This is a genomic window from Arthrobacter sp. TJ-240 (genome assembly GCF_058269195.1).
The window spans coordinates 283104-339981 of record NZ_JBZCNG010000002.1; the positions used below are offsets into that span (position 1 = coordinate 283104).

General features: G+C 70.0%; 51 protein-coding genes (2 of these 51 only partly in view). 18 read left to right on the forward strand and 33 right to left on the reverse strand.

Features of this window, described 5'->3' with window-relative positions; translation table 11 throughout:
- The 4 genes from ctaD to AC4D2C_RS06015 form a co-directional block, all read right to left on the reverse strand.
- On the reverse strand, positions 1-971 hold the 5' portion of the coding sequence (gene ctaD, locus AC4D2C_RS06000) for an aa3-type cytochrome oxidase subunit I (RefSeq protein ID WP_490913386.1). Its footprint begins 757 nt before the window's first position; the window shows 971 of its 1728 coding nt (coding positions 1-971); it begins with the start codon at positions 969-971; the stop codon falls past the left edge of the window.
- Entirely contained in the window at positions 971-1843 is an 873-nt protein-coding gene (gene ctaC, locus AC4D2C_RS06005) for an aa3-type cytochrome oxidase subunit II (RefSeq protein WP_490913388.1), read from the reverse strand. Before ctaC ends, ctaD begins: the two co-directional genes overlap by 1 nt.
- 193 nt (positions 1844-2036) lie before the next feature.
- Positions 2037-2417, reverse strand: coding sequence for a HesB/IscA family protein (locus tag AC4D2C_RS06010; protein WP_490913390.1), 381 nt, complete (start codon positions 2415-2417; stop codon positions 2037-2039).
- 154 nt (positions 2418-2571) lie between these two features.
- A complete protein-coding gene (locus tag AC4D2C_RS06015; protein WP_490914019.1) occupies positions 2572-3993 on the reverse strand; it encodes a dipeptidase in 1422 nt (473 codons plus the stop codon).
- Between the two features lie 117 nt (positions 3994-4110).
- On the opposite strand from AC4D2C_RS06015, the gene AC4D2C_RS06020 reads away from it, so the two are divergent.
- The gene (locus AC4D2C_RS06020) at positions 4111-4701 is read left to right on the forward strand and encodes a DUF3043 domain-containing protein (protein ID WP_490908141.1); all 591 of its coding nucleotides are present in this window, start codon (positions 4111-4113) and stop codon (positions 4699-4701) included.
- A gap of 101 nt (positions 4702-4802) precedes the next feature.
- On the opposite strand, the gene AC4D2C_RS06025 is transcribed toward AC4D2C_RS06020, so the two are convergent.
- Positions 4803-5873: a quinone-dependent dihydroorotate dehydrogenase gene (locus AC4D2C_RS06025; protein ID WP_490913391.1), complete on the reverse strand. Its 1071-nt coding sequence runs from the start codon at positions 5871-5873 to the stop codon at positions 4803-4805.
- Between the two features lie 68 nt (positions 5874-5941).
- Between AC4D2C_RS06025 and AC4D2C_RS06030 the strand changes: the two genes are divergently transcribed.
- Entirely contained in the window at positions 5942-7060 is a 1119-nt protein-coding gene (locus AC4D2C_RS06030) for an alpha/beta hydrolase (protein WP_490913392.1), read from the forward strand.
- An 18-nt stretch (positions 7061-7078) separates the two neighbouring features.
- Here AC4D2C_RS06030 and AC4D2C_RS06035 read toward each other — a convergent pair whose 3' ends face one another.
- The 3 genes from AC4D2C_RS06035 to leuA all read right to left on the reverse strand — a co-directional run bounded on the left by AC4D2C_RS06035 (position 7079) and on the right by leuA (position 10435).
- A complete protein-coding gene (locus tag AC4D2C_RS06035; RefSeq protein ID WP_490913394.1) occupies positions 7079-7879 on the reverse strand; it encodes an isoprenyl transferase in 801 nt (266 codons plus the stop codon).
- Positions 7876-8622 (reverse strand): DNA repair protein RecO, encoded by a 747-nt coding sequence (recO, locus tag AC4D2C_RS06040; protein WP_334209985.1) that lies wholly within the window; start codon positions 8620-8622, stop codon positions 7876-7878. The genes AC4D2C_RS06035 and recO overlap by 4 nt, the downstream gene beginning before the upstream one ends.
- A gap of 70 nt (positions 8623-8692) precedes the next feature.
- Positions 8693-10435 carry a 2-isopropylmalate synthase gene (leuA, locus tag AC4D2C_RS06045; protein WP_490908136.1) on the reverse strand — a complete coding sequence of 581 codons (1743 nt, stop codon included), beginning with the start codon at positions 10433-10435 and terminating at the stop codon, positions 8693-8695.
- 236 nt (positions 10436-10671) lie between these two features.
- Here leuA and AC4D2C_RS06050 point away from each other — a divergent pair, with 236 nt between their 5' ends.
- Positions 10672-12624 carry a M13 family metallopeptidase gene (locus AC4D2C_RS06050; RefSeq protein ID WP_490913396.1) on the forward strand — a complete coding sequence of 651 codons (1953 nt, stop codon included), beginning with the start codon at positions 10672-10674 and terminating at the stop codon, positions 12622-12624.
- Between the two features lie 94 nt (positions 12625-12718).
- On the opposite strand, the gene AC4D2C_RS06055 is transcribed toward AC4D2C_RS06050, so the two are convergent.
- The 5 genes from AC4D2C_RS06055 to AC4D2C_RS06075 form a co-directional block, all read right to left on the reverse strand.
- Entirely contained in the window at positions 12719-14278 is a 1560-nt protein-coding gene (locus tag AC4D2C_RS06055; protein ID WP_490913398.1) for an LCP family protein, read from the reverse strand.
- A gap of 196 nt (positions 14279-14474) precedes the next feature.
- The gene (gene era, locus AC4D2C_RS06060) at positions 14475-15404 is read right to left on the reverse strand and encodes a GTPase Era (RefSeq protein WP_490913399.1); all 930 of its coding nucleotides are present in this window, start codon (positions 15402-15404) and stop codon (positions 14475-14477) included.
- A complete protein-coding gene (locus AC4D2C_RS06065) occupies positions 15391-16701 on the reverse strand; it encodes a hemolysin family protein (RefSeq protein ID WP_490908133.1) in 1311 nt (436 codons plus the stop codon). Before AC4D2C_RS06065 ends, era begins: the two co-directional genes overlap by 14 nt.
- Entirely contained in the window at positions 16698-17171 is a 474-nt protein-coding gene (gene ybeY, locus AC4D2C_RS06070) for an rRNA maturation RNase YbeY (protein WP_490913401.1), read from the reverse strand. The genes AC4D2C_RS06065 and ybeY overlap by 4 nt, the downstream gene beginning before the upstream one ends.
- Positions 17168-18202, reverse strand: coding sequence for a PhoH family protein (locus AC4D2C_RS06075; protein WP_490913402.1), 1035 nt, complete (start codon positions 18200-18202; stop codon positions 17168-17170). The genes ybeY and AC4D2C_RS06075 overlap by 4 nt, the downstream gene beginning before the upstream one ends.
- Positions 18203-18675: 473 nt before the next feature.
- Here AC4D2C_RS06075 and AC4D2C_RS06080 point away from each other — a divergent pair, with 473 nt between their 5' ends.
- Complete coding sequence (locus AC4D2C_RS06080; protein WP_490913404.1) at positions 18676-19653, forward strand: GerMN domain-containing protein; 978 nt, start codon at positions 18676-18678, stop codon at positions 19651-19653.
- Positions 19654-19661: 8 nt separating this feature from the next.
- Here AC4D2C_RS06080 and AC4D2C_RS06085 read toward each other — a convergent pair whose 3' ends face one another.
- The 3 genes from AC4D2C_RS06085 to hrcA form a co-directional block, all read right to left on the reverse strand.
- On the reverse strand, positions 19662-20429 hold the full coding sequence (locus tag AC4D2C_RS06085; RefSeq protein ID WP_490913406.1) for a 16S rRNA (uracil(1498)-N(3))-methyltransferase: 768 nt from the start codon (positions 20427-20429) through the stop codon (positions 19662-19664).
- A 2-nt stretch (positions 20430-20431) separates the two neighbouring features.
- Positions 20432-21562: a molecular chaperone DnaJ gene (gene dnaJ / locus AC4D2C_RS06090; protein WP_490908128.1), complete on the reverse strand. Its 1131-nt coding sequence runs from the start codon at positions 21560-21562 to the stop codon at positions 20432-20434.
- A gap of 87 nt (positions 21563-21649) precedes the next feature.
- Positions 21650-22663: a heat-inducible transcriptional repressor HrcA gene (gene hrcA, locus AC4D2C_RS06095; protein WP_334209997.1), complete on the reverse strand. Its 1014-nt coding sequence runs from the start codon at positions 22661-22663 to the stop codon at positions 21650-21652.
- A gap of 177 nt (positions 22664-22840) precedes the next feature.
- On the opposite strand from hrcA, the gene AC4D2C_RS06100 reads away from it, so the two are divergent.
- Both AC4D2C_RS06100 and AC4D2C_RS06105 read left to right on the forward strand, forming a co-directional pair.
- Complete coding sequence (locus tag AC4D2C_RS06100) at positions 22841-23692, forward strand: DUF3097 family protein (protein WP_490913408.1); 852 nt, start codon at positions 22841-22843, stop codon at positions 23690-23692.
- A gap of 79 nt (positions 23693-23771) precedes the next feature.
- Positions 23772-24188, forward strand: coding sequence for a DUF4870 domain-containing protein (locus tag AC4D2C_RS06105; protein WP_490908126.1), 417 nt, complete (start codon positions 23772-23774; stop codon positions 24186-24188).
- A 7-nt stretch (positions 24189-24195) separates the two neighbouring features.
- On the opposite strand, the gene hemW is transcribed toward AC4D2C_RS06105, so the two are convergent.
- Together hemW and lepA are read right to left on the reverse strand one after the other, a co-directional pair.
- Positions 24196-25425 (reverse strand): radical SAM family heme chaperone HemW, encoded by a 1230-nt coding sequence (gene hemW / locus AC4D2C_RS06110; protein ID WP_490913410.1) that lies wholly within the window; start codon positions 25423-25425, stop codon positions 24196-24198.
- 30 nt (positions 25426-25455) lie between these two features.
- On the reverse strand, positions 25456-27309 hold the full coding sequence (gene lepA, locus AC4D2C_RS06115; protein WP_490913412.1) for a translation elongation factor 4: 1854 nt from the start codon (positions 27307-27309) through the stop codon (positions 25456-25458).
- A 302-nt stretch (positions 27310-27611) separates the two neighbouring features.
- Between lepA and AC4D2C_RS06120 the strand changes: the two genes are divergently transcribed.
- The gene (locus AC4D2C_RS06120) at positions 27612-28145 is read left to right on the forward strand and encodes a type II toxin-antitoxin system PemK/MazF family toxin (RefSeq protein ID WP_490913414.1); all 534 of its coding nucleotides are present in this window, start codon (positions 27612-27614) and stop codon (positions 28143-28145) included.
- 167 nt (positions 28146-28312) lie between these two features.
- A complete protein-coding gene (gene rpsT / locus AC4D2C_RS06125) occupies positions 28313-28573 on the forward strand; it encodes a 30S ribosomal protein S20 (RefSeq protein ID WP_307083029.1) in 261 nt (86 codons plus the stop codon).
- A 98-nt stretch (positions 28574-28671) separates the two neighbouring features.
- On the opposite strand, the gene holA is transcribed toward rpsT, so the two are convergent.
- From holA to AC4D2C_RS06165, 8 genes are all read right to left on the reverse strand, one after another.
- The gene (holA, locus tag AC4D2C_RS06130) at positions 28672-29685 is read right to left on the reverse strand and encodes a DNA polymerase III subunit delta (RefSeq protein WP_490913415.1); all 1014 of its coding nucleotides are present in this window, start codon (positions 29683-29685) and stop codon (positions 28672-28674) included.
- Positions 29686-29773: 88 nt separating this feature from the next.
- A complete protein-coding gene (locus AC4D2C_RS06135) occupies positions 29774-32335 on the reverse strand; it encodes a ComEC/Rec2 family competence protein (protein ID WP_490913417.1) in 2562 nt (853 codons plus the stop codon).
- Positions 32336-32342: 7 nt separating this feature from the next.
- Complete coding sequence (locus tag AC4D2C_RS06140; protein WP_490913419.1) at positions 32343-33503, reverse strand: ComEA family DNA-binding protein; 1161 nt, start codon at positions 33501-33503, stop codon at positions 32343-32345.
- 123 nt (positions 33504-33626) lie between these two features.
- Positions 33627-34481 (reverse strand): DegV family protein, encoded by an 855-nt coding sequence (locus AC4D2C_RS06145; protein ID WP_490913421.1) that lies wholly within the window; start codon positions 34479-34481, stop codon positions 33627-33629.
- Between the two features lie 40 nt (positions 34482-34521).
- Complete coding sequence (gene leuS / locus AC4D2C_RS06150; RefSeq protein WP_490913422.1) at positions 34522-37020, reverse strand: leucine--tRNA ligase; 2499 nt, start codon at positions 37018-37020, stop codon at positions 34522-34524.
- Positions 37021-37370: 350 nt separating this feature from the next.
- On the reverse strand, positions 37371-38888 hold the full coding sequence (glpK, locus tag AC4D2C_RS06155) for a glycerol kinase GlpK (RefSeq protein ID WP_490913423.1): 1518 nt from the start codon (positions 38886-38888) through the stop codon (positions 37371-37373).
- 74 nt (positions 38889-38962) lie between these two features.
- The gene (locus AC4D2C_RS06160; protein WP_490913424.1) at positions 38963-39709 is read right to left on the reverse strand and encodes an MIP/aquaporin family protein; all 747 of its coding nucleotides are present in this window, start codon (positions 39707-39709) and stop codon (positions 38963-38965) included.
- A gap of 139 nt (positions 39710-39848) precedes the next feature.
- Complete coding sequence (locus tag AC4D2C_RS06165; protein ID WP_490914021.1) at positions 39849-41591, reverse strand: glycerol-3-phosphate dehydrogenase/oxidase; 1743 nt, start codon at positions 41589-41591, stop codon at positions 39849-39851.
- 123 nt (positions 41592-41714) lie between these two features.
- On the opposite strand from AC4D2C_RS06165, the gene AC4D2C_RS06170 reads away from it, so the two are divergent.
- From AC4D2C_RS06170 to ftsW, 3 genes are all read left to right on the forward strand, one after another.
- Positions 41715-42716: a sugar-binding transcriptional regulator gene (locus AC4D2C_RS06170; RefSeq protein ID WP_490913425.1), complete on the forward strand. Its 1002-nt coding sequence runs from the start codon at positions 41715-41717 to the stop codon at positions 42714-42716.
- 189 nt (positions 42717-42905) lie between these two features.
- Complete coding sequence (locus AC4D2C_RS06175; RefSeq protein WP_490913426.1) at positions 42906-44651, forward strand: ABC-F family ATP-binding cassette domain-containing protein; 1746 nt, start codon at positions 42906-42908, stop codon at positions 44649-44651.
- A gap of 162 nt (positions 44652-44813) precedes the next feature.
- Positions 44814-46097 carry a putative lipid II flippase FtsW gene (ftsW, locus tag AC4D2C_RS06180; protein ID WP_490913427.1) on the forward strand — a complete coding sequence of 428 codons (1284 nt, stop codon included), beginning with the start codon at positions 44814-44816 and terminating at the stop codon, positions 46095-46097.
- A gap of 63 nt (positions 46098-46160) precedes the next feature.
- On the opposite strand, the gene AC4D2C_RS06185 is transcribed toward ftsW, so the two are convergent.
- On the reverse strand, positions 46161-47126 hold the full coding sequence (locus tag AC4D2C_RS06185) for an SGNH/GDSL hydrolase family protein (RefSeq protein ID WP_490913429.1): 966 nt from the start codon (positions 47124-47126) through the stop codon (positions 46161-46163).
- Between the two features lie 308 nt (positions 47127-47434).
- On the opposite strand from AC4D2C_RS06185, the gene AC4D2C_RS06190 reads away from it, so the two are divergent.
- From AC4D2C_RS06190 to AC4D2C_RS06205, 4 genes are read left to right on the forward strand one after another with little or no spacing between them, the layout of a single operon-like run.
- Positions 47435-48268 (forward strand): aldo/keto reductase, encoded by an 834-nt coding sequence (locus AC4D2C_RS06190; protein ID WP_490913431.1) that lies wholly within the window; start codon positions 47435-47437, stop codon positions 48266-48268.
- Entirely contained in the window at positions 48268-49137 is an 870-nt protein-coding gene (locus AC4D2C_RS06195; protein ID WP_490913433.1) for an alpha/beta fold hydrolase, read from the forward strand. The genes AC4D2C_RS06190 and AC4D2C_RS06195 overlap by 1 nt, the downstream gene beginning before the upstream one ends.
- Positions 49134-50225 (forward strand): glycosyltransferase family 4 protein, encoded by a 1092-nt coding sequence (locus AC4D2C_RS06200; RefSeq protein WP_490913435.1) that lies wholly within the window; start codon positions 49134-49136, stop codon positions 50223-50225. The genes AC4D2C_RS06195 and AC4D2C_RS06200 overlap by 4 nt, the downstream gene beginning before the upstream one ends.
- A 1-nt stretch (position 50226) precedes the next feature.
- Complete coding sequence (locus tag AC4D2C_RS06205) at positions 50227-50520, forward strand: hypothetical protein (RefSeq protein ID WP_490913437.1); 294 nt, start codon at positions 50227-50229, stop codon at positions 50518-50520.
- Between the two features lie 60 nt (positions 50521-50580).
- On the opposite strand, the gene AC4D2C_RS06210 is transcribed toward AC4D2C_RS06205, so the two are convergent.
- Together AC4D2C_RS06210 and AC4D2C_RS06215 are read right to left on the reverse strand one after the other, a co-directional pair.
- Positions 50581-51372, reverse strand: a complete 792-nt coding sequence (locus tag AC4D2C_RS06210) for an SRPBCC family protein (protein ID WP_490913439.1) — start codon at positions 51370-51372, stop codon at positions 50581-50583.
- Entirely contained in the window at positions 51369-51947 is a 579-nt protein-coding gene (locus AC4D2C_RS06215; protein ID WP_490913441.1) for an ArsR/SmtB family transcription factor, read from the reverse strand. The genes AC4D2C_RS06210 and AC4D2C_RS06215 overlap by 4 nt, the downstream gene beginning before the upstream one ends.
- Positions 51948-52166: 219 nt before the next feature.
- Between AC4D2C_RS06215 and AC4D2C_RS06220 the strand changes: the two genes are divergently transcribed.
- Positions 52167-52568, forward strand: coding sequence for a VOC family protein (locus AC4D2C_RS06220; RefSeq protein WP_490913443.1), 402 nt, complete (start codon positions 52167-52169; stop codon positions 52566-52568).
- Between the two features lie 72 nt (positions 52569-52640).
- On the opposite strand, the gene AC4D2C_RS06225 is transcribed toward AC4D2C_RS06220, so the two are convergent.
- Positions 52641-53573, reverse strand: coding sequence for an NADP-dependent oxidoreductase (locus AC4D2C_RS06225; RefSeq protein ID WP_490913445.1), 933 nt, complete (start codon positions 53571-53573; stop codon positions 52641-52643).
- Between the two features lie 92 nt (positions 53574-53665).
- Between AC4D2C_RS06225 and AC4D2C_RS06230 the strand changes: the two genes are divergently transcribed.
- Together AC4D2C_RS06230 and AC4D2C_RS06235 are read left to right on the forward strand one after the other, a co-directional pair.
- A complete protein-coding gene (locus AC4D2C_RS06230; protein WP_490913446.1) occupies positions 53666-54160 on the forward strand; it encodes a MarR family winged helix-turn-helix transcriptional regulator in 495 nt (164 codons plus the stop codon).
- Positions 54161-54273: 113 nt separating this feature from the next.
- Positions 54274-54963 (forward strand): ANTAR domain-containing protein, encoded by a 690-nt coding sequence (locus tag AC4D2C_RS06235; protein ID WP_490913447.1) that lies wholly within the window; start codon positions 54274-54276, stop codon positions 54961-54963.
- A gap of 28 nt (positions 54964-54991) precedes the next feature.
- Here AC4D2C_RS06235 and fmdA read toward each other — a convergent pair whose 3' ends face one another.
- The 3 genes in view from fmdA to AC4D2C_RS06250 are tightly spaced (at most 35 nt apart) and all read right to left on the reverse strand, a layout consistent with a single transcriptional unit that may run on beyond the window.
- On the reverse strand, positions 54992-56248 hold the full coding sequence (fmdA, locus tag AC4D2C_RS06240; protein ID WP_490913449.1) for a formamidase: 1257 nt from the start codon (positions 56246-56248) through the stop codon (positions 54992-54994).
- Between the two features lie 35 nt (positions 56249-56283).
- Positions 56284-56574 (reverse strand): FmdB family zinc ribbon protein, encoded by a 291-nt coding sequence (locus tag AC4D2C_RS06245; protein WP_490913451.1) that lies wholly within the window; start codon positions 56572-56574, stop codon positions 56284-56286.
- A gap of 31 nt (positions 56575-56605) precedes the next feature.
- Positions 56606-56878, reverse strand: the end of a protein-coding gene (locus AC4D2C_RS06250) for an AmiS/UreI family transporter (protein WP_490913453.1). The gene runs 366 nt beyond the window's last position; 273 of the gene's 639 nt are visible here — the last part of the coding sequence; its start codon lies off the right edge, out of view; the stop codon is at positions 56606-56608.

Here is a 56878-nt window from a genome sequence, read left to right on the forward strand (position 1 = left end):
AGGAGCACCGCGCCCGTGACGTACATGTGGTGCGCCCACACCGTCACGGACAGAGCGGCGATGGCGATCGTCGCGTAGACCAGGCCCTTGTAGCCGAAGATCGGCTTGCGGCTGAACACCGGGAAGATCTCCGAGACGATGCCGAAGAACGGCAGCGCGATGATGTAGACCTCGGGGTGGCCGAAGAACCAGAACAGGTGCTGCCACAGGATGGCCCCACCGGCTTCGGGGTCGAAGATGTGGGCCCCGAAGCGACGGTCGGCGCCGAGCGCGAAGAGCGCGGCGGCCAGCGGCGGGAAGGCCATCAGCACGAGGATCGAGGTGATGAGCGCATTCCAGGTGAAGATGGGCATGCGCCACATGGTCATGCCGGGGGCGCGCATGCAGATGATCGTGGTGATGAAGTTGACCGCGCCGAGGATGGTGCCGAACCCGGACAGTGCGAGCCCGAACACCCAGAGGTCCCCACCCACGCCCGGGGAGAACGTGGTGCTCGACAGCGGGGCGTACGCGAACCAGCCGAACGACGCGGCGCCCTGCGGGGTGATGAACCCGGACACGGCGATGGTACTGCCGAATAGGAAGAACCAGAACGCAAGGGCGTTCAGCCGCGGGAAGGCGACGTCGGGAGCACCGATCTGCAGCGGCATGACGAAGTTCGTGAAGCCGGCGAACAGCGGCGTCGCGAACATGAGCAGCATCACGGTGCCGTGCATCGTGAAGAGCTGGTTGTACTGCTCCTTCGTCTGCAGGATCTGCATGCCGGGCTCGAAGAGCTCGGCACGGATGATCAGGGCCATCACACCGGCGAAGCAGAAGAAGACGAACGAGGAGATCAGGTACATGAACCCGATCGTCTTGTGGTCGGTCGAGGTGATCCAGTTGACGACGATCCGTCCCTTGGACCGTGGGACCACGCGGGGAGCGGCTACGGTGCCGGCTTCCTCAAGGGTGTATTCGAAGGTGGACATCAGCTGCTGCTCCTGGCTGGGTCGGTATCGGGATCATCCTCCGGGTAGGAGTCGCGGTCGTACTCGTCGCCGAGCTGTCCGTCCTCGAGCCGGTCCATCTGCGCGTCGAACTCAGCCTGGGAGACCACCTGCACGTTGAAGAGCATCTCGGAGTGGTACTGCCCGCACAGCTCCGCGCACTTGCCGTCGAAGGTGCCCTCCTTGGTGGGCGTGAGGTTGATGTAGTTCGTGCGGCCCGGGTAGAGGTCGCGCTTCATCAGGAAGCCGGGAACGAAGAAGGAGTGCTGCACGTCGCGGGCGTTGAGCTGGAGCTCGACGGTCCTGTTCACGGGCAGGTAGAGCGTGGGCAGGTCGGCCTGCTGACCGGTCTCGCCGGTGAGGTGGGCCTGCACGCCGGTGGAGTACTTGTCCTCGGTGACGTAGTTGAAGTCCCACGACCACTGCTTGCCGCGGACATCGACGATCACGTCCGGGTCCTCGACCCGGGCGTCGATCGTGTTGATGTCGCGCTCGGTGAAGTAGAAGAACACCAGCACCATGAACAGCGGGATCGTCAAGTAGAAGATCTCGAGCGGCAGGTTGTAGCTCATCTGCCGGGGGTAGCCGGTGTCGTTCTTCCGACGGCGGTAGGCCACCATGCACCAGATGATCAGGCCCCACGTGATGACACCGACGGCCAGGGCCGCGATCCACGAGTTGACCCAGAGATCGGTGATGGCCGCGGTGTGGTTGGTGTTGTCCCGGTCAGCCGGGAGCCAACCCTTTTGGGCTTCTGCCGAACAGCCGGTCAGTAGGAGGGCGCCGGCCAGCGTGATGCTGGAGATCTTTGCGATCCTGACGCGCTTGCTACCGGTTCGGTCCTGCGAACTCACAGACGGACCTTCCTTTTCTACGTGCGTTGCCACCCGCGCGGAAAGCGGCCCGGGGTGCACATCCAGTTTTACTACTCACTGTAGAGCTTACCCGGAAGACCCGCGATCCGGTGACATGCGAAAGGCCCGGAACACTCCCCTTCGGGATGGTCCGGGCCTTCGCCTCGTGCTAGTGGAACTGATGGTGCCGTGGCTAGTGGAAGGAGTCGCCGCAGGCGCAGGAGCCGCCCGCGTTCGGGTTGTCGATGGTGAATCCCTGCTTCGAAATGGTGTCCTCGAAGTCGATGGATGCGCCGGACAGGTACGGCACGCTCATCTTGTCCACGATGACCTCGACTCCGTCGAAGTCACGGACGGCATCGCCGTCGAGGACGCGCTCGTCGAAGTACAGCTGGTAGATCAAACCGGAGCAGCCGCCGGGCTGCACGGCGACCCGAAGGCGGAGGTCCGTGCGGCCCTCCTGCTCGAGGAGGCTGCGCACCTTGCCTGCGGCGACGTCGGACAGGTTGACCTCGTGCGCAGGAAGATCCGTGGACTCCTGCAGGGCCGCTGCTTCGGTGGTCGGTGTGCTCATTGTGTCTCTCCTAGCTCGGACCCTGGTGGATCCACTCGTGCGTCCGCGGTGTGGCGCGCAGGGCTTGGTCCAATCCTACGCCGGGCCCACTCCCCTTCTAACGGCCGGGAGGGCCGAAACATTTCCGCACCCGCTGACCCTCCCGGTGCGGGCGTCAGCCCCGGTCGCGGTGCAGGCCGCCGTCGTTGATCCGTGCGAGGAGGATCGCCTCGGCCAGGACGGCCTTGCGGAACTCGTCGAGGTGCAGCGATTCGTTGGCGCTGTGGGCCCTGGAGTCCGGGTCCTCCACGCCGGTGATGAGGATCTGGGCGGAGGGGAAGAGCTCCGTGAGGTCCGCGATGAAGGGGATGGAGCCGCCCATGCCGGCTTCCACGGCCGGCACGCCCCAGGCCTCCTCGAGCGCCTCGAGCGCCAGCCGCGAGGCCGGCTCGCTCGTGTCGGTCAGGAAGGGGCTGCCGGTCTCCCCCGGCGTGAAGGTGACCCGTGCCCCGAACGGGGCGTGGCTCTCGACGTGGGCGCGGACCGCGTCCATGGCGGATTGCGGGTCCTGCCCGGGCGCGAGGCGGAGGCTGAACTTTGCGCGCGCCCGCGGGAGCAGCGTGTTCGAGGACAGCGCCACGCTCGGGATGTCCATGCCGATGATGGACAGCGCCGGCTTGTGCCACAGCCGGGAGGCGATGGAGCCCGTCCCGGCGAGTTCGACGCCGTCGAGGACCGAGGCGTCCGAGCGGTAGTCCTCCTCGGCGTAGTCCACCGTGGCGTGGTCGCCGGCCTGCAGGCCGGCGACGGCGACGTCGCCGGCGTCGTCATGCAGGGTCGCGATGAGGCGCGCGAGGAGCGTCGGCGCGTCGAGGACGGGTCCGCCGAACATGCCGGAGTGCACCGCGTGGTCGAGGACCTGCACCTCGATGGTGCCGTCCACGAGGCCGCGCAGGCTCGTGGTGAGCGCGGGCACGCCGACCTTCCAGTTGCTGGAGTCGGCGACGACGATGACATCGGCCGCGAGGTCGTCTCGGTAGGTCTCGAGGAAGGAGCGGAACGTCGGCGACCCGGCCTCCTCCTCCCCCTCGATGAAGAGCGTCACGCCGACCCCGAACGCGTCCCCGAGCACGTCGGAGAGGGCCCGGAACGCGCCGACGTGCGCCATGATGCCGGCCTTGTCGTCGGCCGCGCCGCGTCCGTAGAGCCGTCCGCCACGTTCGGTGGCCACGAACGGTTCGGTCTCCCAGAGGGCGGGATCGCCGGGGGGCTGGACGTCGTGGTGCGCGTAGAGGAGGACCGTCGGGCGGTCGCCGACGGCGGGGCGGCGCGCCACGACGGCGGGACCGCCGGGGGTGCCGTCGTTGTCGACGCGCAGGATGCGGACGTCGTCGATGCCGGCGCCGCGGATCAGCGCGGCCACCGCCTCGGCGCTGCGGTCGAGGTCGGCGGCGTCGAAGGCCTCCCAGGCGATGCCGGGGATGGCCACGAGGCCGGAGAGTTCCTCGACGATCCGGGGGAACGCCGCGTCGACGCTCGCCCGGAGCTGCTCGACGACGCCGGTGGGCTCGTGCGGATGCTCGGTGGGGGTGCTCATGGAAGTCATGCCAGAACCCTACACAGCCCGCGTCGGGGGCGGCCGCGGCCGGGCCTCCGGGCGAATCGTCCGGCCCCGACCGGCGGCGCAGGCGCGGTGAGCCGGTATCCTGAGGGGGTGTTCGGACGAAATAAGGAAGCATCCACTGCCCAGGAAGTCGTTGACAGCGCTTCACCTACCCACGAGACCCAGCGCGTCCAGGGCAAGGGGGCCCCGACGCCCAAGCGGAGCGTGCAGCAGGCCGCGCGCAAGCGGCCGCTCGTGCCCGCCGACCGCAAGGCCGCCCGGGACAAGAACCGGTCCGCCGTGCGCGACGACCGCGCCAGGATGCGCCAGGCCCTCGACACCGACGACGAGCGCTACCTGCCCCTGCGGGACAAGGGCCCCAACAGGCGCTTCGTCCGCCAGTTCGTCGACGCGCGCATCAACATCGGCGAGTTCCTCATGGTCGCCGCGCTGGTGTTCGTGGTCCTGAGTTTCTTCCAGTCCCTGGCGGTGCAGAGCGCCGTGCTCCTGGCGTTCTGGTTCCTCATCGTCGCCGTGATCGTGGATTGCATGCTGCTGCGGCGCAAGCTGAAGAAGAAGCTGACGGAGAAGTTCGGCGGCCCCAACCAGGGCGACCTCTGGTACGGGGTGACCCGCGCACTCCAGCTGCGCCGCCTGCGCCTGCCGAAACCGCAGGTCAAGCGCGGGCAGTACCCCTCCTGAGCTGCGGCAGGGCGAGCAGGGGCCGAGGATGACAGAAGAGCCGGGCCTTCGGGCCCGGCTCTTCTGTCTGCTCGGCGGTGCCGGCGGGTGCGGGGCGGTCGTCAGGCCGCCCCGCGGCGCGCCAGCCCGCGGTTGATCCGGCGCGCCCAGAACGGCCCCTCGTAGAGGAAGGCCGTGTACCCCTGCACGAGGGTGGCGCCGGCCTCGAGCCGCTCGATGACGTCCTCGGGCGTCTCCACGCCGCCGACGGACACGATGGCGAGCCGGTCGCCCACGGCGGACCGGAGCCGGGTGAGGACCTCCAGCGAGCGGGCCTTCAGGGGCGCCCCGCTGAGGCCGCCCACGCCCTTGGCCATGACCGTGGCGGCGTCCGTGGCGAGGTTTTCGCGCGTGATGGTGGTGTTCGTGGCCACGATCCCGTCGAGCCCGAGATCCAGGGCCAGCGCGCCGACGTCGTCGAGGTCCTGGTCCGTGAGGTCGGGGGCGATCTTCACCAGGAGCGGCACGTGCCGGCCGGCCGCGCCGTCGGCCGTGGTGCGGACGGCCTCCAGCAGGGGGCGGAGGGACTCGACACTCTGCAGCAGCCGGAGCCCGGGCGTGTTCGGTGAGGACACGTTCACCACGAGGTAGTCCGCGACAGGGGCGAGCTCGCGGGCGCTCACGAGGTAGTCGGCGACGGCATCGGCGATGTCCACCTTCTTCGTCTTGCCGATGTTCACGCCGACGACGGGTCGGCGGGTCCCGTGGCGGCGCGTCAGCCGCTGCCGCGCGGACCGCAGGCGGGGCGCGACGGCCGCGGCCCCGTCGTTGTTGAAGCCCATCCGGTTGATCACGGCGCGGTCCTCGACGAGCCGGAACAGGCGGGGCGCGGGATTGCCTGGCTGCGCCTGGCCGGTGATCGTCCCGATCTCCACATGCCCGAAGCCGAGCGCGGTCAGCGACAGCACTCCCTTCCCCGCCTTGTCGAACCCGGCGGCGAGGCCGAAGGGGGACGGGAACTCCACCCCGAAGGCCGTGGTGGCCAGGCTCGCATCGGGTGCGCAGAAGCGGCGCAGGCCCCAGCCCACGGGAGTGCGATCGACCGCGCGGATGAGGGCGAACCCGATCCTGTGGGCCCTCTCGGCGTCCATTCCCGAGAAGACGAGCCGGAAGAAAGTCGGGTAGAAATGCATGGGTCAAGAGTTCCATGATGGATACAGGTGCAACAACTCGGGGCGGCGGGAGGAGGATCGTGTCCGGCATGGACGAGCCCTGGAACGAGGACATCCTCGGTCCGTCCTTCCGTGCCCTGACCCTGCCGCTGGACCCCGACGACGAGGGCCCGCGGGTCGCCACCCTCGTCGCCTACGAGCCGGACGTCGCCGGCGGCCCCGCCGAGCAGGCCGGCCCGGCGCGCGCCGTGCTGTACGTCCACGGCTTCAGCGACTACTTCTTCCATGAGGAGCTCGCCCGGACCCTGCACCTGCACGGCTGGGCCTTCTTCGCCCTCGACCTCCACAAGTACGGGCGGAGCCTGCTGCCCGGTCAGACCCCGGGATACGTGACCTCGCTCGAGGAGTACGACGCGGACCTCGAGGCCGCGGTCCGCGCGCTCGAGCAGCGGCTCACGGAGCGCCGCGGCACCCCGACCGCCGTCGACCTCGTCCTGATCGCCCACTCGACCGGGGGACTCGTCGCCACGCTGTGGGCGGCCCGCAATCCGGGCCGGATCGCCGCGCTCGTGCTGAACAGCCCGTGGCTCGACACCCTGGGTACGGCGCCGCTGAAGCAGGTGACTCGCAGCATCCTGGGTGCGGTGTCCCGCAGACGACCGAAGCTGCGCCTGCGACTGCCCGAACCCGGGTCCTCCTTCCGGAGCATCAGCGACACGCGTGAGGGCGAGTGGGACGTCAACCCGGCGTGGCGGCCCGAGGCCGGCTTCCCCATCACGGTCGGCTGGCTCGCAGCCGTCCTCGACGGGCACGCGAGCCTCGCGAGGGGGATCTCGGTCAGTGTCCCGGTCCTCGTCCTGTGCTCGGCGGCCTCGACCCTCGGCCTCGCATGGAAGAGCGCGAAGCTCGCGACGGACAGCGTCCTCGATGTGGAGCCCATGGTGCGCCGTGCGGCCGCTATCGGCCCGAAGGTGACCATCCGGCGGCTCCCCGGTGCCCTGCACGACGTCTTCCTGTCCCGCGGCGAGGTGCGCAGGCTCGCCGCGGACAGCGCGGCATGGTGGCTGGACGCGTACGTCCCCGTGAGGGCGGTCGATGCCGGCAGGGCCCGCGCCGTCCGGTCCCCTGCCGAACCCTTACCTGCCACACCCTTACCTGCCACACCCTTACTTGCCACGCCGTCCCCTGGCCCGGCCCGGGAGAACTGACCGTCCGGGGACCGGCGGTCAGGAGGACAGACGGGTGGTGGCGTGGTCCACTGCTCCGCCGTAGCGGCGGTCCCGTGACGCGTACTCCTCGATCGCGCGCCAGAGCGTCCGGCGGTCGACGTCGGGCCAGAGGGTGTTCATGAACACCATCTCCGCGTACGCCGACTGCCACAGCATGAAGTTGGACAGGCGCTGCTCGCCCGAGGTGCGCAGGAAGAGGTCGACGTCCGGCAGGTCCGGTTCGTCGAGGTAGCGCTGAATGGTCTTCTCGCTGACGGACGACGCCTTCAGCGTCCCGGCGGCGACATCCTCGGCGATGGCGCGGGCGGCGTCGGCGATCTCGGCGCGGCCGCCGTAGTTGACGCACATGGTGAGCGTGCACGTGGTGTTGTCCACGGTGTGCCGCTCCGCTTCCTCCAGCTCGCGGATCACCGACTGCCACAGCTTCGGACGGCGCCCGGACCAGCGGATCCGGACGCCCCACTCGTTGAGCTGGTCCCGCTGGCGCCGCAGCACGTCCTTGTTGAAGCCCATGAGGAACCGCACCTCCTCGGGCGACCGCTTCCAGTTCTCCGTACTGAACGCATACACCGAGACGTGCCGCACCCCGATCTCGATCGCGCCGGCCATGACGTCGAGGAGCGCGGCCTCCCCGGCCTTGTGACCGTCCGTGCGCGGCAGCCCCCGCTCGTTGGCCCAGCGACCGTTGCCGTCCATCACGATCGCCACGTGCTCAGGAACGAACTGCCGCGGGATGGACGGCACCTGCTCGCCGCTCGGGTGGGGCCAGGGTGCCACCGGCCGGGCTGGGTTCTTCATGCACGCTCCACATGTTTGAGGGAGGCGACCCCGCGTTCGAGGTGCCATTGCAGGTAGGCCCCGACGAGCCCCGCAGCCTCGCGGCGCGCACCGCTCTCCGACGCGTCCGCGGTGACCCAGTCACCCGTGAGGAGTGCCCCGAGGAGGTCCATCGTGGCGGCCGACGGCGAGGCGGCCCCGGGCGGCCGGCAGACCGGGCAGACCGCTCCGCCGAGGGGTGCCGAGAAGGCCGAGTGGGGTCCCGGGGCGCCGCATCGCGCGCACTGCGTGAAGCTGGGCGCCCATCCCGCCGTGGCGAGGGCACGAAGCAGGTAGGAGTCGAGGATGAGTTCCGACGGGTGCAGGTCCCGGCTGAGGGCCGAGAACGCCCCGGCCACGAGGGCGTACTGCGCTCCCCCGGCCTCACCGATGTCGGTCAAGCGCTCGGCGGTCTCGGCGATGGCGGTCGCGGCCGTGTAGCGCCCGTAGTCGGAGGCGATACCGTGCCCGTAGGCGCCCTTCGTCTGGGCCTGGGTGATGATGTCGAGGTTGCGTCCGTGCGCGAGCAGGAGATCCACCGCCATGAACGGCTCGAGGCGCGACCCGAACTTGCTGCTGGTACGCCGTACCCCCTTGGCCACCGCGCGGACCTGGCCCTGGTCGCGGGTCAGCAGCACGATGATGCGGTCCGCTTCACCGAGCTTGTACGTGCGCAGCACGACACCTTCGGTGCGGTAGGTACGCGATGGGGAGGAGGACGGCACGGTTCCATTCTCCCACCTGCCACCCCCGCCCAGGCGGATGCCCGGCCGGGGGTGGCGGCCCGGGAAAGCGTCAGGCTGCGTCGCGGATGGCGCGGTTGACCGCCGAGACGACGGCCTTCAGGGCAGCCATGGTGGTGTTCGCGTCGATGCCGACGCCCCACAGGACCCGCTCGCCCACAGCGCACTCCACGTACGCCGCGGCGCGGGCGTTCCCGCCGGAGGACAGCGCGTGCTCGGTGTAGTCGAGGACGCGGACGTCCACGCCGTCCTGGCTCAGGATGGCCAGCAGCGCATCGATCGGCCCGCTGCCGTGCGCGGACCGGCGCTGCTGGATACCGTCGACGAGGAGCGTCGCGACGAGCTTGAAGGAGCCGTCCTCGGAGGTGTCGGTGTTCACCGAGGTCAGTTCGTAGTGGCCCCACGCCCCGGTACCGCCCTCGGCGCGGGTGGGCAGGTACTCGTCCTGGAAGGCGGACCACAGCTGGGCGCCGCTGACCTCGCCGCCCTGGGTCTCGGTGCGGCGCTGGACGACGCCCGAGAACTCCATCTGCGCGCGGCGCGGCAGGTCGAGGCTGTGCTCGTTCTTGAGCAGGTAGGCGACACCGCCCTTGCCGGACTGCGAATTGACGCGGATCACGGCTTCGTAGGAACGGCCGATGTCCTTGGGGTCGATCGGCAGATAGGGGACGGCCCAGGGCAGGTCGTCGACACCGACTCCCGCCTCGGCGGCGTCGCGCTCCATGCTCTCGAACCCCTTCTTGATGGCGTCCTGGTGCGACCCGGAGAACGCCGTGAAGACGAGGTCGCCTCCGTAGGGCGACCGCTCGGGCACGCTGAGCTGATTGCAGTACTCCGCGGTGCGGCGGATGTCGTCCATGTCGGAGAAGTCGATCTCCGGGTCGATGCCCTGGCTGAACAGGTTCATGCCGAGCGTCACCAGGTCCACGTTGCCGGTCCGCTCGCCATTGCCGAACAGGCAGCCCTCGATCCGGTCCGCGCCGGCGAGGTAGCCGAGTTCGGCGGCGGCGACACCCGTGCCGCGGTCGTTGTGCGGGTGCAGCGACAGGATGATGCTGCCGCGGTCGGCCAGGTTGCGGCTCATCCATTCGATGGAGTCGGCGTAGACGTTCGGGGTGGCCATCTCCACCGTTGCGGGGAGGTTCAGGATCATCCGGCGATCCGCGGAGGCCTCGAACACCGCCGACACCTCGTTGCTGATGCGGGCCGCGAAGTCGAGCTCGGTCCCGGTGAAGGACTCGGGCGAGTACTCGTAGGTGATCGAGGTGTCGCCCATGTTCTCCTCGAACTTGCGGCACAGCCGTGCGCCCTGAAGGGCTATGTCGATGATCCCGTCCTGGTCCTGGTTGAACACCACGCGCCGCTGCAGCACCGACGTCGAGTTGTAGAGGTGCACGATCGCGCGGTCGGCGCCCTCGAGGGACGCGTAGGTGCGCTCGATGAGGTGCTCGCGGGACTGCGTCAGGACCTGGATCGTGACGTCGTCGGGGATGCGGTCCCCCTCGATGAGCTGCCGCACGAAGTCGAAGTCCGTCTGGGAGGCGGACGGGAAGCCCACCTCGATCTCCTTGTAGCCCATGCGGACCAGCAGGTCGAACATCTTGTGCTTGCGCTCGGGGTTCATCGGGTCGATCAGCGCCTGGTTGCCGTCGCGGAGATCCACCGCGCACCAGCGCGGCGCCTTCGTGATGACACGATCCGGCCACGTGCGGTCCGGGAGGTCCACCGTGATCTGGTCCTGGAAGGGACGGTACTTGCCGAAGGGCATACCGGAGGTCTTCTGTGCGTTTCGCATGGGGTTCGGCCTTCTCTGCTGGGGATGAGGTTCTCGCGGCCGGGCAGTACCTCCGCGGCGAGGGGTGGCCACTGACTCTGAAGTCCTAGATGGCCTCGCCGCGGCACCGAAGAAGGGTCAGCTGTGCGCGCACATTGCCACGATAGCACGGCGCATAGGATGGCTTCCGGGCGTCCCGCGCTGGGACGAACCGGTTCAGCACCGCGAGGAACACCACGAGGAAACGGGAAGCGACCATGACGATCAGCACCTTCGATCCGGACCAGCTCGACGCGACGGTCCGGCCCCAGGACGACCTCTTCCGACACGCCAACGGCGTGTGGCTGACCTCGACCGCCATCCCCGACGATCGTCCGCTGACGGGCTCGTTCACCGCGCTGCGCGACGCCTCCGAGCTTGCCGTCCGCGCCATCATCGAGGACGCCGCGGGCCGGGCGGGCGCCGCCGACGGTATCGACGCGAAGCTCGGCACCCTGTACGCCGACTTCATGGACACGCAGCGCATCGAGGCAGAAGGCGCCACGCCGATCCTGCCGCTGCTCGAGCGCATCGCCGCGGTGACGAGCGTCGAGGAGCTGGTCGACCTCAGCGCCGGCCTCACCCGCTCCGGCGTGCAGGGCCTCGCGGCGCCCTACGTCAGCAACGATGCAGGTAACCCCGAACGGTACCTGCTGCACCTATACCAGTCGGGCCTCGGGCTGCCCGACGAGTCGTACTACCGTGAGGACGGGTTCGCCGAGACCCGCGAGAAGTACGCCGAGTTGCTCGCCACCCTGTTCGGTCTCGTCGGCACCGAGGATCCCGCGGGCGCGACGGCCCGCGTCCTCGCGCTCGAGACGCGCCTGGCGGCGTCGTCGATGGGCAGCGTGGAGCGGAGGGACCCCCAGAAGACCTACAACCTGGTCCAGCACGACGACGTGGCCGGTCTCTCGGCCCACCTCGTGCCCTGGCTGCGGATCGTGACGGACGAGCCCGACCAGGCGGGAGAGCTCGTCATCAACCAGCCGGACTACGTGCGCGGGTTGGATGCCGCACTGCGCGAGGAGGACCTCGGCACGTGGCGCGAGTGGCTGACCAGCCGCGTCCTGCTGCAGGCCTCCGACTACCTCGACGAGCGGTTCGTCGATGCCACCTTCGCGTTCTACGGCACGCACCTGGCGGGCACGCCCCGGCTGAAGGACCGGTGGAAGCGTGGCGTCGCCCTGGTCGAGGGTGCCATGGGCGAGGCGATCGGCCAGCGCTACGTGGAGCAGCACTTCCCCGCGACGCACAAGGCCGCGATGCTCGAGCTGGTCGGCAACCTGATCGCGGCCTACGAGTCGAGCATCACGGCACTGACGTGGATGACCGACGGGACGCGGGCGAGGGCCCTCGAGAAGCTCTCCCGGTTCACCACGAAGATCGGCTACCCGGACCGGTGGATCGACTACGGACCGCTCGACGTCCAGTCCTCCGACCTCTACGGCAACGTGCTGCGGGCGGCGGAGTTCGAGCACCGCCGCCAGCTGGACAAGCTGGGCCGGCCGATCGACCGTGGCGTGTGGCTCATGACGCCGCAGACCGTCAACGCCTACTACATGCCGACCATGAACGAGATCGTGTTCCCCGCCGCGATCCTCCAGCCGCCGTTCTTCGACATCGAGGCCGACGACGCCGTCAACTACGGGGCGATCGGCGCCGTCATCGGGCACGAGATCGGCCACGGCTTCGACGACAAGGGATCCCAGTTCGACGGGACGGGCAGGCTCGCCAACTGGTGGAGCGAGGAGGACAGGACAGCGTTCGACGCGCTCACCGGACGGCTCGTGGCGCAGTACGCTGCGCTCGAACCCTCCGAGGTCCCGGGCCGGACCGTCAACGGCGAGCTGACCCTCGGGGAGAACATCGGCGACCTCGGCGGCCTCGGCATCAGCTATCGGGCCTACCTCCTGAGCCTCGGCGGAAGCGAGGCTCCCGTGATCGACGGCCTCACCGGCACGCAGCGGTTCTTCCTCTCGTGGGCCACGTGCTGGCAGCAGAAGATCCGGCCCGAGGAGGCGAAGCGGCGCCTGACCGTCGACCCGCACTCCCCCAACGAGTTCCGCTGCAACCAGGTGGTTCGGAACCTCGACGAGTTCCACGAGGCCTTCATCGTCGGCCCGGAGGACGGTCTCTGGCTCGACCCCGCCGAGCGCGTGAGGATCTGGTAGGAGCCACCGGGACGGGCCCGCTTCGGCGGGCCCGTCCCTGCATCCGACAGGGCATGACAGCCGGTCGGCGGGGTCGAACGGCCGGCCGGGCCGGCTAGAGGCCCGAGGTCGCCTGGCAGGTCACCTGGTCCGCCGTCTGGCCCTCCAGGTCGCTGCCGAGCGGCGGGGCGACCACCTTCGCGCCCGTGGCGAGATCGGCGCCGACGAGCAGCTGGACGCCCGCGGCCTGCTCGCTCAGGAACACCTGGCTCTCGGGGATGCCGAAGCGGGCGGCGAGATCGGCAGCGGCGGCGTCGTACCCGGTGCTGAACACGACCTGCGACACCTCGGCCGGCACGGAGGCGAAGGGCGTGGTCTGGGTATAGCCGGCCTCGACGAGGAGCTGCTGTATCGCGGCACCGCGGCCGGCGTCCGTCGTCGCGTTGATGACGAGGACGGGCACCGTGGCGGGATCGACGGCGGGCGTCTCCGGCGTCGGCGTGGCGGCCGGCGCGGAGGGCGTGGCCGATGCATCCGGGCCGGACGAGGGCTCCGGGGCATCCTCGGTGAGCCCGCGGTCCTCCCGCAGCGCGTCGAAGAGGGGCGCTGCGGCCTCCTCGTCCAGGACGAGGCGGTTGGGGTCCTCGACCCAGGGCTCGGTCGGGACGGTCACGAACGCGATGTTCCCGAGATCCACGTCCTTCATCCGGTCGGCGATCTTGAGCAGCTCCGTGGGCTGGGAGAGTCCCTCGTCCACGGTGAGGTTGCGGGTGATCACGTCGGCGATCGTGTAGAGCTTCGGCAGGTTGGTGAGAGTGCCCTCCGCCTGTACCTTGCGCGCCAGGGACGCCATGAACGCCTGCTGGGCGGCGATGCGCCCGGCGTCGCCGCCGTCCCCGAAGCTGTGGCGCGTCCGGAGGAAGGCCAGTGCCTGATCACCCTCGACCTCGCTGGTGCCGGCGGGCAGGGACAGCCCCGAGTACTCGTCGTCGACGGGTTCCTGCACGCAGACCTCGACGCCACCGACGGCGGAGGACAGTTCCTTGACGGCGTTGAACCCGGCCATCATGAAGTGGTCCACGGACAGTCCGGTGAGGTTGTTGATCGCGGCGACGGTGCAGCCGGGACCGCCCTCGTCGAGCGCCCCGTTCAGCTGGCCGAGGTCGAACGCCTCCGAGACCTCCCCGGTGTCGGGGTTGACGCAGCTGGGCAGGGGCACCAGCAGGTCGCGGGGGAACGAGACGACCGTGACGTCCTCGCGGTCGGCCGAGAGGGTGAGGAGCATCATGACGTCCGAGTTCCCCTCACCCGAGGAGTCGCTCTCGTCGCCGAAGAACTCGCCGCTGTTCCCGGTCCGGGTGTCCGAGCCGAGGATGAGGATCTGCAGGGGGTCGGTGCTGGAATCAACGGGGAGCGCCGACTCCTGGTTCTCGGCGAGGTTGAGCGGCATCGTCAGGACGTTCGACTGCAGGCGCAGGACCTGCACACCGACGAAGACGACGGCGGCCACGAGAACCGTCGCCATCAGGATGGCCGTCAGCTTCAGGACGCGGTGCCCGCCTCCCCTGCCGAGGTGCCGCCCCACGGGTTCCGAGACGCCGGGCGTCCCGGCGGGACCCGCCAGGGAGGCGTCGCTGGCGCTGTCTGCGCTCTCGGAGGACGATCGGCCGGTCATATGCCCGGGCTCCTTCGGATGGGTTGGTCGTGGTCGGTGCTGGCAGGAGGTCACGCCGTCGCCCCTGCCGCGGATGACGGCGCGGCAGCACGGGCGCCGGTCGCCCGGCATCGGCCGGGGAATCGGTGGCGGGCGCTATCGCAGCCTATCTGCCCGTTCCCGCAGCACAACGAGCGGGCCGGGCGAGTCGTGCCGATCAGAAGCCCAGCTTCACCAGCTGCTTGGGGTCACGCTGCCAGTCCTTGGCCACCTTGACGTGCAGGTCGAGGTAGATCGGGGTGCCCAGGAGCGCCTCGATCCCGCGGCGCGCATTCGTGCCGACCTCCCGGAGGCGTGCGCCTCCCTTGCCGATGATGATCGCCTTCTGGGACGGCCGCTCGACGTAGAGGTTCACGTAGACGGTGAGCATGGGGTTGTCCTTGCTGCGTCCCTCCCGCGGGACCATCTCCTCGACGACGACGGCCAGGGAGTGCGGCAGCTCGTCGCGCACCCCCTCGAGGGCGGCCTCGCGGACGAGCTCGGCGACCATGACGGCCTCAGGCTCGTCCGTCAGCTCCCCACCGGGGTACAGCACGGGCGACTCCGGCATGTGCCGGCTGAATACCTCGGCGACCGTTCCCACCTGGAAGCCGTCGGCGGCGGAGACGGGCACGATGTCCGCCCAGCCGTCGGGGCCGGCCACCTCGGTGCCGAGCTTCGCGACGGCGAGGAGCTGCTCGGTCAGGGCCTGCCGGTCCACGAGGTCCGTCTTGGTCACCACCGCGATCAGGGGCTTGCGTTGCAGCCGCGCGAGCTGCTCGGCGATGAAGCGGTCGCCCGGGCCGATCTTCTCGTTGGCGGGGATGCAGAACCCGACGGCGTCGACCTCGGCGAGGGTGTCGGCGACGAGGTCGTTGAGGCGCTGCCCGAGGAGCGTCCTAGGCCGGTGCAGGCCCGGGGTGTCGACGAGGACGATCTGGGAGTCCTCGCGGTTCACGATGCCGCGGATGGTGTGGCGCGTGGTCTGCGGCTTCGCGGAGGTGATGGCGACCTTCTGCCCCACCAGCGCATTCGTCAGGGTGGACTTACCGGCATTGGGCCGGCCGACGAGCGAGACGAATCCGGCCCGGTGTTCAACGTCGCTCATGGTCAGCCTCTATCGTCTCTCGTTCGTCCTGCTCGATGTGTTCCGGGGGGATGCGGCGCGCGATCACATGGGAGACCCTGTTGCGTCGGCCCTCCACGCGCTCGGCCCGCAGCCCGATACCGTCAATTGTGACCTCTGATCCGACGATCGGCACCCTCCCCAGGGTCTTGGCCAGGAGGCCGCCCACGGTGTCGACCTCCTCGTCGTCGAGGGCGATACCGAAGAGTTCGCCGAGATCATCGATGCCCATCCGCGCGCTCACCCGGTACTCGCCGTCGTCGAGCCGTTCCTGCTCGGGCACCTCGGAGTCGTACTCGTCGACGATCTCGCCGACGATCTCCTCGATGAGGTCCTCCAGCGTGACGAGCCCGGCCGTGCCGCCGTACTCGTCGATGACGATCGCCACGTGCGTGGACTCGCGCTGCAGCTCGCGCAGCAGGTCTCCGACCGGCTTCGATTCGGGTACGTACCGGGCGGGACGGCAGACGGCGTCCACGGGGCGGGCGAGGTTCGACGCCGACCGTCCGTGCAGGTTCGCGACGACGTCCTTCAGGTACAGCAGTCCCCTGATGTCGTCGGAGCTCTCCCCGATCACGGGGATGCGGGAGTAGCCGGAGCGGAGGAAGAGGGACATCGCCTGGTCGAGCGTGGACCCGCTGTCGATCGTGACCATGTCGGTGCGGGGCACCATGACCGAGCGCACCTTGGTGTCGCCGAGTTCGAAGACCGAGTGGATGAGCTCCGCCTCGTTGTCCTCGATCATTTCGGCGTCGGAGGCCCGGGACAGGAGTTCGCGGAACTCCTCCTCCGTGAAGAACGCAGCCTCGTCGCGGCTCGCTCCCGGCGTGATGGAGCTGCCGATCCGCACCAGCCAGCGCGGGATCGGCCCGAGGACGGCGCACAGGAACGCCACGAGCCCCGCGGTGAACCGGACGACGGCGGGGGCGTGCGTCCGCCCGAGCTGGCGGGGTGAGACGCCCACGATCACGAAGCCGATGGCCGCCATGACCGCGGTGGCGAGGAGTCCGGCGAGCCAGATGCTGTCCAGCAGGTCGTGGAACAGGATGGCGACGGCGACGGCCCCCGCCATCTCGAACCACACGCGCCAGAAGCGCAGGGCGTGCATGTGCGCGACGGGGGCGTCCAGGATGCGGCGCAGCGACGAGGTGCGCGATTCCTGGACGAGGGCCTCGCCCTCCTGGCGCGGCAAGTAGCTGAAGGCTGCTTCCGCGGCCGTGACGAGGGCCGCGGTGAGTGCGAAGAGCAGGGCCATGAGCCCGAGGAGCCAGATGCTCAAGCGCGGGTCTCCCGGGGGGCGTCGCCGCCGAGGAAGCCGGAGAGGAGCTCCCGCTGCAGGCCGAACATTTCCTTCTCCTCCTCGGGTTCCGCGTGGTCGTAGCCGAGGAGGTGGAGCACGCCGTGGGTGGTCAACAGCAGCAGCTCGTCGTTCGTGCTGTGACCTGCGGCCGCGCCCTGCGATGCGGCGACCTCCGGGCAGAGGACGATGTCACCGAGCAGCCCGGCGGGCGTGACCCTTCCCGGCGTGCCGGGGCGCAGTTCGTCCATGGGGAAGGAGAGCACGTCCGTGGGACCGGGCTCGTCCATCCACTCGACGTGCAGCTTCTCCATCGCCGCGGTGTCGACCAGGATGATGGAGAGCTCCGCTTCGGGGTGCACGAACATCGACTCGAACAGGTAGTTGGCGAGGCGGACGAGCGACTCCTCGTCGACGTCGTACCCGGACTCGTTGTTGACCTCGACGCTCATCGGTTCCCGGCCGGTCGGGTCGAGCGTGCCTGTCCGGCGCGCTGCTCCTCGTCCCAGGCGCTGTAGGCGGTGACGATGTCGCCGACGAGGCGGTGGCGGACGACGTCCGATGAGTCGAGGTCGCTGAAGTAGACGTCGTCGACGTCGCGGAGGATCTCGCTCACGATCCGCAGGCCCGAACTGGTGCCGTTGGGGAGGTCCACCTGCGTGACGTCACCGGTGACGACCATTTTCGACCCGAAACCCAGGCGCGTGAGGAACATCTTCATCTGCTCCGGCGTGGTGTTCTGGGCCTCGTCGAGGATGATGAAGGCGTCGTTGAGCGTCCTGCCGCGCATATAGGCGAGTGGGGCCACCTCGATCGTCCCTGCGGCCATGAGACGCGGGATGGAATCGGGGTCCATCATGTCGTGCAGGGCGTCGTAGAGCGGGCGCAGGTACGGGTCGATCTTGTCGTTCAGCGTCCCGGGCAGGAAGCCCAGCCGCTCCCCTGCCTCGACAGCGGGCCGCGTGAGGATGATCCGGTTGACCTCCTTCTGCTGCAGAGCCTGCACGGCCTTGGCCATGGCGAGATACGTCTTGCCGGTACCGGCCGGGCCGATCCCGAACACGACGGTGTTGCGGTCGATCGCGTCGACGTAGGTGCTCTGGTTCAGCGTCTTGGGGCGGATGGTCTTGCCCCGGGACGTCAGGATGTTGACGGACAGGACTTCCGACGGCCGGGCCGCGCTCTGCGTCTTGAGCATCGTGACCAGCTGCTCGAGGACCTGCGGGGAGACGGTCGCGTTGTTGCGGGCCATCGTCTGGATCTCGCCGATGAGCCGCTCGGTGCGCAGCACGTCCGCCGACGGCCCGGTGATGGTCAGCTCGTTGCCCCGCGCCTGGAGGCCCACGCCCGGGAACGAGTCCTCGATCAGACGGAGGGCCTCGTCGTTCGAACCGAGGGCCTGCACCATCTGCTCCGTCGAGTCGAAGACGAACATCCTGGTGTCCAGTCCTGCCGCATTGATGCCTGTTGAAGATTCGCTCATAGCTCGGCCGTCCGGCCTCTGATCGCCCTCATTCGAGTAGTCGTGCTCGTGTGGATGGGTGCTGCCCCTGCCGGCCGCCGCTCCCGCGGGGGATGTGCGGGCTGATCGGCGCAGGTGGCAGTAGCGCCAATGTTACGCCATGGCCCTTTTCCTCCTCTCCCGTCAACAGGAGCAGAGGCCCCTTGATTCCCGCAGGAAGTCACCTCCGGCTGCGATGTGGGGCATCCGGCACCTCGACCGAGTGACGCTCGGTTTTCATCGCGAATCGGCAACGGCTTCGTATCGATCGGGTTTCAGTCGCGCCGCGAGGAGGTCTTCGTGCGGGTACGTCCCCCTGCCCTGTGCCAAGCTGAAACCGGTCCGGCAGCGCAGACCGACACCCGGTCCGCGCCAGCACCGACTCACGATGTCGGTGGGCCGCGAACATTCCATATCCACCCGCGCAGCGGCGCGCCCGACGGAAGGGGGCCGGCATGAGTGAGCAGGATCCCCTGAAGAGGAGCCGCCTCGGGCTGCCCGGTATCCTTTTCGTCTCCGGCGGGGTGCTCGTCGCGAGCACGGTGTTCATCGTCCCGAACGCCGGTCTGCTCCAGGGCGCGGGGCCCAGCACGGCCATCGCCGAGCCCGTCCCGACGTCCTCCGCGGGAGGTACCGGCCCCTCCGGTCCCCCGATCCGGACGCAGGGCGCGGCGGCCGGCCCTGCCGGGTCGGCGCAGGCGCTCCTGCCCGTGTACTGGCTCGGGGACGTCGAGGGCGACGACCGGCTGTTCCGCGAATTCCTCCCGGCTCCCGAGGGGTCCACCGGCGATCCCATCGCCGACGCGGTGCAGCTCATGACCGGGGGCACGCCCCTCGACCCCGACTACCGGTCCCCGTGGCAGCAGGCCTCGAGCGTGCGCTCGGCGATCTCCACGAAGAACGTCATCACGCTCGACATCTCCGCCGACGCGTTCGCGCCACGGCTCGACGAGGACGCGGCCCGCCTGGCGCTGCAGCAGCTCGTCTTCACCGCGACCGCGGCCGCTGCCAACGCGGGCCTGATCCCGGGCGGCGAGGCGAGTTCCGTCGTCGTCCTCGTCGACGGGGCCGCGGACATCCGCGCCTTCGATGCCATCGACCTGGTGGGCGAGTGGACGCGGGACACCGAGCTTCTCGCGCCGGTCTGGATCATCGATCCCCAGCAGGACGTGGAAGCCGACACCTCCGGCCTGATCATCCACGGCACGGGCCACTCCTCCGAGGAATCCGTCGCGTGGCGCATCGACCGCAGCCTGGACGGCTCCGCGGGCGGCCGCACGGGGCTTTTCCTCGACGGGTCGGTGGACATCACCCCGGAGGACGGTGCCTACTCCTTCTCCGTGACGCTGCCGGCGGGTCGGTACCAGATCACGGTGTCCGTGCCCGAGGGTGACGGGGAGGCGCACGACTCCAAGAGCGTCGTGGTCAGGTAGGGCGGTGACTACCAGCGGCCGAGCAGGTGGTTCAGCAGGACGAGGGCAGCCGGCCCGGCCGACGACGACCGCAGGACATGGGGTCCCAGGCGAGCCGTGAGCGCTCCGGCGTCCTGGAGCTTGCCGAGCTCGGCGTCGCTGATGCCGCCCTCGGGCCCCACGACGACGGCCGTGGAGGACGGCTCGTCCAGTCCACCGGAGAGGCGCAGCGCCGACACCCGGTCCGCCAGGGAGGCCCCCGCGTCCTCGTGGAGCACGACCAGCCGGTCCACCGACGCCGCCCAGGCGGCGAGCCCGGAGGTGTCCAGCACGCCGTGCACATCGGGGACGAACGAGCGGCGGGACTGCTTGGCGGCCGCGCCGACGAGCGATACCCACTTCTGCCGGCCCTTCTCGGCCTTGTCGCCTCGCCACCGGACGATGCTGCGCTCCGCGTGCCAGGGCACGACGCCGTCGACGCCGAGTTCGGTGGCCGCCTCGACGGCCTGCTCGTCGCGGCCGGCCTTGGCCAGGGCCTGCACGAGCACGAGGCGATGCCGCGGCTCCGGATCCTGTCCCGCCGTCTCGACACGGAGCTCGACCGTACCCGTCCCGACCGCGGCGATCACGCCACCGATCCGGTAGCCGGCGCCGTCGGAGACATCGATGCGCTCCCCCGCGATGAGCCGGCGCACGGTCGCGGCGTGGCGCCCCTCGTCACCGCCGAGGACGAAGGCTGCGCCGGGCCCGGCCGACCGGACCTGGTCGGCCGGCCCGAAGAAGAGGGGTCTCGTCATGCTCAGCGGTTCCCGAGGCGCTCCCGGAGGCGAGCGAACACGCCGGAGCCGCTGCTGGCGAGCTGCCCGTCCGTGTACTCCTCGCCGCGCAGTTCCGCGAGCCGGCGCAGGAGCTCCTCCTGCTGGTGGTCGATGTTGCGCGGGGTCTCGACGTTGAGGTGCACGCGGAGATCCCCCCTGCCCTGACCGCGGAGGTGCGTGACGCCGAGCCCCCGCAGTGTCACGATCTCCCCGGCCTGCGTCCCGGGCTTGATCACGAGCTCCTGGTCGCCGTCGTAGGTGTCGAGGTGCACGCTGGTGCCGAGCGCGGCCGCCGTCATGGGGACGCTGAGGGTCACGTGCAGATCGTCGCCATCGCGGAGGAAGGTCGAATCGGTGTTGACGCGGATCTCCACGTAGAGGTCGCCCTGCGGCCCGCCGGCGATGCCGGCCTCGCCCTGTCCTGCGAGCTGGATGCGCGTGCCCGTGCCGACGCCGGCCGGGACCTTGATGGTCAGGGTGCGGCGCGCCCGGATGCGGCCCTCACCGCTGCATTCGTGGCAGGGGCTCGGGATCACGGTGCCGTAGCCCTGGCAGGTGCCGCAGGGCGCGCTCGTCATGACCTGGCCGAGGATGGACCGCACGGCGCGCTGGACCTGGCCGGAACCGCCGCAGATGTCGCAGGTGCGCACGGACGTGCCGGGCTGGCAGCAGCTGCCGTCGCACGTGGGGCACACCTCCGCGGTGTCCACCTCGATCTTCTTGTTGGCGCCGAACACGGCGTCCTTCAGGTCGATCCGCACGTTGATCAGGGCGTCCTGCCCCCGGCGGGTCCTGGTCGGGGCGCCGGCCTGCTGGCCGCCCCCGCCGAAGAAGGTCTCGAAGATGTCCTGGAACGCGAACCCGGAGCCCGAGTAGCCGGCGCCGTAGCCGTTGTCCGTGCCGTTCTCGTTGCCCGTGGTGTCGTAGACCCGGCGCTTCTGGGGGTCCGAGAGCACCTCGTAGGCGTGCGTGACGCGCTTGAAGTCCTCCGCGGCGTCCTCCCCGGTGTTCACGTCCGGGTGGAGCTTGCGCGCCAGCTTGCGGTACGCCTTCTTGATCTCCTCGCCGGTCGCACCCTGCGCCACACCGAGGACCTCATAGTGATTACTCACTCGTGCACATCACTTCCTGTTGGAGACTACTGTCTGCTGCTCGCCGTTTCCGGCGGAAATTGTCTGGGTGCCCCGGAGGGCACTCGCCTACTCCTCGAGGATCCTCGAGAGGTAGCGGGCGACGGCGCGCACGGCGGCCATCGTCGTCGGGTAGTCCATGCGGGTGGGTCCGAGGACCCCGAGCTTCGCACCGGCGTCCGGTCCGTAGCCCGTCGCGACGACGGAGGCCCCCGACAGGCCGCCGTACGGGTTCTCGCTCCCGATCCTCACCGAGATGCCGCGGGCGTCGTACTCCATCTCGGACAGGAGCCTCAGCATCACCACCTGCTCCTCGAGCGCCTCGAGGACGGGGCCGATACTCAGGGGGAAGTCGCCGGTGGAGCGGGCGAGGTTCGCCGTCCCCGCCAGCAGGATCCGGTCGTCGCGGCCGAGCCCTGCGAGCTGTTCGAGTGCCCTGATGATCGTACCCCCGTGCGCCCTCAGCGCGGGGGGCAACTGCGACAGGGCGACCCCGAGCTCGGCGGGCAGCGCGGCGAGCTTCATGCCGGACACCGCGGAGAGGATGCGCTGCCTGAGGTCCGCGAGCTCGGCCTCCTGGATCGCGGCGGGCGTCCGCACGATGCGCTGCTGCACGGTGCCGTTGCTCGCGATGAGGACCACGAGGATCTGCTGCGGCGCGAGGAGCACGAACTCGATGTGCCTCACGGACGCTCCCCCGACGCGGGGGAACTGCACGACGGCGACCTGGTTGGTGAGCTGCGCGAGCAGCCGCACGGTGCGGTCCATGACGTCGTCGAGGTCTTCCGCGCCCTCGAGGAGCGTCTGGATGGCCTTCTTCTCGGGGGCCGAGAGCGGCTTCACCTCGGAGATACGGTCGACGAACAGGCGGTAGCCCTTGTCCGTGGGGATGCGGCCCGAGCTGGTGTGGGGGGCCGCGATGAGGCCCTCCTCCTCGAGGACGGCCATGTCGTTGCGGATCGTGGCGGACGAGACGCCCAGCCCGTGGCGGTCGACGAGGGCCTTGGAGCCGACGGGCTCCCGGGAGTGGACGTAGTCCTCGACGATGGCCCGGAGCACCTCCAGGCGTCGTGGTTCACTCATTCCTGTGTCACCTCCGGGTCTTCTCCCTTCCCTCACGAGCGCGGCGGGCGCGTGGTTCCGAGCGGTTAGCACTCGACACGCCCAAGTGCCAAGTCTAGTACGTCCGCAGCGATTGTTAGCATTGGGACCCGGGCTGCGGCACACCGCCGGCGCCCTTACCGGAAGGGCAGGCTCGGCATGGACTACGGCTGGGGAGCACAGGACATCGCGGCTCCCAGGCGGGTCGCCCTGCCCGACGTCCCGGTCGAGAAGGACATGGTCCTGGAGGACGTGCAGAGCGGTTTCGTCGGTGCGGTGGTGCGCGTCGAGAAGTCCGGCGGGTTGCACGTCATGGTGCTCGAGGACCGGCGTGGGAAAAAGCGCACCTTCCGGCTCGGCCACGGATTCCTCCTCGACGGCGCGCCCGTGCATGTCGTCGCGCCCGTGACGCGCGCCGCGCCGGCCTCCACCCGCACCGCCTCCGGTTCCGTCCGGGTCGACGGGGCCCGCGCGCGGACGGCGCGCGCCAGCCGGATCTGGGTGGAAGGCAAGCACGACGCCGAGCTGGTCGAGAAGGTCTGGGGCGACGACCTCCGGCTCGAGGGCATCGTCGTGGAGCCGCTGCACGGCGTCGACGACCTCGAGGGGGCCGTGCGGGCGTTCGGGCCGGGGCCGGAGCGCCGGCTCGGGATCCTCGTCGACCACCTGCTGCCGCAGACCAAGGAGTGGCGCATCGCGCAGCAGGCCATGACCGTGGCCGGCGCCCGCAACCACGTCCTGATCGTGGGCCACCCCTACGTGGACGTCTGGCAGGCCGTGAGGCCGGCGGCTCTCGGACTCGACGCCTGGCCAGTGGTGCCGCGCCACCAGGACTGGAAGACGGGCATCCTCGCCGGTCTCGGCTGGCCGCACCACGACCAGGCCGCCGTCGCGCACGGTTGGCAGCGGATCCTCGCGGGCGTCAGCACGTACGCCGACCTGGAGCCGTCGCTGCTGGGCCGGGTCGAGGAAGTCATCGACTTCCTGACCGCACCGCCCGGGACCACGTGAGCCGGACGGCCCGGGCCACCCCGTATCCTTGGAGCACACTCCGGGGGAGAGTTTCCACCAGTTACCAAAGGAATCGAAGTTGTCCAACACCGCCGACCACCAGCACCACGGCCGGAACGAGTCCCGCCCCGCCTTCGAGGGGATCCCGGCCACCGCACTCCCCCTGACGGCGTCCGAGGACCGACAGTACGCCACGCTGGCACACTTCGGAGGGATCCTGGGCTTTATCCCCTCCCTGCTGATCTACCTCATCTTCAAGGACCGTGGCCCGTTCACCGCGCAGGAGTCCAAGGAGGCGCTGAACTTCACGCTTCCGCCGACAGCCCTGGCCCTCGTGGCGTGGCTCCTGTCGCTCGTCCCGGACATCGGGGGCGTCTTCGCCGTCGTCAACGCGCTCATCTGGGTCGTCATCACGATCTTCTCGGTCAATGCGGGCATCCACGTCAACCGGGGGCGGCCGTACCGGTACGCCCTGAACCTGCGCCTGATCCGCTGAGCGGACGTCAGTCCGGCAGCAGTCTCCGCACGACGGCGTCCGCGAGCAGCCTGCCGTCGAGGGTCAGGACCACGCGGCCCGCGAACGCGGCGGCCGGGTCCACGAGTCCGTCGGCGATCAGCCCCGCGACGGCCCTGCGCCCCGCCGTCGCCAGCGACTCCGTGGGCAGCCCCTCGCGCAGCCGCACGCGCAGCATGACGTCCTCGACGTAGCGGTCCTCCGCGGACAGCACCTCGCGCCCCGCAGCAGGTGAGCGGCCGACACCGAGCGCCTCCGCGTAGGGCCGCGGGTGCTTGACGTTCCACCAGCGGGTGCCGCCGACATGGGAGTGCGCGCCCGGACCGGCCCCCCACCAGTCGCTGCCGCGCCAGTAGGCCAGATTGTGCCGGCACTCGTCCGCGGGGGTCCGCGCCCAGTTGCTCACCTCGTACCAGTGCAGGCCGGCGGCGGTGAGCATCTCCTCGGCGAGGGCGTACTTGTCGGCGTGGTCGTCGTCGTCGATGGGCGGCATCTGGCCGCGCCGGATCCGCGAGGCGAGCCGTGTTCCGTCCTCGATGATGAGGGCGTAGGCGGAGATGTGGTCGGGACCGTAGGACAGCGCGGTGGCGAGCGACGTGCGCCAGTCCTCGAGCGACTCCCCCGGCGTGCCGTAGATCAGATCGAGGCTGACGCTGAGGCCGGCCTCGCGCGCCCACTGCACTGCCTGCGGCACGCGCTCGGGTGAGTGCGTGCGGTCGAGCACCGCGAGGACGTGCGGGACGGCCGACTGCATGCCGAAGGACACCCGGGTGAACCCGGCGTCGCGCAGGATCCGCAGCGATTCGGGGGTGACGGAGTCGGGATTGGCCTCGGTGGTGACCTCGGCGTGCGGCGCCAGCCCCCACGTGGCACGCGCCGCACGGAGGATCGAGGCGAGGTCATCGGCGGGGAGCAGTGTCGGGGTCCCGCCGCCGAAGAAGACGGTGGAGAGGGGGCGGGCCGGTACCCCGGAGGACTCGAGAACTCGGGCCCCGAGTGCGATCTCCTCGAGCACCGATCCCGCGTAGGCGTCCTGCGACGCTCCGCCGCCGAGCTCGGTGGCCGTGTACGTGTTGAAGTCGCAGTAGCCGCAGCGGACGGCGCAGAAGGGGATGTGCACGTACAGGCAGAAGGCACGCTCGAGCGCTCCGTCCGCCGCTGCGGGCGGCAGGAGGCCGTCGTCGGGCGCCGGCAGGCCGAGCGGCAGGGCGCTAGGCATGCTGGCGGGTCCCCTGGTAACCGATCCGCGTCACTTCTTCGTTTTGTCCTTCGACTCGTCGGAGGACAGGGCTGCGATGAAGGCTTCCTGGGGGACCTCGACGCGGCCCACCATCTTCATGCGCTTCTTGCCCTCCTTCTGCTTCTCGAGGAGCTTGCGCTTGCGGGTGATGTCTCCGCCGTAGCACTTTGCCAGGACGTCCTTGCGGATGGCCCTGATGCTCTCGCGCGCGATGATCCGCGCCCCGATGGCGGCCTGGATGGGCACCTCGAACTGCTGGCGCGGGATGAGCTCGCGCAGCTTGCCCGTCATCATCACGCCGTACGCGTAGGCCTTGTCCCGGTGGGTGATGGCACTGAAGGCGTCCACCTGCTCGCCCTGCAGGAGGATGTCCACCTTGACCAGGTCGGCCACCTGGTCGCCGTCGGCCTTCCAGTCGAGGGAGCCGTAGCCGCGGGTCTTCGACTTCAGCAGGTCGAAGAAGTCGAAGACGATCTCCGCGAGGGGCAGCCGGTAGCGGATCTCGACGCGGTCCTCGGACAGGTAGTCCATGCCGCCGAGCACGCCGCGGCGCTGCTGGCACAGCTCCATGATGGCGCCGATGAACTCCGACGGCGCGAGAATGGTCGCGGACACCATCGGTTCGCGCACCTCGGCGATCTTGCCCACCGGGTACTCGCTCGGGTTGGTGACCCTGAGGGCACGCTTGTCCTCGAGGGTCACCTCGTACTCGACGTTGGGCGCCGTGGAGATCAGGTCGAGGTTGTACTCCCGCTCGAGGCGCTCGCGCGTGATCTCGAGGTGCAGCAGTCCCAGGAAGCCGACACGGAAACCGAACCCGAGCGCTGCGGACGTCTCCGGCTCGTACACCAGGGCGGCGTCGTTCAGGGTGAACTTGTCCAGGGCGTCGCGCAGCACGGGGTAGTCCGTACCGTCGAGGGGGTAGAGCCCGGAGAAGACCATCGGCTTGGGGTCCTGGTAGCCGCCGAGCGACTCCGCGGCCGGCTTGGCGAGATTGGTGACGGTGTCGCCGACCTTCGACTGGCGGACGTCCTTGACGCCGGTGATGAGGTAGCCCACCTCGCCCACGCCCAGGCCCTTGGACGGCGTCGGCTCGGGAGAGCTGACACCGATCTCGAGCAGCTCATGACTGGCACGGGTGGACATCATCTGGATGCGCTCGCGGGGGCTCAGCTTGCCGTCGACGACTCTCACGTAGGTGACGACGCCGCGGTAGGTGTCGTAGACCGAGTCGAAGATCATGGCGCGAGCGGGTGCGTCAGGGTTCCCGGTGGGGGCGGGGAGGTCGCGGACGATCTTGTCCATGAGCACCTCGACACCCATGCCGGTCTTGCCGGACACCCTCAGCACGTCCTCGGGTTCGCCGCCGATCAGGCTCGCCAGTTCCGCGGCATACTTCTCGGGCTGGGCGGCCGGCAGGTCGATCTTGTTCAGCACGGGGATGATCGTGAGGTTGTTCTCCATCGCGAGGTACAGGTTCGCGAGTGTCTGGGCCTCGATACCCTGCGCCGCGTCGACGAGCAGGATCGCGCCTTCACAGGCCGCGAGGGAGCGGGAGACCTCGTAGGTGAAGTCGACGTGCCCCGGCGTGTCGATCATGTTCAGCGCGTAGGCGGTGCCGTCGACCTCCCACGGCAGGCGCACGGCCTGGGATTTGATGGTGATGCCGCGCTCGCGCTCGATATCCATCCGGTCGAGGTACTGCGCCTTCATGTCCCGCTGCTCCACGGCTCCGGTGAGCTGGAGCATGCGGTCCGCCAGCGTGGACTTCCCGTGATCGATGTGGGCGATGATGCAGAAATTCCTGATGATCGCCGGATCGGTGGCGGCGGGCACCGGCGCGGTGCGGGCCATGGGTGACACGTAGGTTCCTCACTGTTACGGGACAGGGCCGGCGTGCAGTCCGCAGCCGGGCCGTCGTCGACGGCGGCCGGGCTGGTCCGCGCCGTTTCACTCCCCTTAGTGTCCCACGTGGCCGGGTGGCCACGGCAACCGCGCCGGTAGGTCACGGTCCGTCGCACTTCGCCACGGTAAGTCGCCGTCCGCCACGGTCCGGCTGGGCTGGGCAGCCACTCACCTCTGCAGTGAGTGCTGTTCGTGCACCTCGGATGCCGCTCGAGTGGCCGCTGGGGCGCGGCGGCCGGTGCTCGCCTAGGATCCCTTCCATGGCCATCACCCTGAGCTCGTTCCTGTCCCTGGCACGCCGCGTGGTCCGCGGCATCGAGAGCGCACCGCCCGCGCAGGCGCCGGGTCGCCTTCCGCCCTGGAAGCGCGGCGGGTCCGCGGGGCAGGCAGCCCCTGCCACCCGGGCGGCGGGCAGACGCCGGACCGCCTCGCTGGCCTACTCCCCCTCGAGTGACGGGAATCCCGATCCGGGAGAGATCGTGTGGACGTGGGTGCCCTACGAGGACGACCCCGGGCAGGGCAAGGACCGCCCTGTGCTCCTGATCGGGCGGGACGGGCGCGACCTGCTGGGCCTCATGCTGACCAGCCGCGACCGGAACAACACCCGGGAGCACGACGGCCGGTACGTCGACATCGGCACGGGCGCCTGGGACCGGCAGGGCCGTCCGAGCGAGGTGAAGGTCGACCGGCTCCTGCGGGTCTCCCCCGCAACGATCCGGCGCGAAGGATCCGTGCTCCCGCGGGACCGCTTCGAGCGCGTCGTCGGGGCGCTCCCCGACGGCCTCCTCGCCTGACGTCGGATCGGGTTCCCGCGGTCTTTCTGGTAACCTGTATAGCTGTGTGTCCGCGCAGGTCTTCGGGCACTTTGGCCGATCGCCACACGGTATCCCCACGCCGTCCAGTCTCTGATCGGCCGAAATACCCTCACGACCAGTCCGCAATACAAAGAAAGATCTCATTCGTGGCAAATATCAAGTCCCAGAAGAAGCGCATCCTCACCAACGAGAAGGCGAGGCAGCGCAACAACTCGGTCAAGTCCGAGCTCAAGACCGCCATCCGCGCCGTGAACACGGCCGTCGAAGGCGCTGACAAGGACGCAGCTGCAACGGCACTCCAGACCGCCAGCCGCAAGCTCGACAAGGCTGTCAGCAAGGGCGTGCTGCACAAGAACAACGCAGCGAACCGCAAGTCCGCGATCTCCAAGAAGGTCAACGCTCTCTAAGCTGCGGATCCTTCATCGAAGGGCCGGCTCCCGCAAGGGAGCCGGCCCTTCGGCGTTCAACGGCCCGCCCTGATGGGCGAGCCGGCAGAACCAGCTGCTCAGCCGTCGCCCAGCGCGATGACCGTCACTGCCCGCTCGACGGCGTAGACCGGGTCCCGTGACGCGCCCTTCACCTGCGCGTCGGCCTCCGCCAGTGCTCGGATACACCGGGCCAGGGCGTCCGAGCTGAAGCGCTGCGCTTCCCGGCGTGCCTGGTCCACCTGCCAGGGCGCCATCCCCAGGTCCTTGGCGAGCTGTACCGACGATCCCCTGACACCGTGGACCTTCGCGACCGCGCGGACCTTCATGGCGAGGGCCGCGACGATGGGCACGGGGTCGGCGCCCGTCGCGAGGGCGTGGCGCAGCATCGACAGTGCCTGCGCGGTGCGTCCGGCGAGGGCCGCGTCGGCGACCTTGAAGCCCGTCGCCTCGACACGCCCCCCGTAGTACTTCTCGACCGTCTCCACGGACACGTCGCCCGCGGTGTCGGCCATCAGCTGCTGACATGCTGCCGCGAGCTCCGGAAGCTGCGAACCGACCGCGGCGACGAGTGCACGCACCGCGTCGGCGTCGATGCGCCGTCGCGCGAGGCGGAACTCGGTGGTGACGAACTCGGCCTTCTCGCCGTCCTTCTTCAGTGGCTGGCAGTCGACGATGGTCGCTTTCGCCGCCTTCACGGCGTCCAGCAGCTTCTTCCCGCGGTTCCCGCCGGAATGGCGCAGCACGAGGACGACGTCGGGTGCCGGGTCGGTGAGGTAGGCGAGCGTGTCGACCAGGAAAGCGTCGTTCATCTGCGCCAGGCCCGCTACCTCGATGATCTTCCAGTCGCCGAACAGGGACGGGCTCGCGTGCATGAGCAGGGTGCCGCCCTCGTAGGATCCGGCGTCGAAACGGACGAGTTCGGCGTCGGGCTGCGCTGCGCGGACCTGGCCGCGGATCAATTCGGCCGTCCTCGCCGCGAGGTAGTCCTCGGGTCCCGACAGCAGGACGACGGCGGCCGGCTTCACGTCCCGCCACGATGCGGGTGCAGGACTCGGACCGCTGGTGCGGCCGGCCGGGGATCTTGTTGCCACGGGGCGGGCTTCCTTCCGTCAGGTGCACTCCTACTCTGTCACGGCCCCGCGGCGCCTCAAAGCCGCAGCGCTCCCTGACGCGGCGGCCTCATCGCAGCGGCCTGACCTCGAGGGTGCTGCCCACGACGTCGACGAGGAAGGTGCCCAACTGGTCCGTGCGGGCGGTGGCCGTCCGTGTGCGGTCGAGTGCGTCCAGGATGCTCGGGTGGGGGTGGCCGTAGTCGTTGGCCTCCCCCACGGAGATGAGCGCCAGGCGCGGATGCACGGCTTCCAGCAGCGCCGTACCCCCGTTCCTGGCTCCATGGTGGGCGACCTTGAGGACCTCCACGCCGTCCGTGCGCAGCGAGGGCAGGCCCGACAGCAGCGCCGCCGCCGCATCCTCCTCCAGGTCGCCCAGGAGCAGGATCGTCAGAGGGCCACGGGCCGTGTGCGCCGTGACCTCGAGCACCGCGCTCGCGTTGTTCTCCTCCGGGAGCACGGCGTCCTCCCTGGGCCACAGGACGTCGACGTGCAGCGGGGCGAGATCGAGCGCCGACGCGCTGTCCAATTGCACGGCGCGCACCCCGCCCGCCGTCGCTGCGTCCTGCAGCTCCACCGGCAGCCGGTCCTCCCCCGTGGAGAAGTAGAGCGCGGTCAGAGTCCTCCCCCGGACCGCGCCCTCGACGCCGCCGTAGTGGTCATCGTGGAGATGCGTGATGACCAGTGCATCGATCACCTCGACGCGCAGGGCGTCCAGGCACCGGTCCATCGCCTCGGGGTCCGGTCCGGCGTCGACGACGAGCGCGTGACCCGGCGTGGTCCTCACCACGACGGCGTCGCCCTGGCCGACGTCGCACATGGCGAGGACCCAGGAGTGTGCCTCCGGTACACCGGCACGCCCGGCGAGGACCGAGGCCGCGGCCAGACCCAGCAGGCAGCCGAGGAGAGCGGCGAGCAGCATGACCCGACTCCGACTCCGCTTCCGAGTCCGGCTCCCATTCCGGCGTTGTGCACGGCCGGACCGGCTCGGCGTCGGCTCCTCGGGGCCCGCGCGGGTGCTGAAAGCTCGTCCGCCGCGGCGTAGCCACCGAGCGACGACGGCATCCCGGCGGATCACCAGCACCAGCGCCGCGGACACCAGGCTCGCGATCACTGCCCCCGGCACGCCCGGCACCCAGGGCAGCGACGCCGCCGGTGCGGCGGCCAGGGTCTCAGCGACGCCCGCGACCCAGCTCGTGCCCACCTGCGCGGCGGTCACGAGGGGCGGCGTCAGGATCGGAGCGGCGACCAGCGTGAGCGCCGCCGCCATCCCCAGCAGGGTGATCGCCGGGACCACGGGTGAGGCGAGGATGTTGGCCGGCAGCGAGTAGACGGGAAGGGAGGACTGGATCAGGACGAGGATCGGCGTGCAGAAGAGCTGCGCCGTCAGGGGGATGGCGAACAGTTGCGCGACAAGCCGTGGTACCACCCGCTCGAAGGTCTCCACCATCGCCGGGCCCACGGTGACGAGTCCGAGGGTCGCCGCCACGGAGAGCGTGAACGCGAAGGACACCGCGAGCCAGGGGTCCACCGCGAGCAGGATGATGATGGACAGCATCAGCAGGGTCAGGGACACCCGGCCCCGGCCGGAGAGGACGGCGGCCACGCCGATACCGCCCATCACCGCTGCACGGAGGACGCTCGGTTCCGGCCGCACCAGCAGCACGAAACACACGAGGGCCACGACCGCGCCGATCGCCGCCGGCAAGCGGGGAAGGCGGGCCGCCCGCAGCCCGAGGAAGGCGAAGGCGATCACGTAGGAGCAGTTGGCGCCGCTGACGGCGGTGAGGTGCGTCATGCCCGTGGCCTTCATGTCCGCCTCGAGGCCGGGCTCGAGCCCCGCCCGGTCGCCGAGCGCCATGCCCGGGAGCAGTCCGCCGTCGCGGTCGTCGCGCGACGCCAGGTCCCGGAAATCCGCCCGAAGGTCCGACGTATAGGCGATCCATCCCCGGGCGCCCTGGATGGTGGGCGCGCTCGCAGGCAGGAAGACGGCGGTGGCCCGGCCGACGCGATCGGCCTGCTTAGCGGTTCCGAGCACCCGCGCGATGTCTCCCGTGCCCACAGCTCCCCAGGGCCCCGACCCGAGGATCACCACCGGCGTGGCGGAAGCGAAGGCCCTGCCGTGCAGCACCCCGCCGATCACGTCCGCATCGACGAGATACCTCGTCCCTCCACCGAAGGCGCCCGCCGCGAGCGGCGACGGCTGGCCGGTCATGCGGAGCACGGCGGTGAACGTGGTGCCATCACGGACCGCGTCGTCCACCGGGCCGGCCGCCGCGCGGTCGAGACTCCCTCCCGCAGCGAGCAGGACCAGAGCTACGGCCGCCGCAGGAGGGAGGACCTGAGCGGGCACCAGCATCCACGCACGGCGGGGTCGCAGGGGCACGAGGAAGATCAGGCAGGCCAGGAGCAGGGCAACTGCAGCGGTGACCAGTCCTGCCGCCGTCACTGCCGTGGCCCCGCCGTGGATCGCGGCGCCGGCGGCGGCCCATGCGGCGGCTGCCGAGGGTACGAGGCGTAGGTCCCGTCGCAGCGGGACCTGCCCGGCGGGACCACCCTCACGGGCACCGTCCGCCGGAGGCCGCCGACCTGCTGCTGCCCCGTGCCCGCTACGGTCCGGTGTCCCCCTCATGTCCTCCTCACCGCGCCACGATGAGGGGGAGGATCCCGTCGAGCAGCGCCGGTCCGATCCCGGGAACGGCGTCGATGTCCGACGCCTGCACGAAGGGCCCGTGCTCGTCCCGCCAGTCGATGATCCGCTGCCCCAGCACGGGTCCGACGCGCGGAAGCGATTCGATGTCCGCGAGAGAGGCGGTGTTGATGTCGAGGACCCCGGCCGGACCGGCGCTCCCCCCGGTGGCACCCGTGGCTCCGCCGGGCACCCCTCCCGATGCTGTCCCCGGCACGCGCCCTGTCCCGGACGCGTCCGGTTGGGGCTGGTCGGGCCTCGGCTCCTCGCCGACGGCCAGGAGGTGCACGTGCTGCCCGTCGGAGGGCGTGGCCGCGAGGTTGATGCCTTCGAGGTCCGCCCCGGGAAGCGCGCCGCCGGCCTGCTCGACGACTTCGAACAGGCGCGTCCCGACGGGTACCGTCACGACGCCGGGCGATGCCACCGCCCCCGTCACGTACACGACGACCGTCCCGCCGGCGGGTGCATCGCCCCGGGGCGGGTCCGCTGACGCGCGCGGCGCCACGCCATGCCAGGCGTCGCCTCCCGGGGGCGCTCCATCCGGAGCGTTCCCGTCCGCCGGCGTCCCGCCCCCGGCATCCTGCGGTGCAGCGCCGTCACCCCGGCCCTGCGTCGGCCCGTCGTCGAGCGGCGCGGACTCCTCTGCGGCGTCGAGCTGTACCGAGACGGCGGCGGCCGGCGGCTCGGAACTGCGCATCAGGAAGAGCGCGGCCCCGACGGCCAGGGCCACGCCGAGGAACACGAGCGCCGCCGAACGCGCCACCCGCCACCGGATCGCCCGGGGTTCCGGCGGTGTCCGCGGTTCCCGCTCGACCACGCTGCGCGGCGACACCGCGCACCGCGGTCCTCGAGCCCGGCGGGACGCGCTCCCGGCATCGGCGTAGGCATCGGCGTCGGGTTCCTCCGCGAGCCCCGCGGCATCGGGGATCGCGCACTCCGCGTAGTCCGCATACTCCGTGTACTCCGTGTACTCCCCACGGTCGACGTCCCCAGCCACGGATCCCCCGGCTGGGTGCGCGCGGGACGAACCCTCATCGCGCGGCACGGAGCCGGGTTCGTGGAGTGACGGCTCCCACGCGTTCCCGGCCGTCGGCCATCGGTGCTTTCCCATCAGGCCACGCTAGGAGCCGGGTACACACCCCCGGCCGGGGGCGGGCGCTATGTGGACATCCTGACCCGGCCGGTTACCCGGTCGTCCGGTCAGCTGGCTCGTCCGGTCATTCGGCGCTGACGATCACCCGGCGCTGACGGTGACGGCCACGACGCCGAGCCCCGCGTGCGCGGCCAGCACCGAGGGGCACGGCGCCGTCGACACACGGCCCGACCCGGCCATGATCTGCAGCCGGTCCGCAAGGGCGTCCGCCTCGTCCTCGTTGCCGAAATGGTGGACGGTCAGGTGGATGCCGCCGGTCCGGCCCGCCACGTCGGTCTCGACGAGTTCCTGGAGCCGCTGCATCCCGCGGGCAGCCGACCGCATCCGTTCGAGCGGCACCAGCCGCCCGCCCTGGACACGCAGGATCACCCGGACGGACAGCAGGGTGCCGAGCCACGCGGCAGCGGCGGTGATCCTCCCGCCGCGGCGCAGCTGCTCGAGGCTCGGGACGTAGAAGTAGAGGCTGGAGCCGCGGGCCGCGATGGCCGCAGCCGCGGCCGAGGCCTGCAGGTCCCCGCCGGAACCGGCTGCCGCGAGGGCCGCGAGGGCCGCGCGACCCTGGGCCATCCCGGCGGTCCGCGTGTCGATCACCTCGACCGGGACGGTCGCGCGTGACGCCGCCAGGCGTGCCGCCTCGACCGTGCCGGACAGCAGCCCGGACAGGTGCACGGACACGATCCCGTCGTAGCCCTCCTCTGCCAGCTGACCGTACACCCGCTCGAACTGGCCCGGTGACGGCCTGGAGGTGCGCACGTCGGACCCGGCGGCGAGGGCGAGCATGAGCGGAGCAGTGACGTCGTCGTGCTCGCCGGTCAGGATCTCGTCCCCCACGAGGACCGGCATGGCGACCACGCGCACGCCCTCGGCAGGGCCGCCCGGTTCGCTCCATCCGGGAGCGAAGCCGGCGGCCGAATCGGTGACGACGGCTATGCGCACGGGAGCACTCCCGCGCGCATGGCCGTCCCGTCCCCGTTCATCAGGCCGGCACGATGTTGACCAGTTTCGGCGCCCGCACGATCACGGTTCGGATACCGCGACCGTCCAGCACGCGCTGCACCTGCTCGCTTGCCAGCGCGAGCTCGCGCAGGTCGTCCTCGGCGATGTCCGGGGACACCGTCAGGCGGTCACGCACCTTGCCCTGCACCTGGACGACGGCGACGACGGTCTCCTGCGTGAGCAGGGCAGGATCCACAGCGGGCCAGCCCGCTGTGGCAACCGTGGCCTCGTGTCCCAGCCGGTTCCACAGGTCCTCCGCCGTGTAGGGCGCGAAGAGGCTGAGGAGGATCGCCACGGCCTCGGTGGCCTCCCTGACGGCGGGGTCCGCACCGCCGGCACCGGAGTCGATGGCCTTCCGCGTCGCGTTGACGAGCTCCATCAGCTTGGCGATCACCACATTAAACTTGTTGGCCTCCATGAGCTCGGCGGCCTCGGCGACCGTCCGGTGCGTGACCGACCGCAGAGCCCGGTCACCCGAGGCCGGATCGGCTCCGATCGCACTCGTCACGTCGTTGCCGAGGCGCCAGGCACGCGCCAGGAACTTCGCGGAGCCCGACGGCGAGACGTCCGCCCAGTCGACGTCGTCCTCGGGCGGGGACGCGAACACCATGGTGAGGCGTACGGCGTCCACCCCGTAGCGGTCGAGCTGCTCGCCCAGGTCCACGCCGTTGCCGAGCGACTTGCTCATCGCCTTGCCGCCGTTGAGGACCTGGCCCTGGTTCAGCAGGGCGCTGAAGGGCTCGGTGAAGCCGACCATCCCGAGGTCGAACAGGACCTTCGTGAAGAACCTGCTGTACAGCAGGTGCAGGATGGCGTGCTCCACCCCGCCCACGTACTGGCCGACCGGCAGCCAGCGGTTGACCGCCTCGGTGTCGAAGGGCGCCGTCTCCAGGTGCGGGTTCACGAAGCGGAGGTAGTACCAGGACGAGTCGACGAAGGTGTCCATGGTGTCGGTGTCACGCTTCGCTGCGCCGCCGCAGGACGGGCAGGAGACGTTGACCCACTCCTCGACGGCGGCCAGCGGGGAGGTGCCCTTGGGTGCCAGGGACTCGCCGCGCAGCCCCTCGGGCAGCGTGACGGGCAGCTGGTCGTCCGGTACCGGGACCTCCCCGCAGGACGGGCAGTGGATGATCGGAATGGGCGTTCCCCAGAAGCGCTGGCGGGACAGCAGCCAGTCGCGGAGGCGGTAGTTGACGGTGTGCTCGCCGGTGCCCTGCTCCTCGATGAGCTCGACGGCGCGCCGGATGGCGGCCGTCTTGTCCAGCCCGGTCAGTTCCCCGGAGTTCACGAGGGTCCCCTCGCCCGTGGTCGCCACGCCGGTGGCAGCCGCGTCCTCCGCCCCGGTGTCGACGACGGTGCGCACGGGCAGGTCGAAGGCGCGGGCGAAGTCGAGGTCGCGCTGGTCGTGCGCGGGCACGGCCATGATGGCGCCGGTCCCGTAGTCGGCCAGGACGTAGTCTGCGGCCCAGACGGGGAGCTTCTCGCCGTTCAGGGGGTTGACGGCGTGGCGACCGGTGAAGATCCCCGTCTTCTCCCGCTCGGTGGCCTGCCGCTCGATCTCGGACAGGCCCTTGACCTGCTCGCGGTACGCCTCCAGGGCGGCTCGGCGGTCGGTCGTGACCAGCTCGAGGGCGAGGTCCGCATCGGCCGCGACGACGAAGAACGTCGCCCCGTACAGCGTGTCGGGACGCGTCGTGAAGACCGGGACGTCCGACGCCGGCAGGTCCGCGTCGGCTTCGATGCGGAAGCGCACATGCGCTCCCTCGGAGCGGCCGATCCAGTTGCGCTGCATCGCGAGCACTCGCTCCGGCCAGTGGCCCTTCAGCTGCTCCATGTCGTCGATCAGGCGGTCGGCGTAGTCCGTGATCCTGAAGTACCACTGGTTGAGGTTCTTCTTGGTCACCATGGTCCCGCAGCGGTCGCAGGCGCCGTTGATGACCTGCTCGTTGGCGAGGACGGTCTGGTCCTTCGGGCACCAGTTCACCGGCGAGTTGCGGCGGTAGGCGAGGCCCTTCTGGAAGAACCGGACGAACAGCCACTGCGTCCAGCGGTAGTACTCGGGATCCGAGGTGTGCAGGCGGCGCTCCCAGTCCGCGCTGATGGCATAGCGCCTGAACGAGTGGGCCTGCGTCTCGATGTTCGCGTAGGTCCACTCCGCCGGGTGCGCATTGCGCTTGATGGCGGCGTTCTCCGCCGGCAGACCGAAGGAGTCCCAGCCGATCGGGTGAAGGACGTCGAAGCCCTTCTGCCGGTAGTACCGTGCGGCGACGTCGCCCATGGCGAAGGCCTCCGCGTGCCCCATGTGGAGGTCGCCGGAGGGGTACGGAAACATGTCGAGCACGTAGCGCCGCTCCCGCGTGCCGTCGTCCGCCGGGGCGAACGCCTGGAGCTCGTCCCAGACCGCCGGCCAGCGCGCCTCGATGGCGGCGACGTCGTAGGTGTTCTCGTCCGGCTGGGCGACCTCGGGGTTGGTGCTCACTGTATGACCTGTCCTGTCGGTGGAACCTGGTGGATCTCGTGGAACCTGCTGGTACCTGGTGGTGCCTGGTGGAACGAGTGGATCTGCTGCCGCGTCCTCCGGTCCGTCCCGCGGGAAGGACCGGCGGTGTCCGGAGCATCCGGCGCCGGACACACAAAAGCCCCTCACACAGGAGGGGCCGCCGCACGGTCGATACCGTGCGGCTAGGTAAGCAGGAGGTTCCGGGGCATGCGTCCACTTTAGCAGTGCGCGCCAGCGGGCCGGTGCGGGACCGACGACGGCGCCCGGCCCGTCGCGAGACGGACCGGGCGCTGCGTTCGTGGTGCCGCGAGCCCCGGAAGGCGCCGGTGCTAGCTGACGTCCTCGTCGACCCAGTCGAAGGTCTTCGTGACGGCCTTCTTCCACAGGCGCAGCTGGCGGTCGCGTTCGGCGTCGTCCATGGACGGGTTCCAGCGCTTGTCCTCGGCCCAGTTGGTCGCGAGCTCGTCGGTGTCCTTCCAGAACCCGACGGCGAGGCCCGCGGCGTAGGCGGCTCCGAGCGCCGTGGTCTCCGTGACCTTCGGCCGGATCACGGGGATGCCGAGGATGTCAGCCTGGAACTGCATGAGGGCGTCGTTGGCGACCATCCCGCCGTCGACCCTGAGGTCCTCCATGTTGACACCGGAGTCGGCGTTCGCGGCGTCCAGCACCTCGCGGGTCTGGAACGCCGTCGCCTCGAGGGCCGCACGGGCGATATGACCCTTGTTGACGAACCGGGTCAGGCCGACGATCGCCCCGCGGGCGTCGGAGCGCCAGTACGGCGCGAACAGGCCGGAGAAAGCGGGGACGATGTAGACGCCGCCGTTGTCCTCCACCGTCGTGGCGAGCTGCTCGACCTCGGGGGCGCTCTTGATGATGCCCAGGTTGTCCCGGAGCCACTGGATGAGCGAACCCGTGACGGCGATCGATCCCTCCAGCGCATAGACGGGCTTCGCGTCGCCGAGCCGGTAGCAGACCGTGGTGAGCAGGCCGTTCTTGGAGTGCACGATCTCCTCGCCGGTGTTCACGATCATGAAGTTGCCGGTGCCGTAGGTGTTCTTCGCGCCACCCTTGTCGAACGCGGCCTGACCGAAGGTCGCCGCCTGCTGGTCACCGAGGATGCCGGCGACCGGCACCTCGCGGAGGAGCTGCGAGGTGTGGACGGTGCCGTAGACCTCGGAGGAGGACTTGATCTCGGGCATCATCGACGCCGGGACGCCGAAGTCGGCGAGGATCGACTCGTCCCAGGAGAGGGTCTCGAGGTCCATGAACAGCGTGCGGGAGGCGTTGGTGACGTCGGTGATGTGCACGCCGCCGTCGGTGCCGCCGGTCAGGTTCCAGGTGACCCAGGAATCGGTGTTGCCGAACAGGAGGTCGCCGGCCTCTGCCTTCTCACGGGCGCCGTCGACGTTGTCGAGGATCCACTTGATCTTCGTGCCGGAGAAGTAGGTGGCCAGCGGCAGCCCGACCTTCGCCTTGTAGCGCTCGACGCCGCCGTCCTTCGCGAGGTCGTCGACGATGTTCTGCGTCCGCGTGTCCTGCCAGACGATGGCGTTGTAGACGGCCTTGCCCGTGGTCCTGTCCCACACGACGGCGGTCTCGCGCTGGTTGGTGATACCGACAGCGGCGATGTCGTGGCGCGTGAGGTTGGCCTTGGCCAGCGCGTTGCCGATGACCTCGCGGGTGTTGTTCCAGATCTCGGCGGGATCGTGCTCCACCCAGCCGGCCTTCGGGAAGATCTGCTCGTGCTCCTTCTGGCCGGAGGACACGATGTCGCCCTTGTGGTCGAAGACGATGGCCCTGCTGGAGGTGGTGCCCTGGTCGATGGCTATGACGTACTGCTGCGACATGTCTTACTCCTTCATTGGATGTGTCGATGCGTGGCGGCTGCGCGCGGCGGCTGCGAGTAGCCGCGGAGCGGCCTCTAGGCCGGAGGAGCGGGGAACGAGACGAACTGGATGACGATGCCCGCGAGGATGCCGCCGATGATCGGTCCGACGATCGGCACCCACGCGTAGCCCCAGTCGCTGCTGCCCTTGCCCCTGATGGGGAGGATCGCGTGGGCGATCCGGGGACCGAGGTCGCGGTTCGGGTTGATGGCGTAGCCGGTGGGCCCGCCGAGCGAGGCGCCGATGCCGACGACGAGGAGCGCGACGGCGAGGGGGCCGAGGCCGGACGGCGTGTTGCCGAAGGACAGGATGACGAACACGAGCACGAAGGTGGCGATGATCTCGGTGACGAGGTTCCAGCCGTACGAGCGGATGGCGGGTCCGGTGGCGAACACCCCGAGCTTGTTGGCGGGATCCGGCTCCTCGTCGAAGTGCTGCTTGTAGGAGAGCCAGCACAGGACGGCGCCGAGGATGGAACCGATCATCTGGGCGGCCAGATAGGCCATCGCGTTGATGAAGTTCTTGTCCACGCCCCCAGCGAATTCGGCGGTATCGGCGTTGACCCAGAGACCGACCGTCACGGCGAAGTTGAGGTGGGCTCCCGAGAGCGCTGCGACGTAGACACCGGCGAAGACGGCCAGTCCCCAGCCGAAGTTGACCATGAGAAAGCCGCCGTTATTGCCCTTGGTCCTGGCGAGCGCGACATTCGCGACCACGCCCGTACCGAGCAACAGCAGCAGCATTGTGCCGAAAGCCTCGGCTACAAATACTTCCAGAGACATCATTGACTCCTCATTCTATTCATTTATTCACGGGTGCCGCCGCCTCGACGGCACCCGTTGACTCCCCCCGGCAACCACTGCCGTTGGCACTGCACCGCTGCCTCCGGCAGCGGTTCGACCCCGTGGACGGCAGGCGCCGCTACGCGATCAGGCTCTTGACGTGCACCCGGTGGGCCTCGGCGAGGACCGACTCGGCGAGCTTGACCTCTGCTGCGGACCGTGCCGCGTCCCATCCGAGCAACGGGGCGAGGGTCTTGGCAAGCTCGGCGAGCAGTTCCCCGGTGACGAGTCCGCGGAATGCAAGCGATGTACGGCGAATCAGGACGTCGATCAGGTGGCCGACCTGCTCGTGCTCCACCATGTAGGCGAGCTCTCGCGTGCTCAGCTCCTTGGTGGAATTGAACAGCCTGTCGGGACCTTCGGCAAGGTATTCGATGACATCGGTCGCGCGGGTCCCGTACCGGGTGAGCAGGACCTCCACGCGCGCCTCGTCGACGCCGGGGCGGACGGCCTGCTTGATCCAGGCGCGCTCGGCGGCCGCGTCGGTCGGGAAGTCCTGGCCTCCGCCGATGGCGACACCCGCCGTCGACGCCCTGCGCGGCGCCCCCAGCGCGGCGAGCGTGTCGTTGGTCAGGTGCTCGGACAGGGCGCGGAAGGTGGTCCACTTGCCTCCCACGAGGCTGAGCGTGGTGACGGACCGCCCGCTCATCGTCTCCTCGCGCTTCTCGATGCGGTAGTCGCGCGAGACGAAACCCGGCTGGGTGTCGTCGTGCCGCGGCAGCGGCCGCACACCGGAGAAGCTGTACACGATCTGGTCCTGCGTCACCTCGATGTCGGGGAACACGTGCCCGATCAGCTCGAAGAAGTACGCGATCTCCTCGTCCGTGCAGACGGCCTGCTCGTTGATGTCCACGTCGATGTCGGTGGTGCCGACCAGGACGCGGTCCCCCATGGGGTAGATGAGGACGATCCGGCCGTCGACGTGCTCGAAGAAGATCTCCGTGCCGTTGCACGCCCTGAGCAGCTCCGGGTGGTCCAGGACGATGTGCGATCCCTTGGTGCCACCCATGAAGCGCGTATCCGTGCCGAGGACCGCATTGGTGTTGTCGGTCCAGGCGCCCGTGGCGTTGACGATGACATCGGCCTGGAAGGTGAAGGTCTCCCCCGTCAGCTCGTCGCGCAGGAGCACGCCGTCCTCACCGGTGCCGATGGCGCTGACGTAGTTGGCCGCACGGGCTTCGGGGTTGATCACCTGGCCGTCGCGAAGGACGTCGAGGGTGAGGCGTTCGGGGTTGTGCACCGAGGCGTCGAAGTAGGTGGCGGCCCACTTGATGTCCTTGCGGACGTCGGGCATGGCGGCGAGCGCCTTCTTGCGGCCCACGAAGGAGTGCCGGGGCACGTTGCCGCCGTCGCGCGAGAAGAAGTCGTACATGGTGAGGCCGGCCTTGATGAGCACGGCGCCGCGCTCCACCTGCTTGCCCTGCTTGTGGGTGAGGAAGCGCATGGGGGCGGAGAGGATGCCCGAGAACGTCGTGTAGATCGGGATGGTGGTCTGGAGCGGCTTCACGTAGTGGGGAGCGATCTTCATGAGGGCGTTGCGCTCGATGACCGATTCGCGGACGAGGCGGAACTCGCCGTTCTCGAGGTAGCGGATACCGCCGTGGATCATGTGCGAGGACGCACCCGAGGCGCCCTGGCAGTAGTCGCCTCGCTCGACCAGGGCGACATCGATGCCCTGCAGAGCGAGGTCCCGGAACGTGCCGACCCCATTGATGCCGCCGCCGATGATGAGCACGGACGCCCGGGGCTTCTCCCTGAGCTTCTGCACCACGGTGCGGGTCGAAGTTGTCGTGCCTTCACCGTTGATCCGGTCGACTGGAATGCTCAAGGTACTACTCCGTAACGTCTATGTCTGGAAGGGGCGCTGCACCTCTCATTCTTCGAGGACTGGGAATAGCAGTCAACCGCATTGCACAAACGTGCACGAGAGGTTCAGACTGGCCGGATGACGACGACGAGTGGTAGTCCGGGCGCGGACGGAACAGCCGGCGAGCAACCGCACGGCAATCGGTCGAGGGACGCGCTGCGGGCGGCCCAGATGTACTACCTGCAGGACCTGACCATGAACGCGATCGCGCGGGAGCTGCGGACCTCGCGCTCCACGGTCTCCCGCCTGCTGTCCATGGCCAGGGAGACGGGCCTGGTGCAGATCCAGGTCAACAACCCGTCCGAGCGGGCACCCGCCCTCGAACAGCACATCCGCCGCCGGTTCGGCGTCGAGGCGCACGTGGTGCCCGTGGCCGACTCGGTCAGTGACTCGGACGTGCTCGACCGCGTCGCGATCCAGGCCGCCCGCACGATCGGACCGCTCGTGGACTCCAATGCGATCATCGGCGTGGCCTGGGGCTCCACCCTGAGCGCGGTCAGCCACCACCTGACGCGGAAGCAGACCCACGACAGCACGATCGTGCAGCTCAACGGCGCCGGCAACACGCAGACCACCGGCATCACCTACGCGAGCGAGATCCTGCGCCGCTTCGGCCAGGCCTACGGCGCACGCGTGGAGCAGTTCCCGGTTCCAGCATTCTTCGATCACGCCGAGACCAAGACCGCCATGTGGGAGGAACGCAGCGTCCGCCGCATCCTCGACCTGCAGCGCCGCATGACGATGGCGATCTTCGGGGTGGGCTCCATCGGCTCGGGCATCCCCAGCCACGTCTACAGCGGCGGGTACCTCGACGGCGACGACCTCGAGGCGCTGGAGAAGGACGCGGTGGTCGGCGACGTCGCCACCATGTTCTTCCGGGCGGACGGCTCGCACCGGGACGTGATGCTGAACCGGCGCAGCACCGGACCCGACCTCGACGAGCTGCGGAGGGTCCGCCGTCGCATCTGCGTGGTCTCGGGCGAGTCCAAGATCCACGGCCTGCGGGGCGCGCTCGCGGCGGGCCTCGCGACCGATCTGATCCTCGACGAGGGGTCCGCCCAGCGACTCGTCTACGCCTAGGTACTGCCGCCGGACGGCACCGTAGCGGCGGCTGGGCAGCGGGTGCCGCAGCCCTGACGGATCGCGGCAGATGGGCAGCGCCGCCCGCGACCTCCCGGCTATACTCGACCCGTGCTCATCTGATCCTCGCTTCTCTCCTGCGCCCGTGGCGGATGCCCGGCAGGGGTTCGACCGAGCCCGAGGATCCCGATGACCATTCCCACCCCAGGACGTCCCGCAGCGCACCTGCGCGTCGACGGCCTCTCCAAGACGTTCGGTACCCGACGCGTCCTGAGCAATGTCTCGTTCACGGTCGCCGCCGAGCGCACGGGTGTGATCGGCGGCAACGGGTCCGGCAAGACCACCCTGCTGCGCATCATCGCGGGCGTACTGGAGCCCGACGGCGGCACGGTTACCGCGACGGCCCCCGGCGGGCGGGCGCGGATCGGCCTGCTGCATCAGGAGCCGCCGTTCGCAGCCGCGTCGACGATCGCGGAGGCGCTCGAGTCCGCCGTCGCCCCGCAGCGCGCTGCAGCCGCCGCTGTCAGCGCAGCAGGCGAAGCGCTTGCCGGCGCGGCCGAGGACGACACACCGGCGGCCACCTTCGCCGCGGCCCTCGAGGCCGCGGACCACCTCGGGGCGTGGACCGTCGATACCCGCATCCATGCCGTGCTGTCGGGCCTGGGCCTCGCCGACCTGCCGCCGGCGCGGCCCACCGGCGGGCTGTCCGGAGGGCAGCGCTCCCGCCTCTCGCTCGCTTGGCTGCTGCTCAGCGTTCCCGATGTGCTCCTGCTGGACGAACCGACGAACCACCTCGACGACGAGGCGGCGCGCTACCTGCGCGACCTCCTCGGCGGCTGGCCCGGCCCTGTCCTGATCGCGAGCCATGACCGCGCGTTCCTCGACGACACGGTGACGTCCCTGCTGGACCTCGACCCGGCCCCGCTGCCGCAGGCGGTCGCCGGTCCCCTGGTGGGCGACGGCGACGGGACGGGGATCGGGGTTGTGCGCTTCACGGGCACCTACACCGACTACCTCCACGCCCGCCTGGATGCACGCGAGCGCTGGGAGCACCAGTACCGCGCCGAACAGGCACACCTGCGACGCCTGCGCGCTGCCGCCCCGAGCACCTACGTGGTGGGGCACGAGGACTGGTCCCCGCGCTCGGAGGTCCGGGGCGCCGCGAAGTTCTACGCCGACCGGAACGCCAGGACCGTCTCCCGGCGCGTTCATGACGCCGCAGCCCGGCTCGAGCGGCTGGAGGAACGGCAGATCCGTCGGCCGCCCGACGAGCTGCGTTTCCAGGGCCTCACGGCCGCGGGCACGCCTCCGGCCGGACGGGGCGGCAGCGCTCCGGCACTCGTCGTCACGGATGCCGCCGTCGTGGGCCGCCTGGCAGCCACGTCGCTGACCCTGGGCCCCGGGGAGAAGTGGCTGATCACCGGTCCCAACGGCTCCGGGAAGTCGACCCTCCTGCACCTCGCAGCCGGGCGCCTCGATCCGACCTCGGGAACCGTCGCACGGGCCCCGTCACTGCGTCTGGGGCTCCTCGCCCAGGAGGTCGACCTGCCGGATCCGTCCCGGCGCGGCGCGGAGCGGACCGCACGCCAGGCCTACGAGGACCTCGTCGGGCCGGAGCGGGCCGGTCTCGTTCCCCTGCCCACCTCCGGGCTCATCCCACCCCGGGACGAGAACCGGCCGGTGAACGTGCTGAGCATCGGCCAGCAGCGACGGCTCGCCCTTGCCGTGCTGCTCGCCAGTCCGCCCGACCTGCTCCTGCTCGATGAACCGACCAACCACCTGTCCCTGCTGCTCGCGACCCAGCTCGAAGCCGCGCTCCCCGACTACCCGGGCGCCGTGCTCGTCGCCTCGCACGACCGGTGGCTCCGGCGCACGTGGACAGGACAGCGCCTCGACCTCGCCGCAGGACAGCCGCACCGCCGACCCGGGACCTGAGCCTCGCCGACGCAGCATCGTGCAAGGATTCGGCGGCGTCGGGCGCGGCGGGCAGTCGGGCACCGGCGTATCGCATAGCGTCGGACCGTCGGGGGGACGCACGGGACGAGCGGCGCCCTCGCCCTCCGATCCCGCACCCCGGCCTCTGCCTTTAGGACCCCCATGACCACCACCACCGGTCGATCCCGCCCTGACCCGAAGCCTCTGAACGCCTCCCGCTGGCAGCACCTGCGTGAGCGCATCACGGCGCAGGGCTCGAACTCGAACCGGAACGCCCGGAACCTGCTGATCACCACGACGTTCGCCCTGGTCGCCATCGGACTGATGATGGTGCTCTCCGCGTCCTCGGTGGAACTCGTGGCGGCGGGCGACTCCCCCTACGACACGTTCGTCAAGCAGCTCATGTGGGCGGTCATCGGCGGGGTCGCCCTCCTCGTGTGTGCGTTCATTCCGTTCCGCGCCTACCGGAAACTGTCCTGGCTGATCCTGTTCGGGTCCTTCGGCCTATCCCTGCTGGTCTTCAGTCCGCTCGGCGTGGAGGTGCAGGGCAACCGGAACTGGATCCAGTTCGGCTCCCTGACCGCGCAGCCCTCCGAGTTCCTCAAACTCAGCCTGATCATCTGGGGAGGGGCCGTCCTCGCCCGCAAGGCGGCGCTGCTGGGCTACGCCAAGCACATGTTCATCCCCGTCGCCCCCGGGGCGGCGATCGGGATCTGCCTCGTCGTCGCCGGCAAGGACCTCGGCACCGCCATGGTCCTCGCCCTCATCGCCGTCGCGCTGTTCTTCTTCGCCGGGGCCAGCCCGAAACTGTTCATCGGGGGCATCGTCGTCGGAGTCGTGGGGACCTTCCTCGCCGTCGTCTCCAGCGAGAACCGCATGCAGCGCATCAACGCCTGGCTGCACCCCACCGCCGACGGCATGGCGGACGGCCTGGGCTACCAGGGCGCCCAGGCCCTCTACGGGCTCGCCGGCGGCGGCATGTTCGGCGTCGGCATCGGCCAGAGCCGGCTGAAGGTCAACTGGATCCCCGAGGCGCACAACGACTTCGTGTTCGCCGTCCTCGGTGAGGAACTCGGTCTCATGGGGGCGCTGCTCGTCATCGCGCTCTTCGCCGTCCTGGCCTACTCGATCTACCGCATCTCGAAGCTCTCCGGCGACCTGTACACCACCTACGTCTGCGGCGGCATCCTCGTGTGGATCATCGGCCAGGCGGTAATGAACATCGCCGTCGTGACCGGCATGATTCCCGTCATCGGGGTACCCCTGCCCTTCATCTCCTACGGCGGGTCCTCCATGATCGCCCTCCTCGCCGCCGTCGGGGTCCTCATCTCCTGCTCCCGCGCCACCGACCGCGCAGCAGCGCTCGGTGCTGCCGACCGGGGCGACCCTGCGGACGACCTCGCCGACGGAACCGCAACCAGCGGATTCGGGCTCGTACGGCACTGAGCCGGGCATCACCGGCATAACGGGTCCCCGCGGACCCTCATGCCGTCCCGGCGACAGGACCTCTCAGGGCACGACGAAGGGTCGCGCCTGGTGTGCGCCGGCGAGGGCGGGCTGCGTCAGGTGCAGGCTGTCGAGCTGGGTCCCCAGGACGACGGCCAGGCGGTCGTGGCCGGCCTGCGTGAGGTGCACCGTGTCGGCGAGCTGGGTATCCGCCTGGTAGTGAGTGAGCCAGTCGCCCGGGCTGACGAAGGCGAGATGGCGGGTCGCCGCGAAGGCTCGCAACAACCCGTCCACGGCGGTGCGTCGCCCACCGCCGTAGGCGGCTCCCTGTGCCAGGGTCCCGATCATGACGATGGTCGATGACGGATACGCGCGGGAGAGGGAGTCGACGACGGCGCCGGCACCGCCGGTGATCTGCGCATCGGTCGCACCCTGGGTGGCGTCGTTCCCTCCCCCCTGAATGACGATCAGGGCGGGACCCGAGCAGGGCAGGACCCACTGCCCCTGCGCGAGGGCGGTCGGGTAGTTGGCGGCGCCGCTGGTGTTGGTGGCCACGAACCCGATGCCACCGGCTCCGACGAACCGGACGTCGTACCCTGCACGGCGGAGCCCCGCATGGGTCCAGGTGCGGTCGGCGGGAACCCCGGCTGCACCGGCGGACTGCGAATCGCCGATCAGCAGCGCCGTGCGGTCAGGGTCCGGCAGTTCGAGCCCGAGCCGCCCCCCGAGGGGATCGACGCACGGAGCAGGAGGGCCCGCGGCAGGGGCCGCCGGGGACGGCGAAGCAACCGGCTCGGGGTGCCCCGGCCGGCTGGTACTCGCCGTCGGGCTCGGGGTCGAAGTCGGACTCGGGGTCGCTGTGACGCTCGGCGCGGAGGTCGCGGATGCAATGGGCGCTGTTGCCGCTGTCGTCGGCGGAAAGGCGAGGCCGCCGCCGTAGGACGTGGTCGCAATGAGCAGGGCACCGACGAGGACAGTCGCCGCCGTCGTCATCGCGGCCCGAAAGCGCTTGCGCCCGGTTCCGTACATCGTGTCCCCCTGCAGCGTCGGGGCCCCTGCGACCCTGCCATCGATGCGTCAATCGTCCCGAGGACCGGCGCCGGGCGGGCCGAGGGCGGACGCCCAGGGCCTGCGAGCGCCCGGGCATCTCGCCGGAGACGCACCGTGGTCCTGCGGACGAACTCCTCCGCAGGATAACCCGGAATCCGCCGGGAACGACGTCATGCCGGGGGCGGACACCGCCGCGGCGGGACTCCGGAGCTCCGGCGCGGCTCCGGCACGACTCCAGCGCGGCTCCGACGCGCGGACCACCGGCGCACGCTCGGTAGAGTTCCCCCATGAACACCTCCGTGCCCCGCGCCGCGCTCGCCGACGGCACCGCCATCGATGTCCTCGGGTACGGCGTGTACAAGGTCCCGCCGGAGGACACTGCGGGCCTCTGCTCCACGGCCCTGGCCGCCGGGTACCGGCTGCTCGACACGGCCTCCCTCTACGGGAACGAGGCCGGCGTGGGCGCCGCTGCCCGGGCCTACCTCGAGACCGGGGACCGGCGGGACCTGTTCGTCACCTCCAAGGTATGGAACGAGGACCACGGCTTCGACGCGACGCTGCGGGCCTTCGACACGACGATGGGCCTGCTCGGCCTGGACCAGCTCGACCTCTACCTCATCCACTGGCCCTGCCCGTCGAGGGACCTGTACGTCGAGACGTGGCGCGCTCTCGGGCGGCTCCGCGCCGAGGGCAGGGTCCGCTCGATCGGCGTCTCCAACTTCCAGCAGCCGCACCTCGAGCGCCTGATCGACGAGACCGGCGTCGTGCCCGTCCTCAACCAGATCGAGCTGCACCCCTACCTCCAGCAGCGCGGGCTTCGCTCCTTCCACGCCCTGCACGGCATCGCCTCGCAGGCGTGGAGCCCTCTCGGCCGGGGCCACGTCCTCGGGGACCCGGTCATCGGGGCGATCGCGACCGAGTTGGGGCGCACGCCGGCCCAGGTGATTCTCCGCTGGCACCTGCAGCACGGCATCCTGACCATCCCGAAGGCGAGCTCCCCCGAGCGTATCGGCTCCAACCTGGACATCTTCGGGTTCGAGCTCGGCGAAGCGCACCTTGCCGCGATCGACGCCCTCGACCGGGACCAGCGCTTCGGCTCGCACCCTGACCGGGTGGGCTGATGCGCCAGGGCATCGTCCGGACCCTCGCCTGGGAGGGCACCCGGCAGCGGGTCTGGGACTACCCCGCGCTCGGCCCAGGCGTGTCCCCGGGCGCCACGATCGTCATGGTGCACGGCTTCCGGGGGGACCACCACGGGCTGCTGCGGCTCGTCGAGGAACTCCCCGGCCATCGCGTGATCCTGCCGGACCTGCCGGGGTTCGGCCAGGGTGGTGAGCTGCCGGGCACGCACGATGTCGCCACCTACGCGCGCTTCATCAGCCACGTGGCGCGGCGCCTCGCTCCGGGGCCACGCGTGCTGCTCGGTCACTCGTTCGGCTCGATCATCGCGGCGGAGGCCGCGGCAGGGGAGCCGGAGCTCGCCGAGACCCTGGTGCTGGTGAACCCCATCAGCGCGCCCGCCCTCGAGGGGCCGAGCCGGCTGGCCTCGCGCATCGCCGAGGGCTACTACGTGGCCGCCGACCGCCTGCCGGAGCCCGCGGGGCGCGCCCTGCTGGCCAATCCGGTGATCGTCCGCGGGATGAGCGTGTTCATGGCGAAGACGAGGGACAGGGTCCTGCGCCGCTGGATCCACGGGCAGCACGACGCCTACTTCAGCTCCTTCGCGAGCCGCCGCGTGGTGCTCGAGGCCTTCCGGGCCTCAATCACCGGCACCGTCCGGGACCGCGCCCGCGAACTCGCGATGCCCGTGCTGCTCATCGCTGCCGACCAGGACGACATCGGGTCGGTGCAGAGCCAGCGCGATCTCGCCGCCCTCGTGCCCGACGCCACGCTCGCCGTCCTCCCCGACGTCGGGCACCTCGTGCACTACGAGAAACCGCGCGAAGCGGCACGGCTGATCGAGACCTTCCTGGAGAGAGCACCCGTATGAGGATCCTGTTCGACGCGCGCTTCACGCGCACCGACCACCACGACGGCATCAGCCGCTACGGGGCCAGCCTGATCGCCGCCCTCGCCCGGACGGACGACGTCGTGATGCTCATCAGCGACCCTCGGCAGCTCGCGCTCCTGCCCGATGTACCGCACGTGCGGATCACCAGTCCGCTCTCCCCCGCCGAGCTCCTCGTCGCCCTCCGCATCAACCGCCTGAGGCCCGACGTCGTCGTGTGTCCCATGCAGACGATGGGTTCCTGGGGGCGCCGGTACCCGCTCGTCCTCACCCTGCACGACCTCATCTACTACCAGAACCCGACGCCGCCGTCGTTCCTCCCGCTGCCCGTGCGCCTGCTCTGGCGGCTCTACCACCTCGCCTACTGGCCGCAGCGCCTCCTGCTGAACCGGGCCGACGTCGTGACCACCATCTCCGCCACCACGGCAGGGCTCATCGAGCGGCATCGGCTCACGTCCCGGCCCGTGCTGCTCGTCGGGAACGCGCCCCAGCCCACCGAGCGCCGTCGCGACCCCGACGCGCCGCGGTCGGCGTCGCTGCTCTACATGGGCTCCTTCATGCCCTACAAGAACGTCGAGACGCTGGTGCGGGCCATGGCCCTGCTGCCGGGCTCCACGCTCCGCCTGCTCAGCCGCATCACACCCGACCGCCGCGCCGAACTGGCGGCGCTTGCCGCCGGCTCGGACCGCGTGGTCTTCCACAACGGCGTGACCGACGCGGAGTACGAGGACCTGCTCCACGACTCCACCGCCCTCGTGACGCTCTCGAAGGCCGAAGGCTACGGGCTGCCGATCATCGAGGCGATGGCCACCGGGACGCCCGTCATCGCGAGCGACATCCCGATCTTCCGGGAGGTCGGAGGCGCAGCGGCGCTTCTCGTCGATCCCGACGATGCGCACGCCGTGGCCGCTGCCGTCCGCTCCCTCGAGGAACCCGGCCGCTGGGCCGAAGCGTCCCGCGCGGGGCTGGCGCAGGCCGCCACCTACTCGTGGGCGGCGTCGGCCGACCAACTGCGCCAGGCCTGCCGGCGGGCCATGGACGAGCACGGGCGACGGCGGCGGAAGGGCTGACGTGACCGACCTCCAGTGCGCGGCGACGGCCGTCCTGCTCGACGGTGGTGCAGCCCCTCCGGCGTGGCTCGCACGCCTGAGGATCGCCGGCCGGTTCGACGCCGCCGACAGGGAGGACCTCGTGACGGTCGTCGATGCGACAGCGGACCTCTATCGCGGGGAGACCTTCGTGGTCTCGGCCGCCGCGCATGACATCGAGGGGGCGCTGATCTCGCGCGGCCTGCCGCCCGGCGTGCCGGCCGTCATCGAGGTGGACTCCACCGGCTGGCGGCGCACGCCCCTTCCCGGCGCCTGACAGGGTGACGCCGACCCGGGGCGCTCCCCGCAGCGGCCCGCGGGCTCGCCGCGCGGATGGTCAGGCCGTGATGGTGAGGCCCTGGAGCCAGGTCTGCCACGCCGGTTCCTCACGCCGCACGTAGTCGGACGCCTCGGCGGAGAACAGGTAGGCTCGGACGCCCGCCATGGCCGTGCTGTCGCTGTCGCCGAAGGTGAAGACGCTCAGCATCCCAGGGACCGGTGCGGTGAGCCGCACCAGCGCCTGCCGCTCGCCGACCCGCTCCACGGTGCCGGTAGCACCGCGCACCTCGACCGCTGCCCCCTCGGCGCCCAGTCCGAGCGCGCTCTGGAGCGTCGACCACAGGGTCTGTGCGTCACCGGGGTGGGAGGCTGCGGCCTCGAGCTGGGAAGCTTCCTGGCCGGGGAAATGCGACAGGTAGAGGCGCAGGTTGTCGAAGAACGGCATCCAGTTCGATCCCATGTCGTTCCAGAACTCCGGCTCCCATGCGGCACCGGTCCCGAAGCCGCTGCTGGTGACCCGCACGACGCATGTGCCGCCGGACTGCGCCTCGACGAGGAACTCCGACGTCAGCGGGCTGAGCGTACCCGGGTCCTTGCCCATGAGGGCGGCCCAGTCCTCTTCGTAGACGAGCCGGCGCGGCGGTTCCCAGCCGGTGACCTGGCCGTCCGAGCCCATCTCGGGGCCCATGGAGAAGTGCACGGAGCCACCCTCGCGCTCCTCCATCTCGGTGGGCAGGAACCAGGCGCTCATGCCTTTGGCAGTGGCGATGGCCTGCCAGACCTGCTCGGCGGTTCCGGGGACTTCGACACTGAATTCGAGGCGGTACGGGACGTTCGGGGTCGTGTTCATCGGTTCTCCTCGGGAAGGGGGTGCGCGGCGACGACGAGCCGGTGCGGGCGCCCGTCGTCATGGTGGTAGCGCGCGGCCAGGTCGAGCACCGCGGCGGTAAGGTCGTCGGCGAAGGCGGCCCGGTCGGCGGCCGACCGGAAGCCGATCTGCGTATCGATGGTCAAGGTCGGCAGGCTCCTGCCGGAGGCGCCTGCTCGGCGCGCCAGGGCGCCGACCTCGCGCACCAGGCGGCCGGCCAGGGCGATGAGGTAACCCGCCGACAGGTGGTCGTCGTTGGCGTTCGGATCAGCAGCGGAGGCGCTCACGGCCGCCGGCGACACGACATAGGACGCAGCAGATGCCCGCAGCACCCGCTCGGTGATCCCACCGTGCCGGCGTTCCTCGAACAGCGTGACCAGGCCGTGGGTCTCGAGCGTCTTCAGGTGGTAGTTGATCTTCTGGCGTGTGATGCCGACCCGGGCGGCGAGGCCGGCGGCGGAGGCTGGAACGGCCAGCTCGCCGAGCAGTCGGGCCCGGACCGGATCCAGCACGATTGCGGCAGCCTCCGCGTTTTCGATGACTTCGACGTCCTGCATGTGACCATCGTCCACTTGACAATATTACTTGTCAAGCCACTCGGACACCGACCGGGCTCACCCCGGATGTATCGCTCGACACTCGCGGCGATGCGTAGGCGGATCCTGTGGAGCATGATCAAGTCCGTTCAGGATGCACCGATGGGTTTCGAGCGGTCGGACCGTCTACGAAGCATCGACGAGAACGAGCCACCCACCCGGCACCAGGAGTATTCAGACATGACTGCACCCCAGATCTACATCAGCTTCCCGGGGACCGCGCGCGAAGCGCTCGGCTTCTACGCAGAGACCTTCGGCGGCGAACTGTCCCTGCACACCTATCAGGACTTCTCACGGCAGGACGGCCCGCCGACCGCCATCGCCCACGGCACACTGGACGGCCCCGTGGCGCTGGCGGGAGCAGACGCGGCCGCAGGTGAGGCGACCGTGCGCTGCGAGGGGCTGATGCTCTCCTTGCTGGGCACCGCCGAGCCTGCGGTCCTCCACGCTTGGTTCGCGAGGCTCTCCGTCGGCGGGTCCGTCGTCGATCCTCTGGCGAAGAGACCCTGGGGCGGGTCGGACGGGCACGTGGTCGACCGCCACGGACTCCACTGGCTCATCGGGTACGAGCCCGACGCCTGATCCACGCCTATCCGGGTGTCGGGCGCGAAGCGCGCCCGACCGGCTCAGACCTGGGGACCGCGCCGCGGCGGCTCAGGCCGGGATGACGATCACTTTTCCTGCAACGCGCCCGGCGCCGGCCTCGGCATGGAGGGCGGGCAGTTCCGGGAGCGTGATCCGGCGCGTCACCTCGACGGTGAGCGCGCCGTCGTCGACCAGCGACACGAGTTGCGCGAGCCGGTCGCGGTTCGGAAGGACGAACACAGTCCTCGCCCGCACAGCCCTGGTGTCGTCACCAGGGGTCGCCATGAAGGCCGTCGTGCTCACGACGACGCCTCCGTCGCGGACGGCGGAGACGTAGGCGACGAACCGGTCCGGATCGAGAGGTGCAAGATTCAGCAATACGTCGACCTGCCCGTCGAGGGCGCTGATCAGGTCCGTGTCGGTGTGGTCGACGATCTGGTCGGCCCCGGCAGCGCGCACGGCGTCGATACTGCGCGGGCTGGCCGTGGCGATGACGTGGACACCCGCGCGCTTGGCGAGCTGGATGGCGTACTTGCCCACGACACCGCCCGCACCGACGATCAGGACGCGCCGGCCCGCCTCCAGCTCGCCCTCGTCGAACAGCGCCTGCCACGCCGTCAAGGCCACCGACGGCAGCCCCGCAGCATCGGCCAGGGGGATGCTCGTCGGCGCTGCGACGACCGCGTCCGCTGGTGCGATGACGTACTCGGCAGCTCCGCCGTCGCGCTCCATCGGCAGGAAGGCGATCACCGGGTCGCCGACCGCCAACCCGTCGACGCCGCCACCGATCGCGTCGATGGTGCCGGAGACGTCGTAGCCCGGCACATGCGGCAGCTGGATCGGGATCGGGAGGAACCCGGCACGCATGCCGTCGTCGGCAGCACTGAACGCCGACGCGGCGACGCGCAACCGCACCTGCCCGGCGGCCGGGGTGGGCTGCTCGATCTCGCCGTACTGCAGGACTTCGGGTCCGCCGGTCTCGTGGTACTGGATCGCCTTCATGGTCTCGCCTTCCATTAGTTGCTTCGAGTTCGAAGCAGATACAAGGAGAGTACACCACTTCGAACTCGAAGCAACCCCTCTAGAATCGGAGGATGACCGAAGGACCCGCTCCACTGACGCCGACACAGCTCGATGCCTACTTCGCCTTCACGGAGGTGAGCAGTCTTCTGCGCCCTGCGGTCGAGAAGCAGCTCCGAGACGTCGGAGCCCTGAGCTACGTCCAGTTCCAGCTCCTGGCACGCCTGGGAGATGCCCCCGACGGGCACCTGCGCATGACCGATCTCGCCGATGGTGTGGTCTACAGCCGGAGCGGCCTGACCTATCAGGCGCAGCTGCTCGACCAGCGCGGCCTGGTGACCCGCTCACCCTCGCCCGACGACGAGCGCAGTACCGTCGTCGCGATCACCCCGGCGGGACGCGACGTTCTCACGGCGGTGTTCCCCGGCCATATCGAGGCCGTCCGCCAGCTCCTGTTCGCGCCCCTCGATGACGAGGACGCAGGCGAACTCGCCCGCATCCTCGGTCGAGTCAGCGCGCATCTCCGGGCAGCCCCGCCGCGCTCGGCGGCTCGACGACGGAAGGCGTGATTTCCTCGACAGGGGGTGGATTCCGGGGGTCGATTTGGTGCCTGTTGGTAGTGTGCCTGCTTGGTCGTGGTTAAGAAGCTAGCCGGGATCAGTGCGTAATGAACGGCTGTCCCATGACCAGTGCGTATGAGCCTTCTGTAGCCCTGTCCGGGGCTCTGTCCAGCGTCGAGACCTTCCTCGACTGTCCTACCGGCACCGTGGAGCACTACTTCTCCGACGGAATCTTCCACTGGTCGGACGAGCTGTACCGCATCCACGGCTACGAACGCGGCGAGGTCGTTCCGACCCTCGAGCTGGGCATGTCACACATCGTCCCGTCCGAGCGCGCCGCCGCCGAGGCGTTCTGGGCCCAGGTGACGACAACCGGCGGACCGGCGTCGATCTACACCGCCATCCGCTCCCTCACGGGGCAGACGCGCAACCTCCTCATCTCCGCGGATCTGATCCTCGGCGACGGGCGGTCCGTCGGGGTGTGGGCGCTGGTCGTCGACCTGACACGGTCCATGCACATCGACCGGCACCAGCTCGCGAGCGAGGCCGTCGCCGCGTCCGCGCTGAACCGGGCCGTCATCGAGCAGGCCAAGGGCATCCTCATGGCACGCGCGGGCCTGACCGCCAGTGAAGCGTTCACCCGCATCAGCAGCTACAGCCAGCGCACCAACCGCAAGGCCGTCGTGATCTGCCAGGAGATCATCGACCGCACCTACCAGCTCGCCGGGCAGGTGAGCGAGCAAGCCCTCGCAGACCTGATGCCCGCACCTCGCGCAGCAAGCCCGGTGGCGGGTCCCGGCCCGGGAGCCTGAACTCCTCCCGGCGACCGCGGCCTCCCTCCTATGCGTTGCTCGATCTGGGTGCGCCCATTCCGGGGTTCACCCTGTGCGGGCCCGCGGCCGAGGGCCGGACGTCGAAGTCGAAGATCGCGGTGGGGATGTAGACCGTCGAGCAGGAGTTGGGGATGTCCACCACGCCGGACAGCCTGCCCTCGATGGGCGCCGATCCGAGGAGCAGGTAGGCCTGCTCCGGGCTGTAGCCGAACTTCGTGAGGTAGTCGATCGCGTGCAGGCAGGCGCGCTGGTAGGACAGGTGCGAGTCGAGGTAGTGCTGCTTGCCGTCCAGGGTCACCGACGTGCCGGAGAAGGCGATCCATTCGCTGTACCGAGGGTCCACGATGCCGGGCATGAAGATGGCGTTCTCACTCACCCCATAGGTGTCCATGCCGCCCTTGATGACGTCGACCCTGAGATCGATGAAGCCGCCCATCTCGATGGCGCCGCAGAAGGTGATCTCACCGTCCCCCTGGGAGAAGTGAAGATCGCCCAGGGAGAGATTCGCGCCGTCCACGAACACCGGGTAGAAGATCCGTGAGCCCTTCGAGAGGTTCTTGATGTCCTGGTTGCCACCGTTCTCCCGGGGCGGCGCCGTGCGGGCCGCCTCCGCGGCCACCCGATCGATCTCGGATTCGGCCAGGCTTCCGAGCACGGCGTGTCGGGGCTCGGGCGGCAGCGCAAGCGGCGGCACCCGGTTCGGATCCGTAGCGATCAGATCCCCCTCACGCTTGTTCCACTTCGCCAGCAGACCGGCGGATGGCGCAGTTCCCATCAGGCCTGGGTGGATGAGCCCGACGTAGGACACCTCCGGCACATGCCGCGACGACGCCACCTGCCCGGAGAAGTCCCAGATGGCCTTGTAGGCGTCAGGGAACTGCTCGGTCAGGAAGCCTCCGCCGTTGTTCCTGGAGAAGATCCCCGTATAGCCCCAGCCCTGCCCTGCCAATGGCCCGGAGTCCTCCTGCGGGATGGGACCGACGTCGAGGATGTCCACCACGAGAAGGTCCCCCGGCTTCGCCCCTTCGACGGCGAACGGGCCGCTGAGCTTGTGGACGGTCAGCAGCGGAGCGTTGAGGATGTCGTCCGCGGAATCGTCGTTGACGATCGCGCCGTCGAACCACTCGCGGCAGTGGACCCTGAAGGAATCCCCCGGCTTCACCGTGGCGACCGGCGGGATCTCGGGATGCCAGCGGTTGTGTCCGACTTTCTCCTGGTCCTCGAATTTCCTGGTCGAATCGAGTGGGAATATGACGTCAGGCATTTCATCTCCTTTGATGATTGTCGCCGTGCCGAGAACTAGGGCCGCGGCAGTTTCCGATGGAGCGGATTGGACGAGTGGAGCGGGGCGCTGCGGGGACCCGCCGACGGTAGCGATCCGGAGACGACCTGCGGTTCCGATGCGCTCTGGCTGGTCGCATCGAGCAATCGGAACGCCGCAGTTCCCGTCCTGGCGAGGTGAGGAGCGGTGAAGCGTCGCACGGCAGGCTCCCCGCAGGTGGGGCAGGCATCCACTCCCTGTGCTGCGCCCATGGCGCGGACGACTTCGAAGACATCGCACCGGGGACAGCGATACTCGTAGATCGGCATTCGGAGGACCTTTCTTCCCGATGAGCGATGATCAGGCGGGCGAGACCGCAGTACCTTCCCGCGACGACGCCGTGCCGTGCGGGATACCTCTCCTGCCGAGGACGAATGCCACCCCGAGGGCCGCAGCCGCAGCGACCGCCACCAGCACCGCCAGGACCGCGTTCGTCTCGTACCTGCCCACCAGCAGGAAGAACGCCGGGATGGTGCCGGTGAGATGGGCGACGAAGATGGTGAACCAGCCTGTGGCATAGGTCAGCGATTCCTTCCCCAGCCCCAGCAGGAGGAAGAACAGCAGCCACAGGAT

Excerpts from the sequence above, each read along its gene's own strand:
- AC4D2C_RS06195 (WP_490913433.1), top strand. The coding sequence starts at position 48,268 with ATGCGCCAGGGCATCGTCCGGACCCTCGCCTGGGAGGGCACCCGGCAG.
- AC4D2C_RS06225 (WP_490913445.1), bottom strand. The coding sequence starts at position 53,573 with ATGAAGGCGATCCAGTACCACGAGACCGGCGGACCCGAAGTCCTGCAG.
- AC4D2C_RS06100 (WP_490913408.1), top strand. The coding sequence starts at position 22,841 with ATGGACTACGGCTGGGGAGCACAGGACATCGCGGCTCCCAGGCGGGTC.
- era (WP_490913399.1), bottom strand. The coding sequence starts at position 15,404 with ATGAGCGACGTTGAACACCGGGCCGGATTCGTCTCGCTCGTCGGCCGG.
- AC4D2C_RS06140 (WP_490913419.1), bottom strand. The coding sequence starts at position 33,503 with ATGGGAAAGCACCGATGGCCGACGGCCGGGAACGCGTGGGAGCCGTCA.
- AC4D2C_RS06085 (WP_490913406.1), bottom strand. The coding sequence starts at position 20,429 with ATGACGAGACCCCTCTTCTTCGGGCCGGCCGACCAGGTCCGGTCGGCC.
- AC4D2C_RS06120 (WP_490913414.1), top strand. The coding sequence starts at position 27,612 with ATGGCCATCACCCTGAGCTCGTTCCTGTCCCTGGCACGCCGCGTGGTC.
- AC4D2C_RS06135 (WP_490913417.1), bottom strand. The coding sequence starts at position 32,335 with ATGAGGGGGACACCGGACCGTAGCGGGCACGGGGCAGCAGCAGGTCGG.
- AC4D2C_RS06190 (WP_490913431.1), top strand. The coding sequence starts at position 47,435 with ATGAACACCTCCGTGCCCCGCGCCGCGCTCGCCGACGGCACCGCCATC.
- AC4D2C_RS06015 (WP_490914019.1), bottom strand. The coding sequence starts at position 3,993 with ATGAGCACCCCCACCGAGCATCCGCACGAGCCCACCGGCGTCGTCGAG.
- ftsW (WP_490913427.1), top strand. The coding sequence starts at position 44,814 with ATGACCACCACCACCGGTCGATCCCGCCCTGACCCGAAGCCTCTGAAC.
- AC4D2C_RS06175 (WP_490913426.1), top strand. The coding sequence starts at position 42,906 with ATGACCATTCCCACCCCAGGACGTCCCGCAGCGCACCTGCGCGTCGAC.
- AC4D2C_RS06185 (WP_490913429.1), bottom strand. The coding sequence starts at position 47,126 with ATGTACGGAACCGGGCGCAAGCGCTTTCGGGCCGCGATGACGACGGCG.
- AC4D2C_RS06050 (WP_490913396.1), top strand. The coding sequence starts at position 10,672 with ATGACGATCAGCACCTTCGATCCGGACCAGCTCGACGCGACGGTCCGG.
- AC4D2C_RS06170 (WP_490913425.1), top strand. The coding sequence starts at position 41,715 with ATGACGACGACGAGTGGTAGTCCGGGCGCGGACGGAACAGCCGGCGAG.
- AC4D2C_RS06200 (WP_490913435.1), top strand. The coding sequence starts at position 49,134 with ATGAGGATCCTGTTCGACGCGCGCTTCACGCGCACCGACCACCACGAC.
- AC4D2C_RS06220 (WP_490913443.1), top strand. The coding sequence starts at position 52,167 with ATGACTGCACCCCAGATCTACATCAGCTTCCCGGGGACCGCGCGCGAA.
- AC4D2C_RS06055 (WP_490913398.1), bottom strand. The coding sequence starts at position 14,278 with ATGACCGGCCGATCGTCCTCCGAGAGCGCAGACAGCGCCAGCGACGCC.
- hrcA (WP_334209997.1), bottom strand. The coding sequence starts at position 22,663 with ATGAGTGAACCACGACGCCTGGAGGTGCTCCGGGCCATCGTCGAGGAC.
- leuA (WP_490908136.1), bottom strand. The coding sequence starts at position 10,435 with ATGCGAAACGCACAGAAGACCTCCGGTATGCCCTTCGGCAAGTACCGT.
- AC4D2C_RS06215 (WP_490913441.1), bottom strand. The coding sequence starts at position 51,947 with ATGCAGGACGTCGAAGTCATCGAAAACGCGGAGGCTGCCGCAATCGTG.
- AC4D2C_RS06230 (WP_490913446.1), top strand. The coding sequence starts at position 53,666 with ATGACCGAAGGACCCGCTCCACTGACGCCGACACAGCTCGATGCCTAC.
- AC4D2C_RS06080 (WP_490913404.1), top strand. The coding sequence starts at position 18,676 with ATGAGTGAGCAGGATCCCCTGAAGAGGAGCCGCCTCGGGCTGCCCGGT.
- AC4D2C_RS06025 (WP_490913391.1), bottom strand. The coding sequence starts at position 5,873 with ATGCATTTCTACCCGACTTTCTTCCGGCTCGTCTTCTCGGGAATGGAC.
- glpK (WP_490913423.1), bottom strand. The coding sequence starts at position 38,888 with ATGTCGCAGCAGTACGTCATAGCCATCGACCAGGGCACCACCTCCAGC.
- ybeY (WP_490913401.1), bottom strand. The coding sequence starts at position 17,171 with ATGAGCGTCGAGGTCAACAACGAGTCCGGGTACGACGTCGACGAGGAG.
- AC4D2C_RS06030 (WP_490913392.1), top strand. The coding sequence starts at position 5,942 with ATGGACGAGCCCTGGAACGAGGACATCCTCGGTCCGTCCTTCCGTGCC.
- AC4D2C_RS06210 (WP_490913439.1), bottom strand. The coding sequence starts at position 51,372 with ATGAACACGACCCCGAACGTCCCGTACCGCCTCGAATTCAGTGTCGAA.
- AC4D2C_RS06010 (WP_490913390.1), bottom strand. The coding sequence starts at position 2,417 with ATGAGCACACCGACCACCGAAGCAGCGGCCCTGCAGGAGTCCACGGAT.
- AC4D2C_RS06235 (WP_490913447.1), top strand. The coding sequence starts at position 54,274 with ATGACCAGTGCGTATGAGCCTTCTGTAGCCCTGTCCGGGGCTCTGTCC.
- AC4D2C_RS06160 (WP_490913424.1), bottom strand. The coding sequence starts at position 39,709 with ATGTCTCTGGAAGTATTTGTAGCCGAGGCTTTCGGCACAATGCTGCTG.
- AC4D2C_RS06245 (WP_490913451.1), bottom strand. The coding sequence starts at position 56,574 with ATGCCGATCTACGAGTATCGCTGTCCCCGGTGCGATGTCTTCGAAGTC.
- AC4D2C_RS06075 (WP_490913402.1), bottom strand. The coding sequence starts at position 18,202 with ATGAGCGAATCTTCAACAGGCATCAATGCGGCAGGACTGGACACCAGG.
- AC4D2C_RS06035 (WP_490913394.1), bottom strand. The coding sequence starts at position 7,879 with ATGAAGAACCCAGCCCGGCCGGTGGCACCCTGGCCCCACCCGAGCGGC.
- fmdA (WP_490913449.1), bottom strand. The coding sequence starts at position 56,248 with ATGCCTGACGTCATATTCCCACTCGATTCGACCAGGAAATTCGAGGAC.
- hemW (WP_490913410.1), bottom strand. The coding sequence starts at position 25,425 with ATGCCTAGCGCCCTGCCGCTCGGCCTGCCGGCGCCCGACGACGGCCTC.